The 57,102-nt window shown below is 50.7% G+C and carries 58 protein-coding genes and 1 pseudogene (2 of these 59 running past the window's edge); 47 read left to right on the top strand and 12 right to left on the bottom strand.

Going from position 1 to position 57,102, the window contains the following annotated elements; genetic code table 11:
* From ACI1P2_RS00840 to ACI1P2_RS00730, 23 genes and pseudogenes are all read left to right on the top strand, one after another.
* Positions 1-20, top strand: the 3' portion of a protein-coding gene (locus ACI1P2_RS00840; protein WP_355315957.1) for an FHA domain-containing protein. 556 nt of this gene lie to the left of the window's left edge; 20 of the gene's 576 nt are visible here — the last part of the coding sequence; its start codon lies beyond the left edge, outside the window; its stop codon occupies positions 18-20.
* Positions 21-58: 38 nt separating this feature from the next.
* Complete coding sequence (locus ACI1P2_RS00835; protein ID WP_355315955.1) at positions 59-577, top strand: FHA domain-containing protein; 519 nt, start codon at positions 59-61, stop codon at positions 575-577.
* Positions 578-607: 30 nt separating this feature from the next.
* Positions 608-1,474: a PP2C family protein-serine/threonine phosphatase gene (locus ACI1P2_RS00830; RefSeq protein ID WP_408976107.1), complete on the top strand. Its 867-nt coding sequence runs from the start codon at positions 608-610 to the stop codon at positions 1,472-1,474.
* 49 nt (positions 1,475-1,523) lie between these two features.
* Entirely contained in the window at positions 1,524-3,305 is a 1,782-nt protein-coding gene (locus ACI1P2_RS00825) for a PP2C family protein-serine/threonine phosphatase (protein WP_355315950.1), read from the top strand.
* A gap of 18 nt (positions 3,306-3,323) precedes the next feature.
* A complete protein-coding gene (locus ACI1P2_RS00820; RefSeq protein WP_355315948.1) occupies positions 3,324-4,622 on the top strand; it encodes a normocyte-binding protein in 1,299 nt (432 codons plus the stop codon).
* A complete protein-coding gene (locus tag ACI1P2_RS00815) occupies positions 4,619-5,308 on the top strand; it encodes an iron-dependent peroxidase (protein WP_355315947.1) in 690 nt (229 codons plus the stop codon). The genes ACI1P2_RS00820 and ACI1P2_RS00815 overlap by 4 nt, the downstream gene beginning before the upstream one ends.
* 73 nt (positions 5,309-5,381) lie before the next feature.
* Complete coding sequence (locus ACI1P2_RS00810; RefSeq protein ID WP_355315945.1) at positions 5,382-8,033, top strand: Hsp70 family protein; 2,652 nt, start codon at positions 5,382-5,384, stop codon at positions 8,031-8,033.
* Between the two features lie 64 nt (positions 8,034-8,097).
* Positions 8,098-9,198 (top strand): RDD family protein, encoded by a 1,101-nt coding sequence (locus ACI1P2_RS00805; protein WP_355315943.1) that lies wholly within the window; start codon positions 8,098-8,100, stop codon positions 9,196-9,198.
* A 45-nt stretch (positions 9,199-9,243) separates the two neighbouring features.
* Positions 9,244-10,029 carry a DNA and RNA helicase gene (locus ACI1P2_RS00800; protein ID WP_355315941.1) on the top strand — a complete coding sequence of 262 codons (786 nt, stop codon included), beginning with the start codon at positions 9,244-9,246 and terminating at the stop codon, positions 10,027-10,029.
* A gap of 34 nt (positions 10,030-10,063) precedes the next feature.
* Positions 10,064-10,687 (top strand): hypothetical protein, encoded by a 624-nt coding sequence (locus tag ACI1P2_RS00795; RefSeq protein WP_355315939.1) that lies wholly within the window; start codon positions 10,064-10,066, stop codon positions 10,685-10,687.
* Positions 10,684-12,108, top strand: a complete 1,425-nt coding sequence (locus tag ACI1P2_RS00790; RefSeq protein ID WP_355315937.1) for a contractile injection system protein, VgrG/Pvc8 family — start codon at positions 10,684-10,686, stop codon at positions 12,106-12,108. Before ACI1P2_RS00795 ends, ACI1P2_RS00790 begins: the two co-directional genes overlap by 4 nt.
* Positions 12,109-12,146: 38 nt before the next feature.
* The gene (locus ACI1P2_RS00785) at positions 12,147-13,406 is read left to right on the top strand and encodes a pentapeptide repeat-containing protein (protein WP_355315936.1); all 1,260 of its coding nucleotides are present in this window, start codon (positions 12,147-12,149) and stop codon (positions 13,404-13,406) included.
* Entirely contained in the window at positions 13,403-13,921 is a 519-nt protein-coding gene (locus ACI1P2_RS00780; RefSeq protein ID WP_355315934.1) for a serine protease, read from the top strand. The genes ACI1P2_RS00785 and ACI1P2_RS00780 overlap by 4 nt, the downstream gene beginning before the upstream one ends.
* Positions 13,922-14,021: 100 nt before the next feature.
* Positions 14,022-14,486, top strand: coding sequence for a DUF4280 domain-containing protein (locus ACI1P2_RS00775; RefSeq protein ID WP_355315932.1), 465 nt, complete (start codon positions 14,022-14,024; stop codon positions 14,484-14,486).
* 74 nt (positions 14,487-14,560) lie between these two features.
* Entirely contained in the window at positions 14,561-17,314 is a 2,754-nt protein-coding gene (locus ACI1P2_RS00770) for a DNA/RNA non-specific endonuclease (RefSeq protein ID WP_355315930.1), read from the top strand.
* Positions 17,307-17,783, top strand: coding sequence for an immunity protein YezG family protein (locus ACI1P2_RS00765; protein ID WP_355315928.1), 477 nt, complete (start codon positions 17,307-17,309; stop codon positions 17,781-17,783). Before ACI1P2_RS00770 ends, ACI1P2_RS00765 begins: the two co-directional genes overlap by 8 nt.
* Before the next feature lie 157 nt (positions 17,784-17,940).
* A pseudogene (locus ACI1P2_RS00760) lies at positions 17,941-18,895 on the top strand (IS30 family transposase).
* Positions 18,896-19,071: 176 nt separating this feature from the next.
* On the top strand, positions 19,072-19,959 hold the full coding sequence (locus ACI1P2_RS00755; RefSeq protein ID WP_355315926.1) for a hypothetical protein: 888 nt from the start codon (positions 19,072-19,074) through the stop codon (positions 19,957-19,959).
* 250 nt (positions 19,960-20,209) lie between these two features.
* Complete coding sequence (locus ACI1P2_RS00750; protein ID WP_355315924.1) at positions 20,210-20,659, top strand: YrhA family protein; 450 nt, start codon at positions 20,210-20,212, stop codon at positions 20,657-20,659.
* Positions 20,660-20,946: 287 nt separating this feature from the next.
* Complete coding sequence (locus tag ACI1P2_RS00745) at positions 20,947-21,495, top strand: helix-turn-helix domain-containing protein (RefSeq protein WP_355315922.1); 549 nt, start codon at positions 20,947-20,949, stop codon at positions 21,493-21,495.
* On the top strand, positions 21,458-22,045 hold the full coding sequence (locus ACI1P2_RS00740) for a DNA/RNA non-specific endonuclease (RefSeq protein WP_408976095.1): 588 nt from the start codon (positions 21,458-21,460) through the stop codon (positions 22,043-22,045). The genes ACI1P2_RS00745 and ACI1P2_RS00740 overlap by 38 nt, the downstream gene beginning before the upstream one ends.
* 1 nt (position 22,046) lies before the next feature.
* Positions 22,047-22,529: an antitoxin YezG family protein gene (locus tag ACI1P2_RS00735; RefSeq protein WP_355315918.1), complete on the top strand. Its 483-nt coding sequence runs from the start codon at positions 22,047-22,049 to the stop codon at positions 22,527-22,529.
* 657 nt (positions 22,530-23,186) lie between these two features.
* Positions 23,187-23,408, top strand: coding sequence for a helix-turn-helix domain-containing protein (locus ACI1P2_RS00730; RefSeq protein WP_355315916.1), 222 nt, complete (start codon positions 23,187-23,189; stop codon positions 23,406-23,408).
* Positions 23,409-23,718: 310 nt separating this feature from the next.
* On the opposite strand, the gene ACI1P2_RS00725 is transcribed toward ACI1P2_RS00730, so the two are convergent.
* On the bottom strand, positions 23,719-23,931 hold the full coding sequence (locus ACI1P2_RS00725) for a hypothetical protein (protein WP_355315914.1): 213 nt from the start codon (positions 23,929-23,931) through the stop codon (positions 23,719-23,721).
* Positions 23,932-24,082: 151 nt separating this feature from the next.
* Here ACI1P2_RS00725 and ACI1P2_RS00720 point away from each other — a divergent pair, with 151 nt between their 5' ends.
* Positions 24,083-24,802, top strand: coding sequence for a M50 family metallopeptidase (locus tag ACI1P2_RS00720; RefSeq protein WP_355315912.1), 720 nt, complete (start codon positions 24,083-24,085; stop codon positions 24,800-24,802).
* Positions 24,799-25,551: a YwaF family protein gene (locus tag ACI1P2_RS00715; protein ID WP_355315911.1), complete on the top strand. Its 753-nt coding sequence runs from the start codon at positions 24,799-24,801 to the stop codon at positions 25,549-25,551. Before ACI1P2_RS00720 ends, ACI1P2_RS00715 begins: the two co-directional genes overlap by 4 nt.
* 226 nt (positions 25,552-25,777) lie before the next feature.
* On the opposite strand, the gene ACI1P2_RS00710 is transcribed toward ACI1P2_RS00715, so the two are convergent.
* A complete protein-coding gene (locus ACI1P2_RS00710) occupies positions 25,778-26,569 on the bottom strand; it encodes an SDR family oxidoreductase (RefSeq protein ID WP_355315909.1) in 792 nt (263 codons plus the stop codon).
* Between the two features lie 147 nt (positions 26,570-26,716).
* Here ACI1P2_RS00710 and ACI1P2_RS00705 point away from each other — a divergent pair, with 147 nt between their 5' ends.
* From ACI1P2_RS00705 to ACI1P2_RS00670, 8 genes are all read left to right on the top strand, one after another.
* A complete protein-coding gene (locus tag ACI1P2_RS00705; protein WP_355315907.1) occupies positions 26,717-28,108 on the top strand; it encodes an N-acyl-D-glucosamine 2-epimerase in 1,392 nt (463 codons plus the stop codon).
* 120 nt (positions 28,109-28,228) lie between these two features.
* A complete protein-coding gene (locus tag ACI1P2_RS00700) occupies positions 28,229-28,684 on the top strand; it encodes an NUDIX hydrolase (protein ID WP_355315906.1) in 456 nt (151 codons plus the stop codon).
* Between the two features lie 5 nt (positions 28,685-28,689).
* On the top strand, positions 28,690-29,190 hold the full coding sequence (locus tag ACI1P2_RS00695) for an NUDIX hydrolase (protein WP_355315904.1): 501 nt from the start codon (positions 28,690-28,692) through the stop codon (positions 29,188-29,190).
* A 6-nt stretch (positions 29,191-29,196) separates the two neighbouring features.
* Positions 29,197-29,790 carry a DJ-1/PfpI family protein gene (locus ACI1P2_RS00690; protein ID WP_355315902.1) on the top strand — a complete coding sequence of 198 codons (594 nt, stop codon included), beginning with the start codon at positions 29,197-29,199 and terminating at the stop codon, positions 29,788-29,790.
* Positions 29,791-29,818: 28 nt separating this feature from the next.
* Positions 29,819-30,223, top strand: a complete 405-nt coding sequence (locus ACI1P2_RS00685; protein WP_355315900.1) for an HIT family protein — start codon at positions 29,819-29,821, stop codon at positions 30,221-30,223.
* A 54-nt stretch (positions 30,224-30,277) separates the two neighbouring features.
* A complete protein-coding gene (locus tag ACI1P2_RS00680; protein ID WP_355315898.1) occupies positions 30,278-31,330 on the top strand; it encodes a Gfo/Idh/MocA family protein in 1,053 nt (350 codons plus the stop codon).
* 753 nt (positions 31,331-32,083) lie between these two features.
* Positions 32,084-33,010: a class A beta-lactamase gene (bla, locus tag ACI1P2_RS00675; RefSeq protein WP_408976106.1), complete on the top strand. Its 927-nt coding sequence runs from the start codon at positions 32,084-32,086 to the stop codon at positions 33,008-33,010.
* A 437-nt stretch (positions 33,011-33,447) separates the two neighbouring features.
* Positions 33,448-33,834: a BlaI/MecI/CopY family transcriptional regulator gene (locus ACI1P2_RS00670; RefSeq protein ID WP_355315896.1), complete on the top strand. Its 387-nt coding sequence runs from the start codon at positions 33,448-33,450 to the stop codon at positions 33,832-33,834.
* A 91-nt stretch (positions 33,835-33,925) separates the two neighbouring features.
* On the opposite strand, the gene ACI1P2_RS00665 is transcribed toward ACI1P2_RS00670, so the two are convergent.
* Positions 33,926-34,750: an NAD(P)-dependent oxidoreductase gene (locus ACI1P2_RS00665; RefSeq protein WP_355315894.1), complete on the bottom strand. Its 825-nt coding sequence runs from the start codon at positions 34,748-34,750 to the stop codon at positions 33,926-33,928.
* 68 nt (positions 34,751-34,818) lie between these two features.
* The gene (locus ACI1P2_RS00660; protein ID WP_355315892.1) at positions 34,819-35,208 is read right to left on the bottom strand and encodes a MerR family transcriptional regulator; all 390 of its coding nucleotides are present in this window, start codon (positions 35,206-35,208) and stop codon (positions 34,819-34,821) included.
* 264 nt (positions 35,209-35,472) lie between these two features.
* Between ACI1P2_RS00660 and treC the strand changes: the two genes are divergently transcribed.
* The 4 genes from treC (at position 35,473) to ACI1P2_RS00640 (ending at position 41,256) form a co-directional block, all read left to right on the top strand.
* Positions 35,473-37,173: an alpha,alpha-phosphotrehalase gene (treC, locus tag ACI1P2_RS00655; RefSeq protein WP_355315890.1), complete on the top strand. Its 1,701-nt coding sequence runs from the start codon at positions 35,473-35,475 to the stop codon at positions 37,171-37,173.
* A 39-nt stretch (positions 37,174-37,212) separates the two neighbouring features.
* Positions 37,213-39,204 (top strand): PTS system trehalose-specific EIIBC component, encoded by a 1,992-nt coding sequence (treP, locus tag ACI1P2_RS00650; RefSeq protein ID WP_355315888.1) that lies wholly within the window; start codon positions 37,213-37,215, stop codon positions 39,202-39,204.
* A gap of 62 nt (positions 39,205-39,266) precedes the next feature.
* Positions 39,267-39,992 carry a trehalose operon repressor gene (gene treR / locus ACI1P2_RS00645; RefSeq protein ID WP_355316285.1) on the top strand — a complete coding sequence of 242 codons (726 nt, stop codon included), beginning with the start codon at positions 39,267-39,269 and terminating at the stop codon, positions 39,990-39,992.
* A 418-nt stretch (positions 39,993-40,410) separates the two neighbouring features.
* The gene (locus ACI1P2_RS00640) at positions 40,411-41,256 is read left to right on the top strand and encodes an alpha/beta fold hydrolase (RefSeq protein WP_355315886.1); all 846 of its coding nucleotides are present in this window, start codon (positions 40,411-40,413) and stop codon (positions 41,254-41,256) included.
* A 154-nt stretch (positions 41,257-41,410) separates the two neighbouring features.
* On the opposite strand, the gene ACI1P2_RS00635 is transcribed toward ACI1P2_RS00640, so the two are convergent.
* A complete protein-coding gene (locus ACI1P2_RS00635; protein WP_355315884.1) occupies positions 41,411-42,139 on the bottom strand; it encodes a peptidylprolyl isomerase in 729 nt (242 codons plus the stop codon).
* A gap of 160 nt (positions 42,140-42,299) precedes the next feature.
* Between ACI1P2_RS00635 and ACI1P2_RS00630 the strand changes: the two genes are divergently transcribed.
* Entirely contained in the window at positions 42,300-42,437 is a 138-nt protein-coding gene (locus ACI1P2_RS00630; RefSeq protein WP_355315882.1) for a hypothetical protein, read from the top strand.
* A gap of 204 nt (positions 42,438-42,641) precedes the next feature.
* Here the strand turns inward: ACI1P2_RS00630 and ACI1P2_RS00625 are convergent, their stop codons facing one another.
* Positions 42,642-42,899 (bottom strand): YqkE family protein, encoded by a 258-nt coding sequence (locus tag ACI1P2_RS00625; RefSeq protein ID WP_355315880.1) that lies wholly within the window; start codon positions 42,897-42,899, stop codon positions 42,642-42,644.
* A 130-nt stretch (positions 42,900-43,029) separates the two neighbouring features.
* Here ACI1P2_RS00625 and ACI1P2_RS00620 point away from each other — a divergent pair, with 130 nt between their 5' ends.
* From ACI1P2_RS00620 to ACI1P2_RS00605, 4 genes are all read left to right on the top strand, one after another.
* Entirely contained in the window at positions 43,030-44,286 is a 1,257-nt protein-coding gene (locus ACI1P2_RS00620) for an MFS transporter (RefSeq protein WP_355315878.1), read from the top strand.
* A gap of 72 nt (positions 44,287-44,358) precedes the next feature.
* A complete protein-coding gene (locus tag ACI1P2_RS00615) occupies positions 44,359-45,219 on the top strand; it encodes a carbon-nitrogen hydrolase family protein (RefSeq protein WP_355315876.1) in 861 nt (286 codons plus the stop codon).
* 4 nt (positions 45,220-45,223) lie between these two features.
* Positions 45,224-45,901, top strand: a complete 678-nt coding sequence (locus ACI1P2_RS00610; RefSeq protein ID WP_355315874.1) for a GNAT family N-acetyltransferase — start codon at positions 45,224-45,226, stop codon at positions 45,899-45,901.
* Positions 45,902-45,928: 27 nt separating this feature from the next.
* Positions 45,929-46,600, top strand: coding sequence for a GNAT family N-acetyltransferase (locus tag ACI1P2_RS00605; RefSeq protein WP_355315872.1), 672 nt, complete (start codon positions 45,929-45,931; stop codon positions 46,598-46,600).
* A 91-nt stretch (positions 46,601-46,691) separates the two neighbouring features.
* Here ACI1P2_RS00605 and ACI1P2_RS00600 read toward each other — a convergent pair whose 3' ends face one another.
* The 3 genes from ACI1P2_RS00600 to ACI1P2_RS00590 are packed head-to-tail and all read right to left on the bottom strand — an operon-like array spanning position 46,692 to position 47,532.
* Positions 46,692-46,898: a hypothetical protein gene (locus ACI1P2_RS00600; RefSeq protein ID WP_355315870.1), complete on the bottom strand. Its 207-nt coding sequence runs from the start codon at positions 46,896-46,898 to the stop codon at positions 46,692-46,694.
* A 54-nt stretch (positions 46,899-46,952) separates the two neighbouring features.
* Complete coding sequence (locus ACI1P2_RS00595) at positions 46,953-47,213, bottom strand: hypothetical protein (RefSeq protein ID WP_355315868.1); 261 nt, start codon at positions 47,211-47,213, stop codon at positions 46,953-46,955.
* A gap of 49 nt (positions 47,214-47,262) precedes the next feature.
* On the bottom strand, positions 47,263-47,532 hold the full coding sequence (locus ACI1P2_RS00590; RefSeq protein ID WP_355315866.1) for a hypothetical protein: 270 nt from the start codon (positions 47,530-47,532) through the stop codon (positions 47,263-47,265).
* Between the two features lie 174 nt (positions 47,533-47,706).
* Here ACI1P2_RS00590 and ACI1P2_RS00585 point away from each other — a divergent pair, with 174 nt between their 5' ends.
* Both ACI1P2_RS00585 and ACI1P2_RS00580 read left to right on the top strand, forming a co-directional pair.
* On the top strand, positions 47,707-48,009 hold the full coding sequence (locus tag ACI1P2_RS00585) for a hypothetical protein (protein WP_355315865.1): 303 nt from the start codon (positions 47,707-47,709) through the stop codon (positions 48,007-48,009).
* A 108-nt stretch (positions 48,010-48,117) separates the two neighbouring features.
* A complete protein-coding gene (locus ACI1P2_RS00580) occupies positions 48,118-50,025 on the top strand; it encodes an ATP-binding protein (protein ID WP_355315863.1) in 1,908 nt (635 codons plus the stop codon).
* 99 nt (positions 50,026-50,124) lie between these two features.
* On the opposite strand, the gene ACI1P2_RS00575 is transcribed toward ACI1P2_RS00580, so the two are convergent.
* Positions 50,125-50,364: an NHLP leader peptide family RiPP precursor gene (locus tag ACI1P2_RS00575; RefSeq protein ID WP_355315861.1), complete on the bottom strand. Its 240-nt coding sequence runs from the start codon at positions 50,362-50,364 to the stop codon at positions 50,125-50,127.
* A 55-nt stretch (positions 50,365-50,419) separates the two neighbouring features.
* The gene (locus ACI1P2_RS00570; protein WP_355315859.1) at positions 50,420-51,346 is read right to left on the bottom strand and encodes a hypothetical protein; all 927 of its coding nucleotides are present in this window, start codon (positions 51,344-51,346) and stop codon (positions 50,420-50,422) included.
* A gap of 233 nt (positions 51,347-51,579) precedes the next feature.
* On the opposite strand from ACI1P2_RS00570, the gene ACI1P2_RS00565 reads away from it, so the two are divergent.
* Positions 51,580-52,317, top strand: a complete 738-nt coding sequence (locus ACI1P2_RS00565; RefSeq protein ID WP_355315857.1) for a hypothetical protein — start codon at positions 51,580-51,582, stop codon at positions 52,315-52,317.
* A 670-nt stretch (positions 52,318-52,987) separates the two neighbouring features.
* On the opposite strand, the gene ACI1P2_RS00560 is transcribed toward ACI1P2_RS00565, so the two are convergent.
* The gene (locus ACI1P2_RS00560) at positions 52,988-54,226 is read right to left on the bottom strand and encodes an acyltransferase (protein ID WP_355315855.1); all 1,239 of its coding nucleotides are present in this window, start codon (positions 54,224-54,226) and stop codon (positions 52,988-52,990) included.
* 218 nt (positions 54,227-54,444) lie between these two features.
* Here ACI1P2_RS00560 and ACI1P2_RS00555 point away from each other — a divergent pair, with 218 nt between their 5' ends.
* Both ACI1P2_RS00555 and ACI1P2_RS00550 read left to right on the top strand, forming a co-directional pair.
* Positions 54,445-55,452, top strand: coding sequence for a substrate-binding domain-containing protein (locus ACI1P2_RS00555; protein ID WP_355315853.1), 1,008 nt, complete (start codon positions 54,445-54,447; stop codon positions 55,450-55,452).
* Positions 55,442-57,102, top strand: partial view of a cache domain-containing sensor histidine kinase gene (locus ACI1P2_RS00550; protein ID WP_408976094.1) — the 5' portion only. Its footprint extends 298 nt past the window's final position; the window shows 1,661 of its 1,959 coding nt (coding positions 1-1,661); its start codon is at positions 55,442-55,444; the stop codon falls past the right edge of the window. Before ACI1P2_RS00555 ends, ACI1P2_RS00550 begins: the two co-directional genes overlap by 11 nt.

Below are 57,102 nucleotides of genomic sequence, written 5' to 3'. Positions count from 1 at the left end.
CCAGACTGCTGGTGAAATAACAATCTGATTTCAAGAAGACGGGGGAAGGAAATAGACGATGAGTTTGACAAGATGCCCGAACGGCCACATGTTCAGTACACGCAAGCATGGCTACACATGCCCATACTGCAATTCGGCGGTGCATTCCGAGGCTCCGGCCGGACGTCAAAACGTACAGCAGCAGGGAGAAGACGACAAAACAATGCCTTACCTGGGGGAAACGACAGGAATCCATCCGGTCACCGGCTGGCTCGTTTGTATTGAAGGGGCGCAGGTTGGCCAGGATTACCGCATCATGGCGGAAAAGAATTTTATCGGCCGGGCGGAGGAGATGCAGATCCGCATTATCGGAGACAACTCAGTATCCCGCAGAAACCATGCCGTTATTGTGTATGACCCAAAGAAGCGCAACTTTTTCCTGCTTCCCGGCGATGCATCCGGCCTAGCGTATCACAACGATGAAGCTGTGTATTCGCCGGTCGAGCTGAACGCCTATGACATGATCCAGCTCGGACGAAGCAAGTTTATTTTTATCCCGCTGTGCGGGCCGCATTTTGAATGGGATAACAACAACTAGTCGATTCAGGCTGGCTTTGAGGTGAAAAGAGTGCCGGAAGAAAGTGGAGTTCAGCTTTATTATGTTGTAAGCGCGGCAGCCTGTCTGGTTGCGCTTTTGTTTGTCATCCGCTTCAGGCTGGCGAAACCGGCAGACGTTCAGCAGCCAGGTCCGGCGTCTGATGCCGTTCGCATCGGCAACGGTCAGACGATCGGGACCCGCGAAGAGCAGGATGACTATTTCGCCAGTATGACGGCTTCAGCCGGAACACTGGCTGTTGTCGCCGATGGCATCAGCGGTCTGCGCAACGGACGGATGTCCAGCACGCTGGCGGTGAAGATGTTCACACAGGAGTTTTCCAAGGTTGGACAGGAGGACGACATGGAGGACTACCTGGCCAGGGCTGCAGTAAAGAGCAACCGTGACATTTTGCAGAATCTGAACGGACAGGGCGGGGGAACGACGCTCGCCGCGGTCGTGATTGCCGATGGAAAGATGCATTATGGGGCCGTTGGCGATAGCCTGATTACGATTTTTCGCAATGGAGAATTTATACCGGTCAATTCCAAGCACACCGCAGAGAGGCTGCTGGAGGAGAAGGTGCTGGCAGGCGTAATGACAAGGCAGGAGGCCGTGTCCAGTCCCGTCCGCAATCAACTGACCAATTACCTGGGCTATGAAGGCTTCGAGCAGATGGAGATCGGAGACGATCCCTACCCTCTCCGGGCAGGTGATCTGGTGCTGCTGTGCAGCGATGGTGTTCACGAGACGTTGACGGAGATTGAGATGGAGAACATTTTGCGCAAGCATGACCATCCCCAGGATATGGCCGATGACATCATTGCGCAAATCGAGGCCAAAGGGCTGCGCAGTCAGGATAACGCGACGGTGGTCATTTTGCAGAAAATGCACACGTAATCAAGGAGGCGCAGGCCTCCAGGCGTAAAAAGGAAAGACGGGGGTACACATGCGTAAGGAAAACAGCGAGTTCGAGACGGCTTTTGTGACGGAAGCAGGCTCTTTCATCGACAACCGGGATTATTTCGCTTATATGGAGACCGAGGATATGGCCTGTTATGTGCTTGCTGACGGACTGGATACCGATCGGGAGCTGAACAGCGCCGAGATGGCGGTGAAGGCGGTGCTGGAAAATTTCATGGAAAAGCCGTCCATGTCCAAAAGGCGTCTGGAGCGCGGGCTGCGCGATGCCCAGGAATGGCTGCAATTCGAGAGTCGGCGTGTACGGCTGAAGGCCAGCCTGCTGATAATTGTCACGGACTATACGCGCATGGTGTATGCCTCCACCGGCAATGTCCGCCTGTATCACTTTCGCGGGAAAAGGCTGAACTTCCGCAGCAGGGACCACAGTCTGGCCCAGTCCTTGGTGGATGATGGACGCGTTCCGGAGGATAAGGCTCATGTACACGAGGAACGGAACAATTTGCTTGAGTACCTCGGCAAGCCCGGCGGGGTTCGGGCCTTTTTCTCCAAAAAAACGAAGCTGTCCGACGGGGATGTGCTGCTGATGGCTACACCCGGCATGTGGGAGAATGTCGAGCTCGCGGAAATGCTGGGCGCGCTTGAAGACTCCAAAGGCCCGGCAGATCTGGCCGATACGCTGGAGGAGGTGCTTCTCAGCCGTCAGCGCCGGATCGTGCCGAATTATACGGCGGCGGCCGTGTATGCCAACAAGATTTACCAGGAGAAACCAAAGAACCGGCGCAAGCTGATCAAGCGAATTCTTATTGTGCTGCTGGTACTGCTGCTCACGGGCGGCGGGACCTGGATTGCCATGGCAAGAATGGCGGAGAAGAAGGCGGAGTCGCTTGAGCAAATGGTGGAGTCCGGGAGCCGTGGAGACGACTACGCGGAAATGGGGGACTTTGGGAAGGCGGTTGGTTCCTATAGTGAAGCCAGAAATGCCGCCAACCGCATCAAAGACCTGGTGAACAAGAAGATTTTGACGAATAAGCTGAATCTGTCGCAGGCGATCGTTGACGGTGACGAATATGCCGATCAAGGGGATTTTGAGAATGCGAAGATCAGCTACCAAAAGGCGCTGAAAACCGCCAATGTATACCTCGCTTCCAGCAGTGATGACATTGAGAAGAAGATCAAGGATCTGGATGCTTATGCGGATGTGCGCGGCCAAATGAATGGAGCGGATTTGAAGTTTCAGGCCGGGGAATATACGGAGGCGTTGAAGCTGTACGAGCAGGCGAATAAGGCGGCGGTCCAGGCAGGCTACGAATCCGCTGTTGAGGAGATCGGTACAAAGTTGCAGGAAACCAAGGATAAAATAACGGCCATTGAGCAGGAGCTGCAGGAGATCCGGGCAGGCAAGCTGGAAGCGCGCGGCGAGCGGCTGCTGAGCACGGGGGATTACAGCGGCGCGATTGACGCTTATGCGGGTGCGCAGCAGATCTACCAGGGAATCGGCAAGCTGGAAAGCGTGCTGGCTATGGAACGTACCATTGCCAAAATTGAAGATGAGCAAAAAGCCAAGCAGCAGGAAGAGGATGCTGCGCTTGCCGAGCAGCAAGCCGCTGCGGAGCAGGCTGCAGCAGCTCAGGCGGCGGCGGAACAAGCTGCCGCACAGCAGGCCGCCATGGAGCAGGCTGCCGCTGCAGCCGCAGCGGCAGCTGTGAAGGAGAAGCAGGATGAGGGGAAAGATGCCGCCGCTTCTCAGGACAAGGGGAATACCGGCGGGAATGAGGCGGCTGCATCAGGCACCGGCAGCGAGAAGTAAGGGAAGGGGGGACCTTGGATGATGGAGCTTGTTCAGGACCGGCTGGGGAAAATGAAAGATCTGGAGCAGCGGCAGCAGTTAAAGAACCTGATGACCGGCGTGTTTCTCAATCTGGTGGAGTACCAGGAGGAGATGATTCGCAAGCTGGAGCAGCGTGTGTTCGATGAGCTGGAGGACCCCGGACGGCGATACGATATTTACGGATCGATCTGTGCCCGTGAAGATTTCGATCCGATCCATGAGTTTCTGTACCCGATGCTTCCGTCGGATGTGACGGGCAGCATGCTGGATATGAGCCGTGTGGCGCAGGTGATCCGTGAGGGTGGGGAAGTCAAGCTGTTCGGATTGTTCATGGAGATGGACACCGCCGAGATCCTGAAGCTTGTCCGCAGCGGCAGGGTATTCCACGGCCAGGTCGTAACCGATGCGGGCAGCTACCGGATCGATATCAGGCTGAGCGCCGACAACTCTTATGTGAAGGAGATGGAGAGCCTCTACCATGTCTTTCTGGAAAACGGCATTCCGTGGCGAACGGTGAACCATCCGTACATCCGGAAATTTGTCGACGTGATCCTGACGGGCGGGGAAGGAGAACCCGACCCCCATGAAGAGATCCGGGAAATTACGGTGTCGCTGGAGGAATACGACACGTTCCGGAGGCAGGACCTTATTCCGCTCTGGAATGTGGAGCGGCTGGAGCTGAAGAACAGCGGTTTTCCGGTGCCTGCCATCGACAGGGTCAACTTTGAGCATTTGCTGTCTCTGCGTAAAACCGGAGCAGAGCACGGCTATCTCGTCCGTTCCGGGGAAGAAATGGACATTCGGTACATCAAGCGGACTGAGCAGGATCTGATCGTGGTGACGCCGCGCGCGAAGGCAGCCGAATGGGAGGTGCTCAAGGTGACACGGCCGGTGGAGGTCCGGCTCGGCAGGCAGCTGTACAGACTTGTATCCAACACCCGACAGGACAGCTTCGCCGGACGCTATGCCCACAAGCAGGGTATCGCGGTCCGCGCCAAGGCGGAAATCGCCCGGATCGTGCATTCCTTTGCCACCGGGGAAGGGCTGGAGCTGGACACGGTCGATATTGTGGATGCCACCTCTGCCGGGACAGATCCGGTAACTTATCCGCTGAACTCGTTTGTCAGCGACCATGTGCGGAACGAAGAAAGCAAGCTGGTGATGCGTCTGGGCTTTCGCAGGCTGGAGCATGCCGAAGCCTTCCCTGCTTTTATAAGCGGCGACCTGATGAGCTTTATCGTCTCGGAAGTCCAGATGTATTTTCCCGAATACCGCTGTGTGGGGGTATGGGCATGAACTATATCTGGGATGTGCTGATGCGTGCCCGCAGCATGGAGCTGAATACGAAAGATATTCGTTTTGCGCCCGCTGCCGCTTATTCCCCTTATATGGAACTGAGCCTGTCCGAGCTGAATGCCTCTGCGCCGGAGCAGGTGGTTGAAATCAATCCCTATTACCGTTTCTATTCCATTTTCCGCGATCTGTTCGGGCCTGCCGTGGAAGAGGACACCGAACTGCGGGAAACGCTGTTTGATCTGTTGATTCATTTTCTGGCCGAGATCGATTTGTATCAGGGGATGAACCGGCGGGAGTATTATATCCGGTTTATGATGCGGGATATTGCCGCGGGCACCTTTGGCGCACGGACCGGAGAGCGCTTCGTGGAGCTTGGGCAGGCGGAACAGGAAGCCGTGGCTGAAAACCTGCTGTGCTTGTATGAAACAGGGGAAGCGGTGCACCTGTTCAGAAAGACGATGCGTCGTCTTTTTCCCCGCTCCATTATTTATGCCAACTGCGAGGAGAAGGATGAGCTGCTCATTTATGTGGGACGGGAAGAGAATGCGGCCTCCCGCCTCCGGGTCGGGCTCGTGATGGACCTGTTTCTTCCGGCGCGTTTTCATACCGAGATTTACTGGAGCAGGCATTTTGGAATTATGGACACGGACAGCACCATGCGGATGGATGAAATCGCTTTGTATTAGCGAGCTGAGAGCTTGCCCGGCGCTGTCCGCTTGAGCAGGCGGCCAGAGGGCTTAAAGAAAGGACAAGTGAAGGATGAGCGGACCATATACATACCGGCTGTACAACCACTCCATGGCGTCCGATGGAGTCCGGTTTACAGCGAAATATACGAGAGCCGAGCTGGAGCAGATGACAACGTTCCAGCTTCGCAGCATATGCAATAAAGAGCGGCTGGTGGAAGGCCTGGCCAATCCGCTGGACCGGGAAAAGCTTATTCAGCTTATCCTGCGTTTTCGCGGAGCGGACAGCACCAAGCTGATCACAAGGACCCAGCCGGGCGGATTCGAGCGCCTGGAAAGGGCGCTTCGCCAGTATCTGGGGGCAGATCGAAAGGATGCCGGACGGATGAGGGTGCCGGCCAAGATCGTATTGTACGAGGATATCCGGCTCGGCCGTTTGGACGGATACAAGGTAGAGGCGGAGCTGCCCTGGCTGGATGAAACGAATGTGCTGATCGTCAATGCGCTCGGAGAGCTGTGCGGCGTTCTCAATCTGGTGAAGGACGGGATGGATGGAGGCCTTTATTACCTTTCCCGCGACAGCTCGGCCGAGCTGCGCAGGACCGCCAATCAGCATTACAGCCTGCTGTTCTTCCGGCGCAAGGATTCGGATTACCTGCATGAAGCCTATTACGGGGACAGACCTTTGCTCCCGGCCAGCCTGCATGCGGTACGGGTTCCGGTCGCGGAGCTGGCCATCCGCACGCCCGAGCGGACGGAGGCCGTGCTGGCGATTGATTTCGGCACCTCCAACACGTCGGCAGGGGCCTATCTGGACAGCGGATATGTGTCGATACCCGACAGCGGAGCGTCCGGCCGAATTCGGCTGAACGAGATCAACTATGTAACGTTCCCGGGGGCGGACGGGCCTGGCGGAGAGTGGCTTGAGGTGCTGCCTACTGCAGTCAGCGTAGAGGACTGCTCCAATCCGGAGCGCATTGTATATGCGTTCGGGGAAGACGCCCTGCGCGGCAGCCGGGCTGCGGGCACACGGGGGACCATTATACGGGGCATTAAGCGCTGGGTGAATGATTATAAGCAGACGGAGGAATTGATGGACCCTGTGGGCAACACGGCCCGCGCTCCACGCAGTGAAATTCTGGCCTCCTTCATCCGTTATGTGGTCGGTACGGCAGAGCAGCAGTTTAAATGCCGCTTCCGTCATCTGCATCTGTCCGCGCCGGTCAAGCTGAAGGCCCAGTTTATTGAAATGTTCAGCGAGATTTTGCCGGAGTACCGGATTGAAGCGGCAGATGCCCTGGACGAAGGAGTGGCTGTCCTGTATAACACGCTGGCGGACCAGATGGAACGAAGAACGTTTGCCGACGGCAGGGAATATCAGGCGCTTGTCATCGACTGCGGCGGCGGCACTACGGATCTGTCCTCCTGTCGCTTCCGCATCGAGGACGGCCGCATCGCTTACAAGCTGGACATTCATACCACCTATGAAAACGGGGATACGAATTTCGGCGGCAACAATCTGACCTACCGAATCATGCAGTATATGAAAATCGTATTCGCCGGTTATTATGCCGCCGAAACACGGCTGCCGGACACGGAGATTGACGCCCTGATCGGCGTGTCCTCTGGTGACATCTACCGGTATGTGGACGAGCACGGCGTTAATGCGCTCTATGCCGAGCTGGAGCGGCGCTACCGTGAGGCTGAAGCGATCCTGCCCACAGCCTACAGGCGGTATGAGCATGCAAACCGTGAGGAATATGAACGGGTGCTCGGCAATTTTCATCTGCTATGGGACGCGGCCGAGCACATGAAGCGGGAGTTTTTCCGGCGGACGGGCATTCTGCGCAGCCGCTTCGAGGCGGAGCACATGCCGCCTGCCGACACGGATCTGAATATTGCGGTCATGAGCCGCTGGATGGTCTCGGTGCTGGAGAGCGGGCGTTTTCGAGAGGAGTATAGACTGCCCGATGTGACCTTCAACATTCGTGAGATTGAACAGCTGCTCAAGGCGGATATTTACGGCATTGTGCGCAAATTCCTGGAGGAGATCTACCAGGACGGACGCCTGCAGGACTACTCGATCATCAAGCTGACCGGCCAAAGCTGCCGGATTGACGTGTTCCGCGAGGCCCTGAAGGAATTTGTGCCGGGCCGGAGCATCGAGTTCCGGCAGAAGGCTGAGGATACGGACCGGGTGCCGGAACTGAAGTTGGCATGCGTGCGGGGAGCAATCCGCTACCTGAACGCGAAGAAGATGGGCCGGATTGAGCCGCTTCTGACAAGTGATGTGCCGGCTATTCCATATACGGTCAGCGCTTACACCCATACCGGGCAGGAGAAGGAACTGATCGAAAGCCTAGCTCCGCTGCGGACCGCGCGTTATATCTCGCGGCCGTCGCATGCGGTCGAGGTGGAGTTTTTCCTCACCGCAAGCGGTGCACTGGCATCTCGCCGTCATGTGTACCATAACCGTCCGGACAAGTTCCGGCCGGTTACGTATGAAGATATTGCGGAGCTGTATGGCAAGGAAATTCCGCAGGATGACACTGACTCCATCGGTAACGGCGAGACTCGTTACTTTGTATTCACAGGCGGCAGCCGCTGGGGCTTCCACGTCGTGCCGATAGCCCGGAAGGATGAGATTTTGCAGCTTGGTGTGAAGCGATTTTTTGCTTTTGAGAACGACCTGTCAGAGCTGGATTTCTTTGACGGGACGAAATAGCGTGTCCGGCGACTAACCGGCCAATGGACTGAAGCATGAAATGGTATAGAGGGAGAAAAAGAAATTGACTTATGTAGGCTTTTGGAGACGGATGGGTGCTTCTTTTATAGACAACCTGATAATCGGGACTGTATTGTATGTGGTCAATTTGATATTTTTTTTGATTGCTACTGCCGTATTCGGAGGATTTTTTTCTGTTTACCAATTTGAATTTGACGATCTGCTCAAACCGGCCGTCATTGTGTTTGCCGTTGTTGTTTGTGTTATTAATGTAATGATTGTATGGCTTTATTGTGCCTTTATGGAAGCATCAAAATTCCGTGGAACTTTGGGAAAGGTTGCTTTTGAAATCGCGGTTGTTGACATAAACGGAGAACGAATTACCTTTAGCCAAGCAACAGGGAGATATTGGGGGAAGCATTTGTCCTTTCTCACTTTGTGCATTGGTTTCGTTGTAGCCGGATTTTCCAAGAACAAACAGGCTATGCATGACAGGATGGCCCGGACATTTGTTATAGACAAGCAGGCAACCACGGAGCTTGACATTCAACTGAAAGACATAGACGTGTGGCTGCAAATTGACGAAATGCCTGCGGCAGACGGGATCCATCATTTGATGCGCGGAGAGAAAGTAAGCCTGTACACAGGCTTTTGGAAACGGGTTGGGGCGAATCTGATCGACTGCATCGTACCTACTATAGTTCTATCCGTATTGTTTTCTCTCTCCATACGACTTTTTATGCCTTTAGTGATCATTGCTGCAGCACTTCTTGTGCAAGAATCAGGTTATTCAGAAGGATTAATCATTGCTTTGATAGGGATATTCCCTGCAATCTGTATGGTCTGTGGCTGGCTGTACTATGCATGTATGGAATCTTCAAGACTACGGGGAACGCTTGGGAAAATGTTGATTGGAGCAGCAGTTACTAATCTGAAAGGTGGACGGCCTACGTTCGCCCAGGCAAGCGGACGCTATTGGAGTAAATGGATTTCATCCCTAACCCTTTATGTAGGCTATATTATGGTTGGATTTACCAGAAACAAACAAGGTTTGCACGACAAGCTTGCCAAGACATATGTCCTTGACAAGGAAGCACTGAAATGGAGACGGATCCTTCAGGAAAATCAGGCATCTGCTGTGCCGTTCCCTGAGTCTGAACTGTAGTGGCCGGTGAATCCGTCTAGAAAACCGGAAAGGAGGTGGTAGCTGTTGTTCAAGCACACGAAACCCCTGTTTGAGAAGGGCAGGATTCTTAAAACCGCTATGCTGGAAAGCCTGCGTGATTATCCGCGCTCCTTGCTGGATATCCGGTATCAGGAGCACACGGACGGCATTATCACCGGTGCCGATATCCATGTCGGTCCGCAAACCTTGACGGTAGCGCCGGGCATCATCAAGCATGACGGGCGGCTCTACCTGATGGAAGAAGCGCAGGAGATGTCCTATACCGCGACAGGCCGGGAAACCATGCTGGTCGTTCATTTTGAAAAAGCCGAGCCATCCACCGACTTCGACAGCTATGCGGGAATGCTTGTTCTGCAGGAGCGACCGCCCGCTTCCGACGAGGTAGAGCTAAGCAGATTCAAGCTGAAGGAAGGGGCGGTGCTGCGCTCGGATTATCTGGATTTTGCCGATTTGGCGACAGAGTACAATACGCTGAACCTGCTGCATGCCCGGCATGCGGGCAGAGGGGAGAACACGCTGGTTCCGGTGATTTTCAAGCTGTTTGCCAGGGAGCTGCTCGGCAGGAGAAGCACCCATCCGGCGGATTTGTCATTTGCGCTGCTGTGTCTTAATCAAGAACGCATCGAAATGGAAACGCTGCTTCACTATCTGGCTGCGCGAACTGGTACGAAGCTGACAGAGATGGACTATTTGCAGAAGGAGCGGCTCAGGCTGCACCAGGCGCTGGTCCGAATTCTTGAAGAAAACGGCGGGCAAAGACCGCTGTCAGGTCTTAGACGCAGCGGTCCGCAGCGGATGATGGTGGATTAAATCAGGATTTTCGATGAGATGAGGAGGGATTTGTATGAAGCCTATGGATGAGAAAGTGATGGCTATGCTGAATGAGGCGGAAGCTCAGCGTAAGTCTGTACCACCCAGTAGGGATGACCGCGCAGACTTGTCGGAGCTGTTGGTAGAGATTGATGGGGAAAAGGTGTTGTTCCTTGAGCAGAAGCTGTTTGATGGGCGGATTCGGATCACCATGCCCCGGACATTCAGACAGATGACAAGGCAGGAAGCCGCAGTGAAATATCCTTCCGAACACCGCCCGGCTTTTATCTTCACGAATGATGACCTAACCGTCAATCTAACTTTTAACCATACCGCTAATGTGCTGGATGAAGCGGATGTGGAGGAGTTCAAGGATGCGATGGCGCAGATTACCCGCTCTACTCAGCCTGTTCGCGAATGGATTGGGGACGGTGTCAGGCGGACGGAAGAGAAGACCTTTGGCTATTGTGAATTCATGTCTCCCGCTTTGAACACGAATATTTATAATTTGCTGATTTTTATATCCTTGGACAAGCGGTTCCTGATTTGTACCTTCAACTGCACGGAAGAAGACAGGAAAGCCTGGAGGCCGGTCGCCCTGAGCATGCTGGATTCTCTCCAGGTTCATGAAATTGCCGAAGGAGGATTAAATCGATGAGCACGGTAGCCGTTACTTACGGGAATTTGCGCATCGCCCCTTATGAGCTTGTCAGTTTCCAGAATCTTACCATTTCGAAAGAGCTTAACGATCATGCACGGCTAACAATGACCGGAATCGTGCCGGAAGACAAGAAGGAAAGCTATGTGGAAATGACGGAAGCCGACACCACGATTGAAGTCAGCCAGGTGGACGAACAGGGCAACAGCATCCCCCTCTTTCACGGCATTGTGCTGAACGTCGGGGTTAAGGCGGTAAGAGGCGTTTATCATCTGGAGGTCGAGGCTGTCTCTCATACCTACCTGCTGGACGTCAAAAAGAAAAACCGTTCTTTTCAAAATCACGGCATGACCTATGATGAACTGCTGGACCTGGTGGCAGCGGATTACGAAGGCTTTGACGTGATGGACGAGGCGACAGGCGGAGCTTCCATCGGCAACTTCACCATGCAGTATCAGGAAACGGATTGGGAATTTCTCAAGCGTCTGGCCTCCCGCTTTTACACTTCACTCATGCCAGCTTCTACCTTCAGCTATCCCAAATTTTACTTTGGCGTTTACGATACTCCTTCGAAAGGCAAGTTGGACAACTATCATTATCAGGTAGGCAAAAAAGTATCCGACTTTCTCTATCATTCCGCCAATGACGGTGCCAGCCTGGATGAAAATGATTTCATGTTCTACGAGGTGGAGACGGAAAAGGTACTGGATCTCGGCAATGCCGTTGAGTTCCAGGGGCGCCTGCTCTATGTGCGCAGCACCCGTTCCGAGATGAGGAACGGCCTGCTGGTACATCGATATGTGCTGTGTTCCCGCAGAGGGCTGCGGCAGCGCAGGCTGTATAATGAGCGCATTATTGGTGCTTCCATTCAGGGAAGAGTCATCGGGATTCAAAAGGACACCGTCCAGGTTCATCTGTATATGGATAAAAAACAGGACAAAGCAACCGCACACTGCTTCCCCTATGCATCTATGTATACGGCGGAAGGAAACAGCGGTTGGTACTGCATGCCGGAGGTCGGCGATCATGTTCGCGTCTATTTTCCGGGCAGTAAGGAAGAGGAAGGCGTCGCCAGCAGCTCTGTGCGGCAAAACTCGGAGGAAGGCCAGTCCAACAAATTGGGCAATCCGGACATGAAATATTTCCGCACTGCGGCAGGGAAAGAGCTGTTAATGGGACCGGAGGAGATTGTCATTACTGGCAAGGACGGAGAAATTTTCATCCGTCTGAATGAAAGCGGCGGCATTGAGATTTCCAGCAGCCAGATGATCAAGCTGATTGCCAAAGAGGACATTATGATCGATGCGGGGCAAAATGTAGCCATTTCCGCCAAAGAGGAAATCAGCCTGACGTGCAAGGAGAGCAATCTGCTGATGAACGGAAGCACCAAAATCATCGGAACGGAATTGAATACCAACTAACCGTTGAACAAGAGGTAATACAGGGAGGAGGGGGGCCGATGTACGATGAGCAGGCGCTGGAGCACTTTAAGAAGAGTGTAGTTTTGCCGTGGCACCATGCGGAACTACTGAAGATGGAACAGGATTACCGCAGGCTGCGGGAACAGTGGGCCGCCCATTTCATTGAGCATTTCCAGCAGCTCTGCCGCCGGATTCTGGACTGTCAGAGGGCCGGAGGTAAAGGGGAAATCGGGTATATCACGTATTCTCTGCTGCGCACGGGGCTGATGGACGGACAGCCTGCGTATGTGGCGGAAGCATTTGATGAACGCTGGTTTTTTGACCGGCAGCCGGTGCAGATGGGCTACGATCCGACTTGGGCATTTGATCCGATCCGTGGACTGGAGGAACAGTGGGAGTCTGCGGCGCGGATGTATGTGGGCAAGATTCCCCGGTCTTTGCTGGGAAAGTTGAAGCTGGCGGAGGCGGTTCATTTCCACAGCTACGTCACCGAGCTGATTCGTTATGCCATGCCGCAGGCTGCGCAGCTTCCTGAATTTCTGGCCTTGGCGAAATCCCCGGTTTTTGAACTTAGAGTCGGGGAGTATATGGATCATAGCGTGACCGCCTATAAGGAGGACAAGCGGGGGCTGAACAGCACGGTTGTGCGGGAATGGCTTGGGGACAGGCTTGAAGGCGAATACGCTTATCAGGCGATAGAAGGGGCGGACTTATCCGGCGGCGATTATCCGGGACTGGATTTCCGTTATTCCGCTTTCCGGCAATGTAACCTGTCGTTTGCACGGCTTTCCTTTGGCATGCTGGCCGGGACGCATTGGCGCAGCTGTCTTCTGGAAGGGACGGATTTCAGCTTTAGTGCCCTGCACGGTGCAGATTTTACAGGCTGTGGCATGCCAAAAGCTGTGTTTACAGGAATCAGCGGGGGATTGCCCACGGAAGCAGGGACGGAATGGATCATGCCGGGGTTCAGGGGGATCTGCTTTGCCGAAGCCGATGTGAGCGGCGCGGATTTCCGCCATGCCGATTTGCGAAGCGCCGACTTTAGGGCAGCGAATATGCGAGGGGCCGACTTTAGGGAAGCCGATCTTCGAGAGGCGGATTTTACCCGAGTGAATTTGCAAGGCGCAGATTTTACTGGAGCAGATCTGCGGGGTGCAGATTTTACGGGGGCAGATCTGCGGGAGGTTGATTTTACAGGTACGAAACTGACAGGAGCAGTGCTGGAAGCGGCGGATTTGGCAGGCGCCATGCTGCCGGAGGACCCTTGGAACATTCTGCTGAAAGAGGTGGGTGGATGAGCTATTTTGTGCTGAACCAGGATGCCCGGTTTGCCAATGCGGTGAAACCGCTGGGCGTGATGGATGCTGTTCGCCCGGAGATGATGTCACCAGACCATGCTCACCAGCTTGCGGCTGTAAATCTGCATTTTAAGGTGGCGGAGGCGACGCAGGTGGATTATGTGGATTTCATCGAGCACCCCGTTCCGTTCGTTTCGGACAGGCTGAAGAGAGTGTTGGAAAAGTTTACTCCGGATACGCAATTTTTCGCTGGAGCGTTTACAGATTTGAAGCGAAAGCACCAGGAGATATACTGGCTGGCAGTTCCACCGCAGATTGAATGTCTGTCGAAAGAGAGCGAGTTTGGGCTTGACGGTTCGCTGCGCAGACTCGTTATCGATGAGAGTCGAACAGAGGGATGCATGTTTTTGCAAATCGGGGGCTTGCGGGAACGAATTCTACTCATTCATCTGGCGCTGGCGGAAGGTCTACTGCGGCGGGATCTCAACGGGATTCGGCTAACAAGAGTTCACTAATAATAGACACCGATGCCGTTTCGCGGTACCACTGATAATTGAAAATATGGTCATTAAATTTTCGGGGCAGATTGAAGTGAATAGGTGAGGAGGAATCCGGATGGAAGTTGAAGGCGCATTTAGTATTAACGACGGTGGAGGTGCACAGGAGTCGTATGTGGTGGCCGGGGCCATTCTGAGCTGTAACTGTGGCACACAGCTGACCCGCTTGAAAATCCCGTTCAGCCATGGAGTCTACATCAAGGAAAAGCCCCAATTGAATATCGATGATTACTTGCCTGGCGTCAATATTATCAACTTTGGCAACTGTACGAATCAGCTGAACCCGGCGGTGAAGAACGGCAAGGTGGATGTCGAGGGGGTTCAAAAAGCCCCTTGTGTTCCAGTCATCTCGGGACCGTGGGTCAACGGAAAAAGCGATGTATTGATCGAGGGGAAGCCAGCGTTATTAAGTCCATGCACGAACACCTGCATTTATGCGGGCAGCCTGATCAAGATCGAGGATGATGGCCAGAACCTGGGAGGCGTGTCCGTGGGCAGCTCCGGCAGCGGAGCGATCAGATAAGACACAACTGAAACGATCAGGCAAGGCTTGGCGGGAGTGAGTGAATAGGGATCGCAGGGAGAGGGGGACAAAGGATGGCGGCGATACACACATGGAAGGGCTACGGGCATATCAAGCTCGTGGCTCCTTATGAAATTCAAAGCCTGGGTACGCTTGAAATCAGGCGAAGGGTCGGGGAGCATGCCAGGCTGTATCTTACGGCGATTTTGCCGGATGAACACAAGGATCAAAGCGTGCAGTTGAAGGTGAAAGAGGAGACGGTGGAAATACAGGAAACCGATGCGGATGGCGCCCTGGTGCGGATATTATTCCACGGCCGGGTCGAGCAGCTTGAAATCGGGACAGTGAGAGGAGTCTACCAGCTGAAGCTGAAGGCGGTCTCCCACTCTATCCTGTTGGACCGGAAGGTGGAAAGCCGTTCCTTCCAGTTGGGAAGCCAAAGCACCTCGGAAGTGATTGAACGAGTGGTCATGAGTTACGACGAAGCAGACATGATTGACACTACTCGCGGTGCGGACCGACTGGAGTCGCTTGTGCTGCAGTACCGGGAGACGGATTGGGAGTTTATCAAAAGACTGGCTTCCGCCAGCGGCGCGGTCATCATCCCGGAATCGGCTGCTTCCTCGCCCAAGCTGTGGATTGGGGTCCCAGACGGAGCGTTAGAGGAGCTGCCGCAGGATGTTCCTTTTACCGTGGGTCGTGATTTGGCCGCCTATGGCCAGGTACAGGCTGTCGGATTGAAGGCAAGCCCAGCGGATTTTACCTATTATGAGGTCGAGACGGAGAAATGGCTGAACCTGGGGGACAAGGTGAACTTCCGGGGCAAAGAGCTGGCGGTGGCCGCAGCGGTATCTGTCCTGAAGGACGGCACTCTTGTACATACTTATACGCTGCGTCTGGAGTCAGGCATCCGGCAGCCGTTCTACCTGAATGACCGGATTACGGGCGTTTCGCTGGACGGGAAAATCATCGACGTGCAAAAGGACCGGGTACGCGTGCATCTGGACATCGACGAAATTCAGGATAAAAGCCTGGCGGTATGGCTTCCTTTCGAGTCGCCCTATACGGCTGAGGGCAGCAGCGGGCTGTATGTCATGCCGCAGTTGGGTGACGCGGTGCAGGTGTATTTTCAAAGCGCGAGGGAAGAGGAAGCGATGGTGCGGGGCTCGGTCCGCAAAAGCGGACAGCCTTCCCCCAAGCTGGAGGACCCCAATACGAAATACTGGGGCACGAACTACGGGAAAGAACTCAAGTTCGGCACGTCTGATATGAGCCTGACGGCGACGGAGGGCAGCCTGTTTATTTCCCTGGAGGACAGCGAAGGCATTACGATCCAAAGCGACAGCAGCATTGTGATGTCGGCCAAGAAGGATTTGGAATGGACGTCGGAGAAGAAGATAGGGATCACCGCGCAGCAGGCCATTTATTTATTGAGCGGAAGCAGCAGCCTGGTGCTGGACGGCAACTCGGACATCCGCGGCGAAGAGGTGGAGCTGGATGGCCTGATCAAAGCGCCGGTCAGTGTCGAGGATCTGGAGCCGCAGCCGGAAGCGCCGTTTGCCGAGGAAGAAAAGAAGGAAGAGAAAAAGGGTTTCTGGAACAAGTTCCTGGATGTCACGCAGGTCGTGCTGGATGTAGTGGGATGTATCCCGGTGGTCGGTGAAATTGCGGATTTAGCCAATGCCGGCATTTCCTTGGCGCGGGGTGACTATGTCGGAGCGGCGTTATCCGTGGCGTCCGCCATTCCGTTTGCAGGCTGGGCGGCCACCGGGGCTAAGGCGGCGCGTAGAGTTGCGCAGGCCACCAAGCTGGGCAGCAAGGCGGTCAAAGCGGTGGATAAAGCCGCTACCGTGGTGAAATCGGCGAAGGAAGTGGCCGAATCCTTGACGGTAGCGGGTATGGGCTCGCTGGGAAAAGTGTACACCGGAGCACGAAGTATGGGCAGCAACCTGAACCAGGCGGACGTGCTGCAAAAGCTGAAGACAGCGATGCAGAACCTCGAAACCAACCGTCCGCGGATGGCGATGGCGATGAGTATGGCGTCCGGGACCGCAGTCAACTACTACAAGAGCGAAGCTCAGGAAGCCGCAGTGGCCAAAATCCAGGAGGAAGGCTGGGCACCGCAGGAAGCGATTACCCTGTTGGGGATCTTGACCAATGGAGGCCGCAGGAAGGGTGGTCATGGCGGCAGCTCCGGCATTGTATCCGGAGGAGGTAGTGGTGGCGGTAACCATGGCAGCGGCAGCGGTAACCACGGAAGTGGTAGCGTCGGCTCAGGGAAGAAGCCGGATGTTGGAGAGAAAGATAAAAATCCACATTCAACTGTACCAACCCAAACCAAGGTAAATTACGGTGATCATTATACAAGGAAAGATAGAAAAAAAGCACTAAAAGAGAATGTTGAATATACTACGCCAGCTGGATATACCTATAGAACTGATGATAAAGGTAGATTAATTAATGTTGAAGGTAAGCTGAAATTAGGCAATGGTAAAAGAAATAACCATGCACAAAGAGTAGTAGGGCGCAATAACCGTAGAAAGACAGATGAGGGTGGACACTTAATTGCGAGTATATTTGAGGGTTCAGGTAGCCTAGACAATCTTGTAGCCATGGATGGTAACCTAAATAAAGGTGAGTGGAAAAGACTAGAAAATATGTGGGCAAAGCAATTACAAAAAGGTAAGTCAGTGGAGGTTAGAATAAGACCTATATTTAAGGGCGATTCAGAAAGACCAGATAGTTTTGAGATCGAATATAAAATAGGTAATGGTAGATGGAAGGATAAAAGGTTTGATAACGAACCAGGAGGAAAAAAAGATGAATGAGCAAAAACTTGAAAATATCTATCAAAATATCGCAGAAACAATTATAGAAACGATACAAGAAGATTGGGTTAAAGTGATTTTGTATGGTGAAGTAGTAGAAGGTGCACAAAAAGCTTTCTTCTTCTATTACTCAAAATTAGACGATCAGTTAATTTATTGCAGAGATATTCCTGAAATGTTTGAGTTTAGTTTGGAAAGTTATAAACAATTAATGGACAATTTAATAACTTATCTTAAGGAATTAAAAAATGAGTTTATAAATAACGGACAGGAAGCATGGACAAATTTAACAATGTCCTTCACTGATACTGGTGAATTTAATATCGATTATAATTATGAGGATTTAACCGACGCTGATGACCATGAAAGAGATATTATTTGGGAATATAAGCACCTAGGAATTGTTCCAGAAGATGAGGATGATAACGAGTTCCTTGAAGAATATCTTAAACATAAGGAGGTAGAGTAATAAGTTAAGTTTATAAAATTAGGAATTGTTTTTTTACTTTTGACAGATTGTAATATGAAGTGCGACACCTACTGGAAATAAATAAACAAAGGGCCCATGGCCGGATTCGTGTAGAATGAAAGTTCCTACACCCACATTCACACAAGGAGAATCCGCCATGAGCTACACACATCTTAGCATAATTGAGCGAAGCAAGCTAGAAATCCTCCACCAACAGGGGAAATGCCAGAGCCATTGCCAAGGAACTGGGCAGACACCACGCCACCATTAGCCGGGAACTCCGTCGAAATGCAGTACAGGAGTCTTACCGTGCGGAGGCATCTCAGGAGAGCTACGCCCAGCGTCGTAAGGCCTCCATTCCCGCAGGAAAATGGACACCGGAGTTGGTGGTGGTTATCGAAGAGAAGCTTCAAAGGACCTGGTCTCCCGAGCAGATCGTAGAGCGGCTGCGTCAGGAGGGACAATCGATCGTATGCTTTAAAACGATCTACCGCTGGCTGTACGCCGGTCATTTAGTGAAAGGCGTGGTCACGGTTCTCCACCATAAAGGCAAGCGTCAGAGGCCTACGGAGACTCGCGGTAAGTTTGCGATAGGCAAGCCCATCTCTCAGCGTCCTAAAGAGGTGCGGTCTCGAGAAACGTTCGGTCATTGGGAACTGGATACCGTCGTTTCCAGTCGCGGGAAAAGCAAGAGTTGTGTGGCCACGTTCATCGAACGCAAGACGCGCCTGTACACCGCCATTCGGATGCCTGACCGCACCGGGTTGTCCATGGAAATCGCCTTTGGTGTAGCTGTTTCCCAGTATCCCTCTGGGGCCTTCCAAACGGCGACAGCTGACCGTGGCAAAGAGTTTGCCTGTTATGCGAGCCTGGAGGCCACCCATGGCACGCAGGTGTATTTCGCTGATCCGTATTCCTCCTGGCAACGAGGCTCCAACGAAAACGCCAACGGCTTGCTGCGAGAATTCTTTCCCAAAGGTACGGATTTTACCCAAATTACAGACGAGTCCTTGGAGGATGCTCTCCACCTGATCAATCACAGGCCACGAAAATGTTTGGGTTGGAAGACAGCTCACGAATCCTGTTCAGAGGAACTGTCGCACTTGGCTTGACAATCCGTCTTTTAATTTTATATTTCATTATGTAGAGGTTTATTCCAACTTGAAACGATGGGAAGGAATAAGCCTTTTTATATTAAAAATCAAAGTAAGAAGAATGGATAGGGAAATGACGTGGAATTATGTGGTGATTAGTGGTTAATTTCCAATTTACTTAATAAGACATCTCAATGGCGTGGGGTAGCTATGTCGGAGCGGCGTTATCCGTGGCGTCCGCCATTCCGTTTGCAGGCTGGGCGGCGACCGGAGCGAAAGCGGCACGAAGAGTTGCCCAAGCCACCAAGCTGGGCAGCAAGGCGGTCAAAGCGGTGGATAAAGCCGCAACCGTGGTGAAATCGGCGAAGGAAGTGGCCGAATCCTTGACGGTAGCGGGTATGGGCTCGCTGGGAAAAGTGTACACTGGAGCACGAAGTATGGGCAGCAACCTGAATCAGGCGGACGTGCTGCAGAAGCTGAAGACAGCGATGCAGAACCTCGAAACCAACCGTCCGCGGATGGCGATGGCGATGAGCATTGCGTCCGGGACTGCAGTCAACTACTACAAGAGCGAAGCCCAGGAAGCAGCCGTGGCGAAGATCCAGGAGGAAGGCTGGGCACCGCAGGAAGCGATTACCCTGCTGGGGATCCTGACCAATGGAGGCCGTAGAAAAGGCGGACATGGTGGTAGTTCCGGCATTGTGTCCGGAGGAGGCAGTGGTCACGGTGGAAGAAGTGGTGGCGACAGCCATGGCAACGGTAGCGGTAACCACGGAAGTGATAGCGGTGGCTCAGGGAAGCCTGGGGATGGGAAGAAGCCGGATACTAAGGGGACGAGAGAAGCCGTCTCAAAAGATGGTCGTCCTGACTTTGTGGGTAAATTAAAAGGTGAGGATGTAACGCTTCCTAGTGTTAAAACAGAAAGCGTTACATTTAATAAGAGAAATCCTGAGGACACAGCTCAACTGCGAAAGGATTTCAACAAGGTCAGGAAAGATATGATGAAATCAATGGCGAATGATCCTAAAAAATTTAAAGAATTAAACAGGCCGGAATTTCAGATAGTGATATTGAAGATATGAAGGGAGACGGACTAGTTCCTGACGGCTGGCAAGTTCATCATAAAATTCCTTTGGATATCAAGGTGGTACCAATGATCTGGAAAACTTAGTTCTTATAAAAAACGATCCTTATCACAAGGTTATTACAAACGAGCAAAATTCATTAACAAAGGGTATGAAACCCGGGGATAGTAAAACAGTAGAATTTCCTATTCCAGACGGAGACATCTACCCTAAAAAAAAGGAATAAATAATTTAAGAAGGTGATTATATGTGGAAAGAGCAAATTGACCAAATATCCAAAATAAGGGGAAACCGAAAACTCAATGCTCCTGCCAATGAAAACGAAATATCAAGATTTCGTAAGTCTGTAGTGGAAAAATTCGGTGAAGGTGTACTTCCGCAGCAATACTTTGAATTTTTACGAACAGTAAATGGAATTGAATTTAATGGACTGAAAATATATGGGATAGACAATAACTTTTTGGATTCCCAGCCAGTAAATCAGGTTGATAGTTTTTTTGATGCCAATGAAACTTGGGAGTCAATTAAAGACGAAGATGAGTTGATTTTTTTTGGAGATTCAGATATTGCTTGGTATTGTTATGATGCTACTAAAAAAAGTTTTGTTGAACTCGATAAACCTTCAGGTGAGCTTATGGAAACTTTTAGTGACTTTGGTGCTATGCTTGAATCTGCTTTCTCTGTTGCGCTTGATTAAATGAATGAGCTTAGACATGTTGATGTAACTAAGCACCACGCACTGTCCATTAAGCGCGCGGTAGATAACGAAGCCTAGCAAATTCAACTATTCTTGCCCGTGAGAAGACTAAACCGAATCGGTAATTCATTCAAACGAATGTGATGGGATGTGGCAATCTAATCGAATGCATTGGGGAGATACCGTTAATATCTATATAGACTGAACATTAGAAATACCTTTCTTAAAATCGGTTACTCCTAAAACGGGTAATAAAGAGGAACAAACCCAATGAGGATGTGATCCCGATGCAAACCACAATAGATGAAAAACATAAATTAGAGATGGCTTTGCGTGAAAGCTCTGATAAACGGATGTATGAGCGTTACCTCGCCGTCCTTCAACATTTGGAGGGGCGTACCATCCGAGAGATTGCTAAAATCATCAAACGAACAGAAAAGACGGTTGGCGGTTATATTCATAGTTATCGCGAAGGTGGTATTGAGGCTCTCGCACTTGGTCACTCGCCCGGGAAACCCCATCGACTCCGTGATGAACAAGAGAAACAACTTGCCGATACCATCGCCACAAAACGGCCTGTTGACGTCGGAATCGAAGCCAAATACACTTGGACCCTGAAGCTCGCCATTCTCTTTGTCGAGCGCGAGTTTGGAAAAACCTTCACTGAACGAGGGATGTCCAAGCTTCTTCACCGTCTGGGCTTCAGCCGCACGAAGGCAACGTATACCTTAGAATTGGCAGATCCTGAAGAACAGGCTGCCTTCAAGCAAGAAACTTTTCCCGCGTTAAAAAAAGCTTTTGAACGGAGAAATCGACCATATCCTCTTCGAAGATGAGTGTATGATTCGAGCCTACCAATCTTTGCATTACAACTGGTTTCCGGTCGGTCATCAACGCAAAATCCCTACGTACGGGCAGCATCAGGGCGCCAAACTGTTCGGAGCATTAAACTTCGAAACGGGACAGGTGCACTACCGGGATGGGGTAACGTACGATGCTCCTGCGTTTATCCGATTTCTCGAGTTTATTTTACAGGAATTTCCAACCGGTAACATCGTGATTATTTTGGATAACGGTAGAATCCACCATGCAGCGCAGATTCTTTTACCTGATGACGAAGGTGGTCATTTAATTGCAAGTATTTTCAAAGGTTCGGGTGATCTTGATAACCTTGTACCAATGAATGGAAATCTTAATAAGGGTGAATGGAAGAAATTTGAGAATACTTGGGCGGATGCACTTAAACAAGGCGATGAAGTGAAAGTAAAGATAACGCCGAATTATAAGGGAGATTCACAACGTCCAGTAAGTTTTGATATTAAGTACAAAATTGGTGATAATGATTGGGAAATTAGGCAGTTTGATAATGTACCAGGAGGGAAGTAAGATGAATGACGAGAAATTAGGAATCATATACCATGAGATGGCAGAAGTTGTTGTTGATACTATTCCTGAGAAATGGTCTACGGTTTATCTTTATGGTGAGATTGTTGAAGGTTCTCAAACTGCTTACTTTTATTACTACCCTGAAGGCAATGATAAACCTGTTTACAGTCATGATATTCCTGAGATTTTTACAATAAGTGAACGTGAATACTCAGAAAAATGGCATCAATTGATCGATATTACTCAGGAGCTTTGGACAGAGTTTAAAGATAACGATCAAGAGCCCTGGACAAATTTTACTTTAACCTTAGACAGTACAGGAAAATTTAAAATTGATTATAATTATGATGATCTATCAAATGCAAATTCACATGAAAGAAAGACTATTTGGAAATATAAGTATCTCAGCGTTATGCCCCAAAGTAACTCTGGGAAAAAGCATTTAGAAAAATACCTGAAGACAGTGGAAAGAGAGAAAGAATAGGCTCTAAATGGGATGCAGTTACACAGGATTTGCATTGTAACAGCAGGATCGTACATTACAACCTATACCAAACAAAAAACTTGGAGATAGATTTTCAAAGGCTTATTCCAACTTGAACGGTAAAGATGGAGTAGCCTTTTTTATTTTGGGTCATAGTCGTATAAAAATAGGTGAAAATAAAAAGAGAGCTTCATAGCTCTCAGCGTAAGAAAATATTTGATTCATTAAGTAGACAAAGAGCATCTTTAAATCCTTGTAAATAAATTTCGCGCTCCAAAATTGCCTGAATGGATATTTCGGTATCCTCGTAAAGAAAAACAGTATCCATTGTTGATTCTGGGAGGTAGTCTTGAATTTTCTTAAAGTACTGATCCATCAATTAATTGTACATAGGTTGTATTGCTTTTGATATGGTTGTTGTATAAAAATTCAATCCGAGTTCGAATGAGCGGATCTAATAAGACTTCTAAAGAATGTGGCGATGGAATCAATCCCTTTCTATGTCTGTTTATTTTTGTGAAGTAATATTTATTTTATTGAATATTATTTTAACATAACAAACAAAATAGTCGAGAGAAGTCAAAAGTATTTTTGATAAAATAAATATCATTACGTATAATTAAAGAAAATTTCAACTTTGCTGGAAGGGACTATGAGATGATTAGTTACAAACCATTTCAAAAATTACTGATTGATAGGGATATAAAGAAACAGGAGCTCTTGAAAAAGACGGGAATTTCCTCAGCAACGATGGCTAAACTGAATACAAATGAGTATGTGTCGTTGGAAGTAATCGATAAGATTTGTTCAGTATTAAACTGCCAACCCGGTGATTTATTAGAGCATATACCGGAGCAGCAGATTGATAACGGAAAATAAAAGCGAGCTATTAATTTGGTTTATAATGTAAAAAAGAATTCTGCACAAACAAATCAAAGAAAATAACTGAACACATGCTAGATAATTTTTGAGGCTTATTCCTAATTAAATGCAGAAGGGAAAGAGCCTTTTTCCCATGGATGATTAGAAGTGTCTCCATTTGCTGGCCTCCATGTTTTCGTAGAGGGAATCACAAGAAAACCACCGGGAATAGGTTAAGCCCTAGCTCCGGTGGCTTTTCAACGGTGCTTTGAAAAATCTTATCAGCTCTTGTTGAATGATTTTTATTCGTCTATCTTTTCATTCCAAATTATTTTCTCAGCTCAAAAAATTCGCAGCGGTCGCGGTCGTGGTATGCGAGGTCGTCTACGCCCGACTGGATAACAACAATCGTGTCGTCGAAGCGGATGACGTAGCCGCCGGAGCCGACGAGCTGGTCGTTCTCGAAAATGCGGACCGGAAGGCGGCGGTCGATGGCTTCCTGGAAGTCTCCATCCGTCCACAGCTTGCGGTTAGTAGGCATATAAGATGGTCTCCTTTGTGGAATAAATGCTGCCCTGAGTTGCTGTAGGCTTGCTCTTATCATAAGATGAACATAACGGTTCGGGCAAGCGCTCTTCTGATCGTGTATTTTGGATGCCCAAGCATAACCGGGAAAGGTTGGCGATTCCGCTTTGACAAAATGGCTCAAAACGCTGCTGCTGCTGGCCGGAGCCGCACTGCTCACCCGGTTTATTCCGTTCTCCCATATATTCAGAACGCTGGACACGATGATCCATGAGTTTGCTCATGCCGTGGTCACGCTGATGATGTCCGGCCAGGTGCAGCGGATTGATCTGAACGCGGACCACAGTGGTGTCACGTATACCTTAATGAGCTCGCAGAGCAGTTCGATTCTGGCCTCCCTTGCAGGATATACGGGGGCGTCTCTGTTTGCCGTGCTGATGTTTTATTTGCATGCCCGGCAGCTGCACAAGTGGGGTTTGGGAATCATAACGCTGATTGCGGCAGTCATGATCCTCCTCTATGTGCATGAAGGCTATGGACTGCTGTGGCTGGCCGGTTTTATCGTGCTGAATGTCGTCGTTATACTGGCAGGGGGACGTACAATAACCAAGCTGTATTACTTGCTGCTGGCCTTCATCACACTTGAAGAGTCGGTTGCGGGTACGATCATCATTCTCACGGCTTCGCTGCTCAGCCCATCGCAGGCGGGGGATGCTGCCAATTTGGCGGACTGGACGCATGTGCCTGCATGGATATGGTCTGTATTCTTCCTGTTGTTTTCACTGTTCTGTGCCAGAGCGGCCATTGGGCAATTTCTGCGTAAACGAAGACCGGGAATGGAGACGCAAAAAAGAGGCCTTGGCTTCATGTGGGGGAGATCCGGTTGAGAGAGCAGCCATCCTGGCTTGATGCTCAGTCCGGTGATATATTTCAGGCGTTCTCGCCACCGCATCTGGTCTGGATCGGCATCATTGCGGTTGTGGTGTGGCTGTTATTCATTATGCGGCACAGCATCCGCAGCCTAACCGGACTGCGTACGCTGCTGCGCTGGGTGCTCGCCGCAGTCTTGCTGTTATCTGAAGTATGCCTGCATCTCTGGTATATTGATCAGCAGGTATGGGATGCAAGCCGGACGCTTCCGCTGGAGTTGTGCAGCATTACGCTCCTGCTTTCCATTGTCATGCTGGCGACACGCAGCCGTCTGCTGTATCAGTTCTTGTTCTTTGCAGGCATAGCCGGCGCTCTACAGGCTGTAATTACGCCTAATCTGGCGTATGAATTTCCGCATTTCAGGTTTATCCAGTTTTTTGTGGCCCACGGGGCGATTTTCCTTGCCAGCTTGTATATGACCTGGGTAGAAGGATACAGGCCTACCTGGAAGTCCGTTGGACTGGCTATGCTGTTCCTGAACGTATGTGCGCTGGTCGTATGGATTGCCGATGTGCTGCTGGATGCCAATTACATGTTCCTGCGGGGCAAACCGGATACGCCGTCCCTGCTGGATGTGCTCGGACCCTATCCATATTACATATTGGTCGAGGAGGCCGTGGCCTTTGCGTTCTTTTCGTGTATGCTGCTGCTGTTCAGGCTGCTGTCTGGTAAAAGGGAAAGTGTATCGCAGGATGTAACGACTTGAAGCCCGGACTGCCTCCTATAAAGCAAGTGCCGGGCTTCCTTCGAAATTACATAAGGTTTCAGCAGAGCTGAAGCTTCTTAACCGCAAGAAAAAACTTCCGCTAAGAGCGGTCTATACTCTGTGAAAGTGTGTCGATAGATGCTTCTCTTAATTTTCGCTAAATGTGACCCGTCTTCTGTGAAAGTAATGCCGGTAGACATTTGTCTTATCACAAGTTAGAAAAAAATCACCCGCGCAGCAGAGACTCAGCACCGTCGATGTAAATATCGGTTCCTGTCACATGGGAGGCTTCGTCGGAGGCCAGGAACAGCACCAGGTTGGCCACCTGCTCCGGCTCGCCCGGCGCATGCCGCAGCGGTTGGTCGCCTTCCGGGAATTCCACCGGAATCTGCACTTTTTTCAGATCGTCGGAAGGATACGTGTTATCGCTGATCTGTGTCTCGATGGCTCCGGGACATACCGCGTTGACGCGGATTTTATAGCGGGCCAGCTCCAGGGCAGCCATTTTCATGAAGGCGACCTGTGCCGCCTTGGTGGAGGCATAGGCGGAAAAACCGACATTGGAGAAAATCCGGTTGCCGTTGACCGAGCTTGTAATAATGATGCTGCCGCCGTTCTTTTTCAGAAAAGGAATCGCATATTTCACCGTGGCAAACGTGCCGCGCAGGTTGATGTTCGTCGTCATATCCCAATCGTCGATTGCCATTGTTTCGATCGGAGCCATGGAGCCGTTGATGCCTGCGTTAGCGAATACGATGTCAATTTTTCCGAAGGTGTCGGCCACCTTGCCCATGCCTGCCTCGACCATATCCGTTTTTGCAATATCGCATTCCACGACCAGGGCTTCGCCGCCAGCCTGTTCAATCTCAGCTTTCGTTTTCTCCGCTTTCTCCGGGGTGCGGTCCAGCATGGCTACTTTGGCGCCGTGTTTTGCAAACAGGATGGCGGTAGCTTTGCCGATCCCCGAGCCCCCGCCGCTTACAATCGCTACTTTACCCTGCAATCGCTGATTTTCCATATTTTTGCTCCTCCTGTTCCGAACTGTGCTCCTTAGTCTCGTTATTCCATACCCTCGAGAGGAAGTGAATGAATCATACAGAGGTAACCATAATGTATAAAAGGGTTCCCTTTACCAAGGCAAACCTATTCATTCAGGAGGTCGCCCATGTTACAAAACGTCAACGGAACAGAATATGTCATCAAACCCTGGGCCATACAAGGACCGAGCATTCAGATTGATCCGCTGTTTCCTTATTATGAAGGCAGATCCGCGGAAAGTGTGGCGGAGGAAATCGAGAGCGCGGGCTACCGCACCGTCCATTATTTTGTCGTACAGGAAAATAAAATACATACACGCATTATAGACGCTCTACAGCGAAGGGGGATCGCAGTGTGGGCCATGGTGCTTGGCAACGGTTCCTTCGGTGTGTCTCATCTTCCCCCGCAGTGGAGCCATTGGAAAATGGAGCTGCTGCGGGAGCCGAAGGACAGCTTCCAGCGGTTGTCCCATTTTGCGGAGGAATATGTGCAGTGGAAAAAGGATGCGGCTGCGCGCCTCGTGAAGGAAATTCCCTTCGACGGATTTGAAGTGGCGGAGCCGTATTTTCCGGAGTGGAACGGGCTGCGCAGCGGAATTTATGGGGATGTCGGTCCAAATGCGCAGCGTGCGTTCAAGGAAAGGTACGGAACGGAGATGCCCGAATTTCGCAACAAGTGGGCCGCAAATTATTACCGCAGAGTCCCACAGCTTTACCGACGATGGATCGAGTTCAGAGTTGATGCGGTAAACGGGCTGATTGACGAACTGGTCAACGGCTCCGGCGGCGTGCGGGAGGCCAGACCCGACATACGGATTGCAACCTGGTCGCTGGCGGTAAGGGACAGACGGGGATTGGCGCCAGCCAAGCTCCGCGAGTGGCAGGGCATTGATGCTGTTGAAATGATCCGCCGGGTGCGGCCCGATATGCATGTGCTGCAGACCCACTGGCCGGATTGGATGCGGCCGAAGCTTCCGCCGGACTATATTGCGGAGTACAAGCGGTTTGCTGATCCGATCCGGGCTGCTTTTCCCGGACTGCCGCTCGGTGTACAGGCGGATATCGGCTCACTGGAGCGGATGGTCAAAGGCAGGGATTGGCTTGCAGCGTTCAGCTCGTCAGTACGTGAGCACGGATACGACTCGTGGACAGCCTATGAATACCATCTGGGCGGTTATATGTACGATGAGCCTCCCATTCCGTTAAAGGCCGTCCGCTCCGGTGATGACGAATTGGTTGTAACCTTCAGCAAGCGTATCGCCCCTGTTGGCCACGAGTCGATAGAATCTTATGTGCTCAAAACCGATGGAACCCGGGAAGCTCTAAGGCTGAGAGAAGCCGATACGGATGGGAACCGTCTTTTTCTACAGGCGGAGCAGCTCCCAGCGGGGGCGTTCGAGCTGGAAGTACAGGGTATCCGGGATACGCCGGAACTGTGGCTGTTCAAGGATCGAGCGGGGCATAAGACGCCTGCGGGATATACAGTCCCGGTAGAAGGAAAAGGAGAAATGATGAAATAGCTGCTAAAAATCATGGAAAATTATTCAACTTTCATATATTGTTGTTTGATAGGAAGTATTCTATTTGCTTGAAAAGCTGGAAATCCTGGCAGATATCCTACAGATGAAAGGGAGTTTTGTATGGGATACATAAGCGAAATACGGAAGCTGGTCGGTTCAAGGCCGATTATTATGGCTGGAGGTTGTGTGCTGCTGCATCGTAACGGGGAATTGTTGCTTGTACGGAGAGCAGACAATGGATTGTGGGCACTGCCGGGAGGATCGATGGAGCTTGGAGAAAGCTTGGAGGAAACGGCTGCACGGGAGCTTTTTGAAGAGACGGGGCTGACTGCCGGGAAGCTTGAGCTGCTTCATGTTTTCTCCGGAAAAGACCTGTATTATAAGTACCCAAACGGTGATGAAGTATACATTGTTGTTGCCGCATATGAATGTACTGAATTTGCCGGTGAACCTGTGGAAGATGGGGTTGAAACCAAAGAAATACGTTTCTTCGCCTTAAATGAGATGCCGAGCGACCTATCGCCGCCGGATATGCCCTTAATCAACAGGTTTCTTGACAAGAACCCGGGGAGGTAGTGACATTGCGCTACAGGGCATCTTCTTTATGTATTATTCGTAGAGGAGCTTCCATATTGCTGGAAGAGTTTCCAGAGGAAGACGGGGTCATCACATTTCGCCCGGTCGGCGGTACCATTGAGTACGGAGAGGACAGCAAGTCGGCTGTGAAGCGCGAAGTAAAAGAAGAGATCAATGTTGATATTATAGAACCTAAATTAATCGGGATTATTGAGAATATCTATCCTTATGATGGACAAATCGGTCATGAGTATGATTTTATCTATGAAGCTTATTTTGGTTGCGCTGACGATTATCAAAAAGATGTATTTACTGGAGTTGAGGGTGAGAGACGCTTCCATGCTGTATGGAAGAATTTAAGTGATTTTGTTGGTAACTCTCGCTATAGGCTTGTACCCGATGGTCTGTATGAAATGTTAACAAACGAATGTGGAGAAAAAGTTGTCGCCTCCGAAATCAAACATATTAACACCAAGGACTTCTTACTATTTGAAAAAGGAAGGTGATCATAGATGAAAATCGCTTTTATTCTGTTTGACCAAATGACCATGCTGGACTTTGTAGGCTTCTATGATTCTATCACTCGTTTGAAAATTTTAAAGCTAATGGACAACGTCTCTTGGGACTTGTGCTCGAATCGCCCGGAAGTTACGGATGAGCTGGGCATTACTATGAAAATAGAGCATGTTTCCAATGACTTATCACAGTATGACATGATCTTCATTCCTGGCGGCTGGGGGACGAGAAGACTAAAAGACGATACGGAGTTTATATCGTGGTTACAAACAGGCAAGGATGTTAAGTACAAGGTTTCTGTATGCACCGGTGCACTGCTGCTGGGGGCGGCGGGTTTTTTGGATGGAAAAAGGGCAACCACTAATCCTTCTGCCTATGAGTTGCTGGAACCCTATTGTGGAGAAGTAGTCAGAGCCAGAATTGTGAGAGACGGAAATACGGTTACAGGCGGCGGGGTGGCGACTTCAGTTGACCTGGGTTTATACCTGCTGGAATGGTTTACAGACGCAGAAACGGTGCGAAAAATACAAGCTTCAATGGATTACCCATACTATCAGACTGGGAAGCTCGACGCTAACTTTATTGTATAAAACTACTTAAAATGGTGGAGGAGCTCATATGCAGAAAGACTGTATATTTTGCAACCCGGAGCTTGAAACAAGGGACAATGAAATACTAAGCAATGAACATTGCCGTTTTTTGCAGCTGGCAGAAGCTCGGGAGAAAGGAAGCATCCTTGAAGGGGCCGGTGTGATTGTTCCCAGGCAGCACCGGGAGACAGCCTTTGATTTGACACCTGAGGAATGGGAGGCCACTTATACTTTGCTCCAACAGGCAAAATCCTACATAGACAAACTGCATCAGCCGGACGGTTACAATCTGGGCTGGAATTGCGGTGAAACCGCAGGCCAGCACATCATGCACGCACATTTGCATGTACTCCCCAGATATAAAGATGAGCCCATGACGGGAAAAGGTATTCGGTACATGTTCAAGGGCGAGTTGAATAATCGACGGAAATAATACCCGTTCAGAGAAATATAACTGCAATTAGCAAGCCATGAGGAGAGGATGCCTGTGAAAATCCGTACAGGAATCATCGGCACCGGCTTCGGGGCTCAAGTGCATGCGCCAATACTGCTGAAGCATCCGGATTATGAACTCACGGCAATCAGCAGCATACGGGAAGGCCGGGCAGAGAAGGCTGCTCAGGAGCTGGGTATTCCAGCAGCTTACGACGACTGGAAAAGAATGATGCATGACTCACGCCTGGATCTTATTGTTATTGTCTCTGAGCCGTCTTTCCATATGGAAATGACGGTATACGCATTGAATTCAGGTAAGCACGTGTTATGCGAAAAACCCCCTGCACTCCATCTTGCTCAAGTCGCTGAAATGCAAAATACGGCAGCAGGGCATAACCGAGTGGTCTCCATGAACTTTGAATGGCGTTATTTGCCTGAACGTCAGGCCATAAAGACAATACTTGAGGAGCAGAGGCTCGGCGAACTATTTCATGTCGGCTGGTCGGAGGTTTGGCCGCTCTGGCCGCGAATTAAAGAAGAACCCTACAGCTGGCAATGGGATCTGGCGAAGGGCGGCGGAATGCTAGGAGCGATAGGCTCACATATGATCGACGCCCTTCATCACTGGTTCGGACCGTTTGCTGAAGATGTCTATGGATTCACTGTGAATCATGTACATGAAAGACGAGCAGATACAAGAATAAAACCGACGAATGGAGATGACTCTTTTTTCATCCATGGGAAATTCAAGAATCAAGGCACATTTTCCCTCCAATTTATTGCAGCTGCTGTGGCCCGCCCTCCCATGCTTGAGATTTTTGGTTCACAAGGCACATTAAGATTGAAAGGGAAAAATTTAAGCATTGCTGCACACCTCGACAAAGATTATGTGCCCATTGAAATCAGCGAACCCATCGATGCTTCAGCATTCCCGCTTTATACAAGAGGTTACGTGCATCCGCAATGGATGCTTTACAGCGATCTTTCGGCAGCCATATCCGGCAGCCAAACCAAAGCAGATTTACCTACCCTAAACGACGCCTGCATTGTACAGGAAATGATGGATAAGATTCGTCTAACAAAATCATCGAGTGGTGAACAATAAATAAGCAGAGGGAATTTCGCTTGAAATGTATAGGGAGCAGCTTTGAAGGGTCCCGCTTGAAGTCTACCTTTTTCAGGACGTTTGTACTGATTGAATCTTGAGGTATAAATAAGGGTATGTTAAAGTAAGAATAGAAATAAGGACGGTCCACCAACCGTCCCCAGCACAACAACTTCGAGTGGGTTCACCCCTCCAAGCAAAATGTTACTACGGAAGAAGTGACCTCACAGGTGGGGACCTATGAGCGGGTCACTTCTTCTTTTTATCCAGATAGTTCAGTAACGCAATCACAAAGTTTGCGAACAGAAGGATATCGGAAAAAGAGAAGTTCATACGGCTCACCTCCCTTCCGGAGGGAACCGACCCACTCAAGGTGTGTTGTACAAGCTAAATTATACCATTACAAGGGCTCTCTTACGAGGGTCCTTTTGTGTTTTATGACGCTTATCAGGACGACTGAACTCCGCGGCACGCGAAGCTTTTTGCTATTTATGCAGTGGTTTAGTACTTTCATCCCCAAAAGGCACCTGCATAAATCGGATTTAAGGGTTTCGGACTTAACTTTTTTTGATCATAAAGGCTGAACTTGACTTTTAAATCTTACGAATGTAATAATTAAAGTATTACAAGTGTAATACATAAATAATGAACAAGGTGGTGATGCCGGACAGATACTATGAAAACTTGTAAGTATGATCTTAAACGATATCATTGTGAAAAGAGGGTTACATCTTGAAAAAATACTTATCGGTTATAAATAAAAAGGCTTTATGTGCGTCGGTGCTTTGTCTAGTTCTACTGGTTGGATGCACAAAAACGGGTGCTGTAAATCCGTCTGCGGATACTGTGAGTCAATCAGCGGGCGCATCGAATCCAGCGCCTGAGAAGGATACGTCCAATGAATTGAATTCCGCTTTCGAGCAGCTCGAAAGCAAGTTCGAGGCTCGACTTGGTGTATATGCTCTGGATACAGGGACAGGCAAGGAAATTGCCTATCGTGGGGATGAGCGCTTTGCTTATGCTTCAACATTTAAGGCTCTGGCAGCAGGATCAATTCTACGGCAAGCATCAGGTAACGATTTGGACAAGGTCATTAAATATTCGAAGGATGATCTGGTTACGTATTCACCCATTACGGAGCAGCACGTGGATACTGGCATGACCCTTAGTGAAATATGTGATGCGGCCCTCCGCTTTAGCGACAATACAGCCGGAAATCTGCTGCTCAAGGAGCTGGGGGGACCTGAAGGGTTCGAAAAAGCGATGAGAGAAATTGGCGACACTGTAATTATGCCTGAACGCTATGAGACAGAGCTGAATGAAGCCGTGCCCGGGGATACCCGTGATACCAGCACTCCGAAAGCGCTCGTCCAGAGCCTCAAAGTGTTGGCGGTTGATGACTCCATGCCTGCTGACAAACAAGAGCTGCTTATCAATTGGATGAAGGGGAATACCACAGGTGATGAATTAATACGGGCAGGTGTGCCGGAAGGCTGGGAGGTCGGTGACAAAACGGGGGCCGCAAGCTACGGAACCCGCAACGATCTTGCTATCGTATGGCCGCCGGATCGGGAGCCAATCATCATCGCTGTGCTGTCCAGCCGTGATACCCAGGATGCCAAGTATGACAATGAGCTTATCGCCCAGGCGGCCAAGACAGCATTGGAAGCCTTGAAGTAATTTCAGCGAAGCTTCCGGAACGGAGGAAACGGTCTCCTTTTCAAATTGTAGGCACGAAAGGTCGGGAACAGGGAGAGGACTCTGCCTTGTTCCCGGCCTTTTTACGAAATCAAAATCCGGGCAGTTCCTTGGGACCGGCGTTTTATTAAAAGTATGGATATGCACGCACTAGCGGAGAGGACGAAGCAATTCCGGAAAAGCGGAGCGCTCGCCTTTGTCCCCGAATTTCTACTGCTTAAAAATATGATCATTGGAAATTCGGGGACAACAGCGATTGTAGGAATGGTTCGTTCTCGGAGCGTCTCAGAACCTGAAAAAGAGGATCCCCGGTATGGAAGACGTTGAGGTTCTGGCATCTGCAAATGAAAGGGAAGCAATAAGCCTTCAAGACGTTATATAATAAATGAAGCTTAAACTGTCCGATGGGGGTTCCTGAAATGAACGAATTGCCGCAAATATCAGAAGCCGAGTTCGAGGTTATGAAAGTGATCTGGGGCCATGCGCCGATCAGCACAAATGAAGTGATTGAAAAGCTCACCAAGACAAGCAAATGGAGTCCAAAAACGATCCAGACCCTGCTGCTCCGGCTGGTGAAGAAAAAGGCGCTGACGTATACGAAAGAAAGCCGTGTTTTTGTATACACTCCCTTAATTCAAGAAGAAGAGTATATCAAACACGAGAGTAAAACCTTTCTTAACCGTTTTTACAACGGAGCATTAAACTCGATGGTGCTGAATTTTCTGGAGCATGAGCAGATGTCCAAAGAAGATATTCATGAACTTAGAAAAATTTTGGATGAGAAGTTCAAAGAGGGGGACGGTTAGCATGAGATACGCGCAGTCCAGAGCCGAATTTTGGCGTTCCGGACTGTGCGTACTTTGTTAAACTTAAACTGCAAAAAATATCCGGAATGCACTATGCCTGTTTCTGTGCGTTTTCCAAAATATCATGTAAAAGACTGGAGATAGGTGTGGGAGACTGTACCTGCCGGGCTGTCTTTTGGAAGAGACCGACATCCTTGAGCGGAATCTTGCTTTGGGTGAATTGGCTGTACTGTTTCTCGGCAATCATTTTACCGTAGCTCTGATAGATCGGGGCAGAAAATAAGGTTTGGGTGAGCATGTCAACCACAGGTTTGGGATCGACTCCGTTTTTTTCAGCCATTGTAAGTGCTTCAAGCATAGATTGCCCGGCTGAGACAATCAAGAAGTTACCGATGAGCTTGACAGCCGTTGCGGCCCCGACCTCTTCACCAAAATCGAAAAGTCCTTCTCCCCCCATTGCCTTTAGAATGGGCCGCACCCGCTCTTTCGCTTGTTCTGGACCGGCAAAAGGGACCGTAAGCTTGCGGGCGACCGCGGCCTCGGGTCTGCCGAAAATAGGGGCCTCCATATATATGCTGCCATGTTCAGCATGGATGGCCGCCAGCTTTTTCGCCATTTCCGGCGAGATCGTACTCATCCCGACATGGATGCCGCCCGTTCCCAACCGTTCCAAAAAACCATTGCTCATGACGATGCTTTCCACAGACTCATCATCCCACAACAGGGTCATGACAATGCCGCCGGGTGTCACAGTGTCAGCAGGACAGGACGCTAACCGGGCGCCTTGCTCAACCAACGGTGCTGCTTTGCTGGCCGTCCGGTTGTATACCGTCAGAGAATAGCCTGCATCAAGAAGATTGGAAGCAATGGGTGAACCAAGATTGCCAAGACCAATGAATCCAACAGTTTCACTCATTTCGATAAACCTCCCATTTCAATGTATATTCAATACGTTACGTTAACGTCATGTTTCAGGTAAAAAAATTAGTGCGCCTCTCTCTCCTTAAACCAGTGTTCGAAGCGTTCGATGTTGGTCTGCAAATCTGCACGAAATTGCTGTAACGCATCGATCTTCTGATCTGTTTCGGCAAGATGCTTGCGCAGGATGTCAAGGACTTTCTGTTTTGGCTGTACTCCGCTGGGATCAGTGAAATAGAGGTCGATGACGTCCCGTATTTCTTCCAGGCTGAGTCCAAGCTTCTTTAACTGGTCAATTTTCCGCAGACGGGCAACTGTCTCCTCTGTGTAATAATGCTGCCCGCTGCCCTCGCGTTCACCCCGTGGAATCAGCCCGATGCTTTCATAATATCGAACCGTACGGTGGGTTACGCCGGCCCGTTCTGTCAAATCCCCTATACGCATGCGGTCTTTCATTCACTTCAGCTCCCCGATAAACATGACGTTAACGTTATGTTGGCATAATATCATCATTTCCAGCGCTTGTAAAGGACGAGTTGCGCCTTGTACCTGCTTGATAATAGAGGTTCAAAAACGGCAGTCTTAAAACTCAAGCTGACGATGGCATAAAATATCCATTGACAACATGTATATACAGGTATAGAATCAACTTGCTTGTATATACATGTTGTTTGGATTGGGGATTACATTTTTCATTACATGGATAGTGGAGGCTTCTATATGAGCAGTACAAAGCAACAGGACTGGTGGAGAAAGCTAACGGTCTATCAGGTTTATCCGAAGAGCTTCAAGGATACGACAGGCTCAGGCTCAGGGGATATCAAGGGCCTGACCAGTAAGCTCGATTATTTGAAGGATCTGGGGATTGATATTGTCTGGCTGCAGCCGGTTTATGTCAGTCCGCAAAATGATAACGGTTACGACGTGGCGGATTATAACAGCATCAATCCTGACTTTGGCACGATGGAGGATTTTGATGAGCTGGTCCGTGAGATTAAAAAACACGGAATGCATCTGATGATTGATATTGTCGTCAATCACTCTTCCACGGAACACGAATGGTTCAAGGAATCCAGAAAATCGAAGGACAATCCGTACCGGGATTATTATATATGGAGAGACCCGGCGCCTGACGGCGGTCCTCCGAATAACTGGCAGTCCAAGTTCGGCGGACCGGCGTGGCAGTATGACGAGACGACAGGGCAATATTATCTTGCGCTGTTTGACAAGACTCAGGCTGATCTAAACTGGGAAAATGAGCAGGTTAGAGATGAAGTCACCAAAATGATGACCTTTTGGGCGGAGAAAGGTGTCAGCGGTTTCAGATTGGATGTCATCAACCTGATCTCCAAGAATCAGCAGTTCCCTAGTGATTTTGGTCCAAATCAGCCGGCAGACGGACGCATCTATTACACGGACGGACCGCGTGTTCATGAGTTTGTGAAGGAGCTGCACGAGAAGGTGTTTGCTCCATACAATTTGGTTACGGTCGGAGAGATGTCTTCTACAACGCTGGAGAGCTGCATACGTTATTCCAACCCGGATGAAAAGGAATTCTCGATGACCTTTAACTTCCATCATTTGAAGGTGGATTATCCGAACAATAACAAATGGGAGCTTATGCCGTACGATTTCGAGCTGCTGAAAAGCCTGCTGTCCAAGTGGCAGCTTGGGATGCAGCAAGGCGGGGGCTGGAATGCCCTGTTCTTCAATAATCATGATCAGCCGCGCGCTGTATCCCGCTTTCTGGATGACGGGCAATATTTGGCCGAAAGCGCCAAGCTGCTGGCAACGACTCTTCATGGACTGCAAGGAACCCCTTATGTCTATCAGGGAGAAGAAATCGGCATGCCTGATCCGCAGTGGAACAGCATAGACGAAGTCCGGGATATCGAGTCCAGAAATATGTACCGGATATTGCAGGAACGGGGCAAAACCGCCGAAGAAGCATTTTCCATTATCAAGGAGCGTTCACGGGACAATTCCAGATCCCCGATGCTGTGGGACGACAGCCCACAAGCCGGCTTTACCAGTGGAACTCCTTGGATTAAAGTAGATGAACGTTACCCTTCGCTCAATGTGAAACAGCAGCTGACGGATCCGAACTCCGTGTATCATCATTACCGTAAACTAATCGCTCTGCGCAAGCAGATCGAAGTGTTCACGGATGGAAACTATGAACGGTTGGATGAGGCGCATCCGCAGATCTTTGCTTACAGCCGCAGCAACAGCAGCGAAACCTTGCTTGTCATTTCCAACTTTAGCGGTAAGGAGGCTGAATTCGGGCTCCCGGACCGTGCCTGGAATATGATGAAGGACAGGGATGCGGAACTCCTGCTGGGCAACACAGATATCGAACTTAAATTGCAGCAGCGGATCAAGCTGACTCCGTTTGCTTCATATATGTGGATTATACGGTAAGCAATTAACCGTATGCTTAATTCAGAGGGGGAGAGCAATATGGCGATTGACAAAAAGGATGTAGAGCAGATTCTTCAGGCCGTCGGCGGTAAAGAAAATATCGAGGCGGCTACCCACTGCGTCACCCGGCTCAGATTTTCGCTTTATGATGAAAGCGAGGTGGATGAAGCCGCGCTTGAAAGCAATGAGCTGGTCAAGGGGCACTTTTCCACCCAGGGGCAATTCCAGGTCATTATCGGGCCTGGTCTTGTCGACCAGGTATATGACGAGATGATGAAAATCACCGGCGGAGAGCGGGTATCCAAAGATGAGCTGAAGAAAATTGCGAGTAAAAAGCAAAACCCGATTCAGCGGGCTGTCAAAGCGCTGGCGGATATTTTTATCCCCATTCTGCCAGCGATCGTTACAGCCGGTCTGCTGCTCGGGATTAACAATATTTTAACAGGGCCGGGCATTTTCTTCGAAGGACAGTCCCTGGTGCAGGTCTATCCCCAGTGGAAGGATTTTGCGTCCATCATTAATACGATTGCCAGCACGGCGTTTACTTTCCTGCCGGCACTCATAGGCTGGTCTGCCGTCACCCGTTTCGGGGGCAGTCCGCTGCTTGGCATTGTGCTCGGACTGATACTTGTCCATCCTGACCTGCTGAGCGGTTACGGCTATGCTGACGCCAAGACGAACGGAACCGTTCCTGTCTGGAACCTGTTTGGCTGGGAGGTCGAGAAGATCGGTTACCAAGGCCAGGTGCTGCCTGTTCTGGTGTCGGCTTTTATACTTGCCAAGATTGAAGCATTTTTGAATAAAAGGGTGGCTGATGCGTTTAAACTGCTGATCGTCGCTCCCGTAACGCTTTTAATTACAGGGTTTCTTGCCTTTACCGTGATCGGGCCGGTTACATTTGCCATTGGAAACGCAATCACTTCCGGACTGGTGTATATCTTCGGTCTGGCTCCTGCGCTTGGCGGCCTGATCTATGGTGGATTGTACGCGCTGCTTGTCATTACGGGCATGCATCACACCTTTCTGGCAGTCGATGTACAGCTTATCGGTTCCCAGGGCGGCACCTTTCTGTGGCCGATGCTGGCACTTTCGAATATCGCTCAAGGTGCAGCAGCACTGGGCATGCTGTACGTATTTAAACAAAAGAAAAGCAAGGGTCTGGCCATAACGTCATCGGTCTCCGCCTTTCTGGGAGTTACGGAGCCTGCCATGTTTGGTGTCAATGTAAGGCACAAGTTTCCGTTCGTCTTTGGCATGATCGGCTCCGCCATCGCCGGTGTCCTGCTGTCGGTGAATGGTGTACTGGCGTCCTCCGTTGGCGTCGGCGGCATTCCCGGTTTTCTGTCCATCTACCCTAATCAGTGGGGCGTGTTCTTCCTGGGCATGGCTATTGTATTGATCATTCCCTTCACCGCTACAGTGCTCTATGGCAAATGGACGAACCGCAAGACATCTGACATTACGGATAACAGCTCCAATGCAGAACCGGAAGCTGCCGAACGTTCCGCCGCGGCTGCTGAACCAGGGCAATCCGCCGTTGCTGAAAGTGCAGACAACCAGGAGCATATTCTGGAAATCAAATCTCCGTTAACGGGAACAGCGGTGGAGCTGGCGCAGGTGCCTGATCCTGCCTTTTCAAGCGGTGCCATGGGGCAGGGAATCGCAGTGGAACCGGCAGAGGGTAAGATTACGGCTCCTTTCGATGGTATTGTGGCCCATGTGATCAAGAGCAAACATGCCGTGATGCTGGAGCATGCCTCTGGCGTTCAGGTCCTCATTCACATCGGAATCAATACGGTGTCTTTGAAAGGCAGCGGTTATACCGTCCATGTTCAGGATGGTGATGCGGTCAAAGCCGGTCAACTGCTGCTGGAGTTTGATCGTGAACTGATCCGCGAAGCCGGACTTCCGCTGATTACGCCAATTATTGTGGCTGGCGGGCAGGAACGGATTGAGCAGGTGGAGAAGATGGCACTGGGCGAGGTTCAAAGCAATCAGGATACTATTCTTAAAATTCATCTTAAAGGATAGAGGTCTTTGCCGGTAGCTGGATTATGCAAAATCCCCATGATAAAATGAATGCGGTGATCACATTGTATAAAAACATCTACTTGCAAATCTTCAATGACTACTCGGAGAAGATTCAGACCGGGGAGCTGGCACCCGGTACGAAGCTCCCTTCGGAGCATGATATAACAGCTGAATACGAAACCTCAAGAGAAACGGTACGCAAGGCGCTTAACTTGCTGGCCCAGAACGGATATATCCACAAGGTCAGGGGCAAAGGCTCTTTTGTACTGGATATAGGACGAATGAATTTTCCCGTAACGGGACTCATATCCTTCAAGGAAATGTCCGAAAAGCTTGGCAGAAGCACAAAGACCCATGTACATGAGGTTGAGCTGGTTCCCGTTTCCTCCGAACTGGCGAGACAGCTGCAGATTGCTGTGGGGGAGCCTGTCTGGAAGGTCGTAAGGTCGAGGGAGATTAAAGGGGAACGGATTATTCTGGATAAGGATTATTTTCTATCGACCGTTGTTGGGTCTCTGGACAAGGAAATTGCCGGACGCTCCATCTATGAGTACTTGGAGCAGGAACTGCAGCTGAAAATCAGCTATGCCAAGAAGGAAATTTCCGTAGAGGAAGTTACGGAGGAGGATTCACGTCTGCTGGATCTGCATGACTACCGGCACATCGTCGTCGTCCGAAATTATGTCTATCTTGAGGACACGACCCAATTTCAGTATACCGAATCCCGGCACCGTCTCGACAAATTTCAGTTTGTGGACTTTGCACGGCGGGTGCATGGGGAAGATTAAACTGCATGACAAGTGGCGGCCAAAAGTCATAAATGAAGACTTTTGGCCGCCATTTTAGATTGGATCTAGACAGTACCCATTAGATGTGTTAGCCTGATGTTAATTCAACGACAGGAGGGTTACGTGTGGTAAATTTTTCTCGATTGAGAAAGCAATGCAAACAACTGTAATTGCTGCTTCTCCTCTGTCTTGTGCAGAGTAATCGGGATAGGTTTGCCTTTTTCACGTGAGTCCGCCTTTCGTAATGGGTCACTCTTGTTTGGGGGTACTCTATTTACACGCATTTTCATATACGCAGTAGTATCTTCTTTTGCGGGCATTCAGGCATTTCATATTTCGATTACGCTGCACAGGCATGACGATGTCTGTGTTTTTTTCGTTTCGGATAGATTATGATTCAAGCAAAGGAGATATGACAATGAACGAACAGCTTATTAAAGTTAATGGTGTTGATATATGCTGCGAAAGCTTTGGTGATCAGGCTGATCCTGCGATTTTACTGATCATGGGCGCACAATCCTCCATGGTGTGGTGGGAGGAAGAATTTTGTCAACGAATAGCCGCAGCGGGGCGCTTTGTCATTCGTTATGATAACCGCGATGTTGGGCGCTCCGTAACCTATAAGCCGGGCCATCCCGGGTATTCGTTTGAAGATATGGCCGACGATGCCATCGGAATACTGGATGCCCTTGAAATTGATCAAGCACATGCTGTTGGCATGTCCATGGGGGGGATGCTGACTCAGATCCTGGCTTTGCGGCATCCCGCCAGAATCCGGACCGTCACGCTTATCGCCTCCTCGAATTTCGCCCCTGATCTCCCGCCGATGGAGGAGAAGGTGATGAACTTTTTTGCTGACTTGGGAACGATCAACTGGGCGAATAAACAAGAAGTGGTGGATTTTATCGTAGCAAGGGGAAGAATTTGCGTCGGGTCCAGACATCCGTATGATGAAAACAGGATCCGCCGTTTAGCAATTGAAGAAGTGGAAAGAAGCAGCAATCTGGAAAGTATGAACAATCACGGCATGGTAACGGGCGGGGAAGCTTATCTGAAGAGAACTGGCGAGATAGCTGTTCCCGCACTTGTCATTCACGGCACGGAAGATCCGGTGATCCCTTACGTACATGCGTTGTCTCTTGTCAAAACCATTCCGGGCGCGGAACTGTTGACCCTGCCAGGAACAGGACACGAGCTGCATGATCAGGATTGGGGTACTGTCATCGACGCAATTGTAAAGCATACCTCGGTATTGGCCGATTGACACAGTAAAGAAAGCAAAAGACCGTATGCGCAGCAGGCATACGGTCTTCCGATTTCATGATTAAGTTTTGCAGGGCTAAAGCATTCTTGGGTCGCAAGAAAAACTTCGGCCAAGCAGGGTTTGTCTTCTGTGAAGGTACATGAAATACGTTTTTTTACTGTTGAATTTTCTCGGGTTCCGGATATTCCTTGCCCAGCGTGTCGACAGTGACCTTTTTCATCACCGGAGGGTTCTCCGGTTTGTCATTCGCGTCACGCGGCAGGTTCACGATTTCATTGACCACATCCATGCCTTCGATGACTTTGCCGAAAGCGGCATATTGGCCGTCAAGGCTTGGCGCATCCGCAACCATGATAAAGAACTGGGAGCCGCCTGAGTCAAGATCGGCCGCGCGAGCCATGGAGAGCACGCCGGTCGTATGCAGCAGGTTATTTTCTACGCCGTTTGTTTTGAACTCGCCTTTAATGCCGTAACCCGGTCCTCCGGTGCCATTGCCGTCCGGGTCACCACCCTGGATCATAAAGCCCGGAATGACACGGTGGAAGGTGGTTCCGTCATAAAATCCGCTTTTCACAAGCGAAATAAAGTTGTTCACCGTATTCGGGGCCACCTCCGGGTACAGCTCAAGCTTGATTTGCTTGCCGCTGTCCATTTCGATGGTCACCACTGGATGTGAGGTGGCTCCGCTTGTATCGACGTTTCCGGTGCCGGAAGGCGTGGAAGAATCCTGCCCGGCGCCGCTGGCGGTTTGACCGCTTCCCGTTTGCGCTTGTCCTGTCTGGTCGCTGCCTGTCGCTGGCTTCGTGCCGCATCCGGCCACCGCGATCAGCAGCACGGCAAACAAGCCCAGCAGCAAGGGGCGTTTCATTATTTTTTTCATCATGACTATGACCTCCGCTTCGATGAAATCTGAGATGGCTGATAACTTTTTCGTTTTCTATCATACCTTATAATACGGGGAGAAGAAAAATCGGGGGTTGAAAACCCCGTCTCTTGACCATACTGCTGCTATTCCCGAAGAAAAGGGGCAGTGAACCATGGACATGAATACCAAGCTGATCAAAGGTCTGATATGGGGAATCCTGTTCAGTCTTCCGGTCTGGATCGGGGTTCTGTATTGGATCAGGCACGCGCAGGACTGGCTGAAACTTATAGAGGTTGTTCAAAAAGTCATCTTTTGATCACGAAGGAAGTCAGGAAGCGGACTCGACATCGAATCTTGAATTCAGCCGGGCCTTCCGGTGCTCACGTACCCCAGTACGCTCCGCTCCTCAGTCCCTAGCTTCATCCAATCTTCTCGGTGCTGAAAACCTGACTTTTTGAACACGCACTTATATTGTAAGCGCATCACTGAATAAGCCAAAAACCCGGCAGGGGTTTCTGGCTTATTTGTGCTTCTTCCAGTCCAGACTGCTGTTGTTCAGCAGGTACTCGAAATCATTTTCCAGCCGTTTCTGCTCGGCTTTACGCGCCTCGATCACCCGCGTCCGTTCCTCTTCCTGCCGTTTTTCCTGCTCCGCCTTTGCCTCATTCGCCTGGGCTTTCAATTTATCAAGCACTTCCGAGCTGAGCAGATCCTTCAGGGTGGCGGGTTTGTCCTGTGGGGCTTGCGCCGGAGCTGCAGGTTTTCTTTTTTTAGCCATTCATCTCATCTCCATTCCCCATGATTATACCAGCTTGCCGGTATCTGTTCCAAGCTCAGACAGGCGTCAGGTGGTGGACATTTCCCGAAACTGGCGTAGAATGGAAGGCAACAGAAAGGGCGTGTGATTTATGGCATATTCTTGGAAGCGCAATCTTGTGGTGCTGTGGATCGGGGTATTTTTCTGCAGCACCGCTTACTCCATCTCCATCCCGTTTTTGCCGATCTTCATGAGCACGGATTTGGGGGTGACGGACCGTCTGGAGATTTGGTCGGGCCTTGCCTTTGGCATTACTTTTCTGGCAAGCGCTCTTATTGCCCCTTACTGGGGATCTCTGTCTGACAAATACGGGCGCAAGCCGATGCTGATCCGCTCGGGCTTCAGCCTGGCGGTGCTTTATCTCCTGAGCTACTTCGTTACTGATCCTTACACCTTCCTGGTAGTGCGGGTGCTGCAGGGGCTCTTGGCCGGGTTTGTCCCTGCATCGATTGCGCTTGTTGCCACCAATACACCTGAGGAAAAGACGGGTTATGCCTTGAGCGTCATGGCGACCTCCGGAGCAACAGGAAGTATTATTGGCCCGCTGATCGGCGGGGTGGTGAGCCATTATTACGGCAACCGGAACGCCTTTCTCTTCTCGGCCGCCGTGGTGCTGATCGCAGCCCTGATCGGGACGTTCGGGGCCAAGGAGCAGAATTTCAACCGTTCGGGAGCGAGATCGCATGTGAGGGATGATCTGAAGCTGGCTTTTGCGAACAGGACATTTGTCATTTTGCTGGGTCTGGTTGCTTTGAGTACTTTTTCAGTCATGATCCTGGAACCGTTGATTACGGTCTATGTGCTGGAGATGGGAGTGGACCGTAGCAGTGCCTCTCTGACCTCGGGCATCGTCTTCTCCGCCGTTGGCATAGCTACGGTGCTGATGGCGCCGCGCTGGGGGAAGATCGGCAGCCGCATCGGTTACGGCAAAGTATTGCTCATCGGCCTGGTCGGCTCGGGCATCGGCAATATTCTGCAGTTCTTTGTAACCGATTTTATCGGCTTCGGTGTGCTGCGGTTCGGCTACGGGCTCTTCTATGCTGCTGTGCTTCCGGCCATCAACGCATTGATCGTGCAGGTGACGGAGCCGGACTTTCGCGGCCGCGCCTTCAGTCTGAACCAGTCCTCCTCGCAGCTGGCCATGATGGCTGGCCCGATTATCGGCGGCTTGCTTGGCTATTTGCTGGATATTCAGTGGGTGTTCGTGATCAATGGAGCGGCACTGCTGGCGGCAGCGCTGCTGCTGTGGTTCAGGGGAAAGGGCATCCTGGCTGCGACGGTGAAGGCGGGGGGACCGCGGCCGGCAGCTTCCTCCGCAGGAAGGGTTCGGCATATGGACCGCAGCTAGATTTTCTGGAATAACAAAAACGTTCAAGTTATAATGGGGCATGAATATACACCGGTTGGTTAAGGAGGAGCTATGAGCAAAATCAGAGTGTCAGCCGTGCAGTACCATCTCCATACGATTCACTCGTTTGAGGAGTTTGCGCTGCAATCGGAGCATTATATTAAGACAGCAGAGGAATTCGGCGCGGAGTTTGTGCTGTTCCCCGAGTTTTTCACCACTCAGCTCATGTCCATTGGTGACGGAAAGGGCAATGCGCTGACGATTAACGATCTGCCTGATTTTACGGACCGTTACCTCGAGCTGTTTTCTTCCTTTGCCAAGCGTACAAATATGCATATTATCGGTGGCACCCATGTGGTGCGCAGAGGTGACCGTTTATATAATACAGCGCATTTGTTCTATCCTGACGGCCGTATTGCGGAGCAGGCAAAGCTGCATATTACGCCTACGGAAGTGCATGAATGGAACATGGCTCCGGGTGAAGGGCTGCAGGTATTTGATACGGCAAAGGGCAGAATTGCCATGCTGACCTGTTATGATATTGAATTTCCGGAAATTGTGCGCATGGCCAAAGCCAAAGGAGCGGATATCATCTTCTGTCCTTCGTGTACGGATGACCGCCACGGCTTTTACCGGGTGCGCTATACGAGCCATGCCCGTGCGGTGGAAAATCAGGTCTATGTCGTCCTTACCGGAACGGTTGGCGCGCTGCCGACGGTGGATTTCATGAGAGCCAACTACGGACAGGCCGCTGTCATTACGCCGAATGATATTCCGTTCCCGCCGCGCGGCATTATGGTGGAGGGCGAGCTGAACGATGATATGATCGTAACGGCGGACCTGGACCTGGAGCTGTTGTATCAGGTGCGGGAGCGCGGTTCGGTGACGACGTGGAGGGACCGGCGCACCGATCTTTACACGGATTGGAGCTGAGCGGGTGTATTACAAGGAAATATACGTATTTGACGGGGAACGTCCCGTCAAAGCCGTTATCCGCAACTATGGTCCGCAGGATTTTGACGGTATGATCCGCATTCAGCAAGAATGCTTTCCCCCGCCGTATCCTGCGGAGCTGTGGTGGAACAGGGAACAGCTCGCTTCGCACGTGGAGCGGTTTCAGCAGGGGGCGCTCTGTGTGGAAATCGGCGGGCAGCTTGCTGGCTCGGTAACGAGCCTGATCGTTGATTACGATCCGAAGCATGCCGAGCATACGTGGGAAGAGGTGGCGGATCAGGGTTATATCCGCACCCATCGGCCTGACGGCAACGCGCTGTATGTGATCGACATTGCCGTCAGACCGGCTTTCCGTAAGCTGGGGCTGGGCAAATGGCTGCTTTTCTCGCTGTATGATGTGGTTGTAGAGCTTAAGCTTGACCGGCTGCTTGGAGCTGGAAGGATGCCCGGCTACTATGCGCATACCGACCGGATGACCGCTGAACAGTACGTTGCTGACGTACTTGCCGGAGACTTGAAGGATCCAGTGCTGACCTTTCTGCTCCGCTGTGGACGCATGCCTGTACAAGTGCTGCCAGATTACCTCGAAGACGAGCAGTCCTGCAATTACGCTTTGCTGATGGAATGGAGAAACCCTTTTCGCAGCAGGCAGTTCCCTTAATTGAATCGAAGCAAGGAGCGTGGGGATATGGAGTATCATCGTATTACAAGTATTGAAGATCCGCTATTCGCCAAAATGCACCGCCTGATGCAGGAGGTGTTTCCGCCTGAGGAGGTGCTGGAATACAGTCTGTGGAAGGAGCCGCTGGAAGACCCGGGCATCCGCGTTTTTGTCGCTGTGCATGAGGGAGAGGTTGCAGGCGCGACGGAATACCGTTATTACGAGGATTTTAATGTGGCTATGACCGATTTTACAATCATTGGCAGACCCGGTCTCGGCATCGGGCGTTATCTCTGGAAGAACCGTCAGGCCGATCTGCATGGACTTGCGGAGCAGAGCGGGCAGAAGCTGTTTGGCATGTTTGCCGAAATCTACGACCCGTACCGCGGTAATGATCATGAGTTTGGCGGAGTTAAACCGATGGATCCGTATGTGCGGCGTGAGGTGCTTTCGCATCTGGGATACAAGGTACTGGATCTGGAATATGTCCATCCTTCCTGGAATAATGACGGGGAAGCGGTAGAAGGCCTTAATCTTGGCTTTATGCCTGAGGATGACAGCGTCTCCGAATTGGACACCAGACTGGTGGCTTCCTTCCTGCGCCGCTATTATACATTGCTGCCGAACAAGCCGGAGGCGTGGAACCGCATGATGGCGGAACTGGAGGCGAAGGATAAGGTGGCGTTGCTGCCGATCTGATACCGATACAGCAAAATGCCGGAAACGATGAGTCTGCTGACCTCGTTTCCGGCATCTTCAGGTTGTATCGGGCTGTTGGCTCAAGCAGAAGTTATGTTGCTTGCTCCCCTTTGCCGACAGCAGGGTTGTTCAAATTGGCCCTGTCTGAATCGGGACGCCCATGCTCTTGTGCGTCCTTTTGGTCCCGGTCGACCAGAGCGGCAGGAAAGCTGTCTTCTTTGAACAGGCCGAACTCTTCATCTATATCCCGTTCTGTGATAAGATCATCAGACACGGGGTTTTCGCGTTCTTTCACCATGAGCACCTCTACCTCCTTGGCTAGCGTGACTTGCACAGATGCTGCGGCTTTGGCTTATTCTTCACGTTTTACCGGACTGGGGGACCCTGCGCCGCGCGGGTGCTCTTCACCGATGAGGCCTGTATCGACCTTTTGTGCAAGGGCTGACGCCGCAGGTTCACGGGAGGTGCTGTCCGCTTTATCAATCAATTGTGTGGTAGCCGTCCCCACATTCTCCAATTCATCATCAGGAATATAGCTTTCGTCTTCCGTCGGAGCCAGCTTTTTATAGCGTTCGTAGGCCATATCGGCCTGGGTCAAGGGATCTCTGTACATGAGCTGCATCTCCTTCCTTGGCATTAATCATACTGCCCGCATGAATCGATTATTCGTCTCCGTCAAAGCCGTTTAACAAATCGGTACCATGAATGAAATCTGGCGGAGCAGACGGATCGACAGGGCTGTCAGGAGCAATTACATCGGCGTCCGGAACATTTTCCAAAGCCTGATCCGGTCCTGCGGTCAGGTTCTCCCAATTGGTTTCCGCATTTTGCAGGGAAGGCTCGAAATCTGGTAAGGCAGCGACTCCTGTCCCGTTGGCCGTACCGGTAACGGGATCATGCAGCCCGGGATGATCTTTGTTGGTCTTCTCCATGCTGGTCAGCTCCTTTGATATTGTGCTGTGTTGGACAGCCCTTTACTCCGACCTTACCCACTGGCCGGGCATACTAAACTTTACAGCTATTGTGTGTGGCTTTGCCGGACTCTATTCTGCTGGCGGAAAGGCTAAGTTATGATATGATGAAGACCGGTGGAGGAGGTAAGAACAATGGAATGGTTGACGCTTCCCAATATGCTCGCCCGCATCCGGATCGGAGAGAAGGCTTCTACACCGGGGTTCGGCCGCACTGTCATCCGCAGGCCGGACGGCCTTTATTGGTGCGGAGGCTTGCTTGACGGCAAAATTGTCGAAATTCGCGATTATCTGTTCTCGGATATCTGGACGCTCTATGAGGATGAGGAAAGCCTGCAATGGCTCGATTTCAGGGAACGCGCGCAGCGCAGAGAACGGGAAATGATTGAAAATCAGTATGATGATGTTCGAACAAACTCGAGAAACAGAGAATTTTAGCGAATGAGTCTTACAAGAAGGTATAAGGGTCCTATCCATAGAATTAGTTAAAGTATGGAAATGGGATAAAAGCCGGCAACCCAAAATTATGTTTGAGGTGCTTTACATATGAAATACATGCCCAGAATAGCGGCGGTCTTCTGGATTCTGCTGCTGCTGGCAGCCGCAGCAGGCTCTCCTGCTTCCGCTGCCATGCCGGTGTCGAATGTACAGACCATAACCAAATGGGATATGCTGTGGGACGGAGCCCGACAGGAAGGCACTCTTCCAGCGCCGCCTTCGGATCAAGAAGAGTGGGAGACGATAGGTTCTAATGAGGTGGCAGGCAACAAGCCGTCAGGCTCCTCTTCTGCGTGGATCCGCATGGTTCTTCCGGAGCTTACGGCCGAGACACCAGCCATACTGCTGGAGAACATTTACGGTACGCACATTATCATCTACAAGGACGGGATTATTGTATATGAATCCTTCCGGTCCTATAACTATGAACAGGATAAAATACTGCTGCCGTTGGACCGTGAGGACAGCGGGAAAAGGCTGTATATCTGGACCGACAGCAGGCTGGAACGGTTGGGAATCAACGGTGGAGTGATTGTCGGGGAGCAGCGTGAGCTGCTGGGCGTTATGATTCGCAAAGATGTATTTGATATCATCCTGGGAAGCTCATTTATTTTTATAGCGCTGACACTCGCGATTTGTTCTATTTTCCTTTACAAACCAAACCGCTCAGTAATGTTGTCTCTCTCTGCCGTTATTCTGTCGGCAGGATTGCTGATTGTAATTTATCCACCTTTTTTGTTTACGTTTTACAGAGAATACGCGGAGTTGTATTTGTTGCTTTTTGACATGGCCTTATTTTTGCTGCCACCGTCCTTGGCTTTGTTTTTCGAGCAAATTCTAGGGAATATCGTTTATATTCGCCGTTTTCGAAAATGGCTTACGTTTTATTCTATTGCCTGTTTTCTGATCATGATCGTAAATTGGCTGACAATGGATCGTTACTACCAGCTGTATTACTGGACAAGCGTTATTTTGCTTGGACTGCAGTTGACGGTGCTCTTAATTTTTCTGATGGTGGCCAGCCTGAAGAGAGCCTGGAAGGGAGACCGCGAGGCGATCATTTTATCAGTGGGCTGTGTCTGCTTTGCAGTGCTTTCCGTTAGTGAGCTGTTATGGTTCTTTATCCGTCAGGGGCACTACAATCTGTTTTTGTGGAAGTGGGGGGTCGTTGGCTTTGTCATTTCGCTGGCTACGATTTTCGGCAGAAGGCTTGCGGAGAACCACCGGCAGGTTGTGCACTACTCACAGGAACTGGAAATGTTCAATAATGAGCTGCAGCGGTCGGAGAAGATGGAGATCATCAGTGATCTGGCCGCTTCGGTGGCGCATGAGGTGCGTAATCCGCTTCAGGTTACCAGAGGATTCCTGCAGCTGATCAGCGGCAAAGAGGAGGGTAAGAACAAGGACTATCTACAGATCGCGCTTGAAGAACTGGACAGAGCGTCCAACATCATTACCGATTTCCTCACCTTTGCCAAACCGGAGTTCGAACAGACCAAAATTTTGCATATTGACGATGAATTCAGACATATTGAAGGTATTATCAGCCCAATGGCCAACCTGCAGGGCGGCAAAATATCCATGGAAATACCTGAGGGGCTCGTCATTAAAGGCAACTCATCCAAATTCAAGCAGGCTTTTATCAATATTATCAAAAACAGCATCGAAGCTTTGCGGGATGAAGGACAGATTCACATTCGAGCTTACAGGTCGGGGGATGAAATATACATACATATCCGCGATAATGGAGAAGGCATGGATGCCCAGACGCTAACCAGGCTTGGGGAGCCTTATTTCTCTAATAAAACAAAGGGGACGGGCCTTGGCATGATGGTTACCTTCCGGATCATAGAGGCCATGGATGGGCGGATTACATTTACGAGCGCGAAGGGAATAGGTACGGAGTCAACCGTCCGTTTTCCTGCCGCGAGCACCGGCTCTGCCCCCGAATCATGATTCAGGGGCTGTTTTTAACATAATTACAAGCAGGGTATTCCTTTGCCTAACAGGCGTGGGAGTACCCTTTTTAGCATTACAGCATTTGCTCTCGAGCTTTTACCACTTTACCTCCGGTTTGTCGACGGCTGGAATCATCCGGGCAGGGGCAGGTGGAATAACCAGATACAGCTGGTCTGGAGTTTCCTGTACAGTTTTCAACTGAACATGTTCGGGAATGACGACTCCGAGCAGTTCGCGGATCGCTGCTTTGGGATCCTCCACCAGTTTTTCACGGAAAGCCGGATCCTCCCATGCTTTTTGAATGAGCTGGTTTTGTGCGGTTAGTTCTAAAGACATTCTTATCATCCTTTCTCCATGGTATAGTTTGGCGAAGTGGTCAGGAAGTACCAGCCTAATGGTCTAATATGTACTGCAGTCCCCCGTGCAGCAGGAGCTGTTTTTCCCTTGCAATGTAAGCTGCTGCCTGAACCAGATCATCTGCTATTCCAACGGAAAAACTTGCCAGGCCGGGGATGGCCGGATTCCGCTTAGTAAGGGCGCGCGCCAGATCGGCGGCGGCGGCGGCGTATCGGCTCAATACGTTGCGGGTGTAAACAGCTTCTTCAATCTCCTCTGCACGGATTCCTTGCATATACCCGACACCCTGTTCGGCGCTGATAAAGGACAGGAGACAGTTGTAGCTGCCTTCATGCAAATCCTCTCTCCAGTCCGCCCAGTCGTCGGCCATTTGCAGTACCAGCAGCGCCTGATCTGTCATCTCAGTGACTGCCGGAATGTGATGCTCCTGCCCGGAAAGCAGCAGCGCCCCGGTACCTGCCAGCTTAAGCGGGCTTGCCTTGCCGGAGATGCGGGACGGATTGTACTGAAAATCGTCCCCGTGGCCCTCATTTGCTACGCTTGATGCCCATTCACCGACATAGAGCCTGTAATAATCCCAGATCGGAGAATCGGCCGGAAAAAGTCCGCGGTAAATGTCCATGCTTTCGGCAAGAAACAATTGGGCGAGCGCCAGACGGCTTCTCCAGTCGCCGGGACCCGTATCCATCACATCGTCCTGCAGCAGAAAGGATAACATGAGATACACGTTACCCAGAGACAACCGGCGCACCGTTTCAGGCAGCAATCCGGCAATTTCATTGACCCAAAACGGGAGCAAATAACAGATATAATTACGTGTGCTGTTCTCCAGCAGAGGATTGAATAGTGCTTCATATTCCTGCCCCATCGTATTCAAAGGGGCGGGGAACAGGGAAATCTGCTTTTCCGCTTCGGCAAAAACCTGCTCAAGCTCATGCCTGTACCTTGTGAACCACTCCATTTCCCCACCATCCGCATAACATCAATTTTTTTACATCATTTCTGGGTTGTTATTAGCATCTTAATCCTTGCCCCGCCTGACTGCAAGAACTTGTTCTCGTCAAAACCGCATATTATTCACGGGTATCTGCCATAATAAGACAAATGAAGGAGATAAATAGCTCAATATATGACAAAACTTTAGAGAAATTGCAGAGAAATACAGAAAAAATAACGGAAGGATGCGAAAAAAGAGTGAACAAATATTTGCACATATGCGGAACGATGAGTATGGCGGCTCTCTTGCTGGTCGCGGCTCCAATGACGCAGGTTCATGCTTCGGAGGTACATCCGCCGCAAGATGTCCGCAAAGAAAAAACTGCCCCGGAAGTAAAGACGGGACCGGGAGAAAAAAATGCCCCTGAGCACAAGGGATCGCACTGGTATTTCATGAACGAGGTTGCCAAGGTGCTGGGCATCACTCCGCAAGAGCTGTCTGCTGAAATGGATAAGGGGAGCACTTTGGCGGAAATCGCGAAGAAGCGTCAGGGCTGGTCGGAGGAGCAACTCGTTGCCAAGCTGGTGCCCATGCTCAACGCCCGTGTGGACGAGCTTGTCAAAAAAGGGCTGCTGACGGACGAAGAAGCCAAGGCTCGCAAGGCACTTGGGGCAGCCTGGGTGAAGCAGGCGGTGAACAAGCCGCTGCAGGAACTGCGCGGCATTCACAGACCGTGGCCAAGGGGCTGGAGGGTAGGGGTCGAGCGTGCAGCGGTGGCCCGCATCCTGAATCTGACAGCAGCACAGCTGGAAACGGAGCTTCGCAAAGGAAATTCCATTGCCGAGATTGCCCAGAAGAGGGGGATCGGTGAGGAGGAACTGCTTCGTAAGCTGAAGGAGGAAATGACGGGCGACCTCAAGCGGATGATCAACCGCAAAGCGCCGATCACCTTTGAACGAACGCCGTCCAATGCGCGGAAGACAGTGGCGGAGTAACCTGAGCGCTCTTTGAGGCTCCGAGAACGAAGCATTCCTACAATCGCTGTTGGCCCCAAATTTCTGATCATATTCTTAGCGGATGAAATTCGGGGACAAAGGCGACCGCTCCGCTTTATCCGGAATTGCTTCGTTCTCTCCGCTGCTGCGTGCATCCCCACACTTATAAATAAAAAGTAGAAATCGCCATTCTTATGCGATTTCTGATTTTGAAAAAAGGCCGAGATCAGGCAATTTGCGCCTGTTCTCGGCCTTTTTTTGTCATTCAATCTAAAATAGTGATTGACCAATGATTTTGCCTCGAATGATCGATCTACCCGGTACATTTCTTTGCTAACGGTTGTCGTCGCGCCTATTCGACCGAGTAAATCAGGGTTTCTTTTCTAACGGTTTCATACTCGCCTATTAAGGCGAGACAGCTCCTTTATCTATGAAAAAACGGGGAATAGGCTCGCCAGCAACCGTTACATTTTGTAACACCCCGTTTTTACCCAAATAGCGTCGCTCACAACTGTTAGAGTTAACCGTAAGAGTTTTCGCGCTTTTAAATGCATTCGCACCTGTTCCCAGTCAAGCACCGATTTCGGGTTATGAGCCTTTTTTGTATTTCAAGGCTGTTAGTTGCCGTCCCCGTCTTATGGAACAACCACAATATACACTTATCCACCTATTAGTTCAGGTCAGAGGCGGCTCTATCCGGCAAAGGCTGTGACTTTCCGCCGGATGGACCGCCCTGCCTTTTGCGCCGTCCGCTTGCGCCGACGATCCAGTGCCCTCCAGGCAGTGAGGACAGCAGTCTGCTCAATCCCAGCGCTGCGCAGGCAACGATGACAAAGCTTACCACGGCCGCAGCCAAATGCAGGTTCTGAAGGGGGAAGCTGCGGGTAAAATAGGCGACTCCATATAGGAGCAGCGCGTGGCACAGATAAGCGCCGAATGAATATTTTCCCATCCAGGCCAGCATTCTGCGGAACCTTCCGGGTGCGGCTGCGGTGTGCGGCCGGAGCAGCAGCCCGTACAGCAGCAGCATCTGCGATACGATCAGCAAAAAGGTGCTCGGCTTGAGATAGGTGGATATATTCAGATTCATTGCATCCCCTGACTGCTGGAGCAGCGTGTATCCCATCATCGTAAAAAGCAGCAGGAATACGACCGCGTTCCATGGCAGCGCCTGCCGTGCGAACTCCCGCCATGACCGGATCATGCTTGCACATACCGCGCCCAGCACAAAGTAAAAGAAATACATAACGAAAATATACGTCCGGTGCTGGAGCAAAAACTGCAGCTGACCTGGCAGTTCGGACTGCCAGCCGGACATATCATAATACGACCAATGCATGAGGACGGCATAAGCCGCGCCTACCACACCCAGCATGATACCTGTCCGTACAGCGTTCCCCGTACCGTCCTCTTTCAGAAAAAAAGGTTTGATTCGGTTCCAGACCCGTCCCAATAAAGGCAACAGAATATAGAACTGAAAAATCATCACAACAAACCAGAGATGATAGCCGCTGACGGGAATGACCATTTCACGCAGCAGGCTCTGCCACCAGCCCGGAGCAGTCAGCGGAATTTCCGACCAGCTTCGGGATACGATCCAGTAGATTGCCGCCCAGACCATAAAGGGGACATAGATATCCCCGAATCTTTTGCCGAGCCAGCGCGCATCTTCCGCAGCCGGACGGCTTTTAAAGTTATAAAATAAAAGAGCGGCTGACAGAAATACGTAGGTTGGCGTGCCAAAACGGGTTAAATGATAGATGATGCCCAACATGACAGAGTCCGGCATCTGAATGTCCGGCCTGTAAATGTATTCACCGATAGAGTGCTGGAGGACGATCGCCAGAAACGCCAGTCCGCGCAGCTCTGTCCATTCATCAATACGCGGCTTGCTTAACGGTTTATCCAATTTCGTTGCCCCTTTGCTTATTGTTGTAGCCTGGCTCACGATTTTCCTGTCCATTGTAACCCCTTAAGATTAAGGCCCGATTAATTTTTTTTCACCAGACTGGCAGCCATGCTAAACAGGATGGTTCACAATTGTTGTGAATCCGTTTACAATTTATTTCGAATACAGATATAAAACAAAACTTTACATCCGGCTGAGGGAGGGGGCAGGATCGTTTCATGAAAAAGACCCTGCTGGTTTATGTACTGATTATTGCGGTATTTGTGCTGTACCTGTTCCGCTACGCGGCAGAAGGACGAGAGAAAGGCGCATGGGAGGACCAGGGGTTGCACGGGGATATTGGCGAGACTTATGTGATGATTACATTTCAGTCGGGTATGGAATATTGGAAAAGCATTCTGAAAGGTTATGAGGACGCGGCGGATGCGCTGGGCGTATCCATTGAATACCGCGGAGCGACCCGCTACGATGCCCAGGAGCAGCGGCTTGTCCTGGAACAGGCGATCGCCCGCAAGCCGGCGGGCATTGCGGTCTCCGCCATAGATCCCTATTCGCTTCTGCCGACCATCAACAAGGCGGTTGAGGCGGGAATTCCCATTGTATTGTTTGACTCGGGGTCACCGGGAAGCAAGGCCTACTCTTTCCTGGGGACGGACAACTATAATGCAGGCGTCACCGCCGCCGACAAAATGGCCCAGCTGCTGGGAAGGGTAGGAAGCGTCGGCATTATAACGATTAACAGTCAGCAGAATCATGAGGAACGGACGCAGGGCTTCAAGGTTACGATTAAGGACCGCTATCCGGGTATGAAAGTCGTTGCCACGGCGGACGGCCGCGGCGATCAGGTGAATGCGCGTGAAGCGGCAGCGCAAATGCTGCAGAAATATCCCGATTTGTCAGGAATATTTGTCACCGATGCGGCAAGCGGAGCAGGGACAGGAGAAGCGGTTCTCAGCGCGCAGCGTGCCGGCTCGGTCAAGATCGTCAGCTTTGATACTAATAAAGCGACGCTGGATATGATTCAGGGAGGCACCATCTCGGCCAGCATCGGGCAGGGCACCTGGAATATGGGCTACTGGTCCCTGCAATATCTGTTCCATCTGCATCATGGATTGACCGTACCCTCGCCCTCTTCATCAGGACAAAATACACCGCTTCCGGTCAGCGTGGATACGGGCATATCCGTGATCACCAAAGCGAACGTGGATGATTACTATGCCAAATGACAAATGGACAGACAGGCTGTTGCTCATGAGAAGGAGCGGCTGGCGCAACCTTATGGATATGCCGCTTCGCTTCAAGCTGATCGTGCTTTTTCTCATGATCGGCATTATTCCGGCGCTTGTTTTGGGGCTGCTGGTGAACTGGACTGTGGAGCGTATTGTCGAGCATCAGGTCGAGGAGCATACGATGCAGTTGATCGGCAAGGTGAACGAAACGCTGGACAGCCGGATGGAGAATTTGCAAAATATGACGTATCTGATCGGATTTCAGCCCCAGGTGGCCGGGTTTATGGAAGGCATGACGGCCGCGGACGGTTATACGGGGAAAGAATCTGCAGCTCGCAAAAAGTGGGCCGGGCGGCAGAACGCCGGAACGGAAAGCAGCGATGATGTCTATGAAATCAAGCAATTTTTGCAAGGCTTTACCACTCTGTATCCGGAAATCGCGGGCATTATGCTGGTGAACGAACACGGGGATTACATCAGCAATGAAATGTACGCCAAGGGAACACTGAGCCTGGCAAGCGAAACCTGGTACACCCGGGCAGCGGATAATGAGGGGATATTTACAATCATTGGACATCCCACTGGCCGCAGCATTATTTCCCATGTCAGCTACAGGGACAGCGAAATTATTTCGGTCGCCCGCTCTTATACGGACCCGGAAACAGGCAAGGTGCTGGGAGTCATCCTGATCGACCTGAAGCTGCGAGCCATATCGCACGCAGCCCGGGATGTAACACTGGGCAAGACGGGATATCTGATGGTGACTGACAGGGAGGGCAGCAGTATATACTTGCCGGACCGGCCCCTGATCAGGCATATTCCGCCGGAAGCATTTGGTACCGGGGACAGCGGCTCTTTTACAAGAACAGTTGATGGGCAAAAGCTGCTCTTTATGTACCGTTCTTCCTCCTTCACCGGTTGGCGGACGGTTGGCGTCTTTCCGGCGCTGGAAGGTACGATGGAGGTGCGGCAAATTCAGTTTTATGTTTTCTGCTTTCTGTTCGCAGTCTGTCTGATTGGCATTAGCGCGTCCCTTACGCTGTCCCGCTCGATCGCCGATCCGATCCGGCAGCTGATGGCTCGCATGCGTCATGCCGAATCGGGGGATCTGACGATCCGCAATCACAGCGACAGAGGAGACGAAATCGGCATGCTGGAAAGAAGTTTCAACCGCATGCTGACACAAATTCGCAGGCTGATGTCCTTGAACGAGCTGAAGGAGCGACAGAAGCGGGAGGCGGAGCTCAGGAGTCTGCAGGCGCATATCAAGCCTCATTTTTTATACAATACTTTAGATACGATTCATTGGATGGCCAGGAAAAAAGGGGCGGAGGACGTCGCGGAAATGGTGGAGGCCCTGTCCCGGCTGTTCCGCATCGGTTTGAGCAAGGGTGAAGATATGATCCGTGTCCAGGAGGAAATGGAGCATATCGAAAGCTATCTGCGCATTCAAAAAACGAGATACCGCGACAGGCTCACCTGTGAAATGGACATCACGGATGAGATCGGAAGCTTGTACGTATTAAAGCTGCTGCTGCAGCCGATTGTGGAAAATGCCATCTATCATGGCATCAAGGCGCGGCGCGGACCCGGGAAAATCCGGATCGAAGCCAAAGTCGCCGATGACAGGCTGTTGCTGACCGTCAT

Origin of the sequence: Paenibacillus jiangxiensis, from assembly GCF_046098255.1 — a bacterium.
Lineage (GTDB): Bacteria > Bacillota > Bacilli > Paenibacillales > Paenibacillaceae > Paenibacillus > Paenibacillus jiagnxiensis.
Note: the sequence above shows the minus strand (reverse complement) of the source record. Positions and strands in the feature narration are given on the sequence as shown.

What these genes read in the sequence shown, in the direction of transcription:
- ACI1P2_RS00835 (WP_355315955.1), top strand. Translation starts at nt 59, where the DNA reads ATGAGTTTGACAAGATGCCCGAACGGCCACATGTTCAGTACACGCAAG.
- ACI1P2_RS00825 (WP_355315950.1), top strand. Translation starts at nt 1,524, where the DNA reads ATGCGTAAGGAAAACAGCGAGTTCGAGACGGCTTTTGTGACGGAAGCA.
- ACI1P2_RS00820 (WP_355315948.1), top strand. Translation starts at nt 3,324, where the DNA reads ATGATGGAGCTTGTTCAGGACCGGCTGGGGAAAATGAAAGATCTGGAG.
- ACI1P2_RS00815 (WP_355315947.1), top strand. Translation starts at nt 4,619, where the DNA reads ATGAACTATATCTGGGATGTGCTGATGCGTGCCCGCAGCATGGAGCTG.
- ACI1P2_RS00810 (WP_355315945.1), top strand. Translation starts at nt 5,382, where the DNA reads ATGAGCGGACCATATACATACCGGCTGTACAACCACTCCATGGCGTCC.
- ACI1P2_RS00795 (WP_355315939.1), top strand. Translation starts at nt 10,064, where the DNA reads ATGAAGCCTATGGATGAGAAAGTGATGGCTATGCTGAATGAGGCGGAA.
- ACI1P2_RS00790 (WP_355315937.1), top strand. Translation starts at nt 10,684, where the DNA reads ATGAGCACGGTAGCCGTTACTTACGGGAATTTGCGCATCGCCCCTTAT.
- ACI1P2_RS00785 (WP_355315936.1), top strand. Translation starts at nt 12,147, where the DNA reads ATGTACGATGAGCAGGCGCTGGAGCACTTTAAGAAGAGTGTAGTTTTG.
- ACI1P2_RS00780 (WP_355315934.1), top strand. Translation starts at nt 13,403, where the DNA reads ATGAGCTATTTTGTGCTGAACCAGGATGCCCGGTTTGCCAATGCGGTG.
- ACI1P2_RS00775 (WP_355315932.1), top strand. Translation starts at nt 14,022, where the DNA reads ATGGAAGTTGAAGGCGCATTTAGTATTAACGACGGTGGAGGTGCACAG.
- ACI1P2_RS00770 (WP_355315930.1), top strand. Translation starts at nt 14,561, where the DNA reads ATGGCGGCGATACACACATGGAAGGGCTACGGGCATATCAAGCTCGTG.
- ACI1P2_RS00765 (WP_355315928.1), top strand. Translation starts at nt 17,307, where the DNA reads ATGAATGAGCAAAAACTTGAAAATATCTATCAAAATATCGCAGAAACA.
- ACI1P2_RS00755 (WP_355315926.1), top strand. Translation starts at nt 19,072, where the DNA reads ATGGCGTGGGGTAGCTATGTCGGAGCGGCGTTATCCGTGGCGTCCGCC.
- ACI1P2_RS00750 (WP_355315924.1), top strand. Translation starts at nt 20,210, where the DNA reads ATGTGGAAAGAGCAAATTGACCAAATATCCAAAATAAGGGGAAACCGA.
- ACI1P2_RS00745 (WP_355315922.1), top strand. Translation starts at nt 20,947, where the DNA reads ATGCAAACCACAATAGATGAAAAACATAAATTAGAGATGGCTTTGCGT.
- ACI1P2_RS00735 (WP_355315918.1), top strand. Translation starts at nt 22,047, where the DNA reads ATGAATGACGAGAAATTAGGAATCATATACCATGAGATGGCAGAAGTT.
- ACI1P2_RS00730 (WP_355315916.1), top strand. Translation starts at nt 23,187, where the DNA reads ATGATTAGTTACAAACCATTTCAAAAATTACTGATTGATAGGGATATA.
- ACI1P2_RS00725 (WP_355315914.1), bottom strand. Translation starts at nt 23,931, where the DNA reads ATGCCTACTAACCGCAAGCTGTGGACGGATGGAGACTTCCAGGAAGCC.
- ACI1P2_RS00710 (WP_355315909.1), bottom strand. Translation starts at nt 26,569, where the DNA reads ATGGAAAATCAGCGATTGCAGGGTAAAGTAGCGATTGTAAGCGGCGGG.
- ACI1P2_RS00705 (WP_355315907.1), top strand. Translation starts at nt 26,717, where the DNA reads ATGTTACAAAACGTCAACGGAACAGAATATGTCATCAAACCCTGGGCC.
- ACI1P2_RS00700 (WP_355315906.1), top strand. Translation starts at nt 28,229, where the DNA reads ATGGGATACATAAGCGAAATACGGAAGCTGGTCGGTTCAAGGCCGATT.
- ACI1P2_RS00690 (WP_355315902.1), top strand. Translation starts at nt 29,197, where the DNA reads ATGAAAATCGCTTTTATTCTGTTTGACCAAATGACCATGCTGGACTTT.
- ACI1P2_RS00685 (WP_355315900.1), top strand. Translation starts at nt 29,819, where the DNA reads ATGCAGAAAGACTGTATATTTTGCAACCCGGAGCTTGAAACAAGGGAC.
- ACI1P2_RS00670 (WP_355315896.1), top strand. Translation starts at nt 33,448, where the DNA reads ATGAACGAATTGCCGCAAATATCAGAAGCCGAGTTCGAGGTTATGAAA.
- ACI1P2_RS00665 (WP_355315894.1), bottom strand. Translation starts at nt 34,750, where the DNA reads ATGAGTGAAACTGTTGGATTCATTGGTCTTGGCAATCTTGGTTCACCC.
- ACI1P2_RS00660 (WP_355315892.1), bottom strand. Translation starts at nt 35,208, where the DNA reads ATGAAAGACCGCATGCGTATAGGGGATTTGACAGAACGGGCCGGCGTA.
- treC (WP_355315890.1), top strand. Translation starts at nt 35,473, where the DNA reads ATGAGCAGTACAAAGCAACAGGACTGGTGGAGAAAGCTAACGGTCTAT.
- treP (WP_355315888.1), top strand. Translation starts at nt 37,213, where the DNA reads ATGGCGATTGACAAAAAGGATGTAGAGCAGATTCTTCAGGCCGTCGGC.
- ACI1P2_RS00640 (WP_355315886.1), top strand. Translation starts at nt 40,411, where the DNA reads ATGAACGAACAGCTTATTAAAGTTAATGGTGTTGATATATGCTGCGAA.
- ACI1P2_RS00635 (WP_355315884.1), bottom strand. Translation starts at nt 42,139, where the DNA reads ATGATGAAAAAAATAATGAAACGCCCCTTGCTGCTGGGCTTGTTTGCC.
- ACI1P2_RS00630 (WP_355315882.1), top strand. Translation starts at nt 42,300, where the DNA reads ATGAATACCAAGCTGATCAAAGGTCTGATATGGGGAATCCTGTTCAGT.
- ACI1P2_RS00625 (WP_355315880.1), bottom strand. Translation starts at nt 42,899, where the DNA reads ATGGCTAAAAAAAGAAAACCTGCAGCTCCGGCGCAAGCCCCACAGGAC.
- ACI1P2_RS00620 (WP_355315878.1), top strand. Translation starts at nt 43,030, where the DNA reads ATGGCATATTCTTGGAAGCGCAATCTTGTGGTGCTGTGGATCGGGGTA.
- ACI1P2_RS00615 (WP_355315876.1), top strand. Translation starts at nt 44,359, where the DNA reads ATGAGCAAAATCAGAGTGTCAGCCGTGCAGTACCATCTCCATACGATT.
- ACI1P2_RS00605 (WP_355315872.1), top strand. Translation starts at nt 45,929, where the DNA reads ATGGAGTATCATCGTATTACAAGTATTGAAGATCCGCTATTCGCCAAA.
- ACI1P2_RS00600 (WP_355315870.1), bottom strand. Translation starts at nt 46,898, where the DNA reads ATGGTGAAAGAACGCGAAAACCCCGTGTCTGATGATCTTATCACAGAA.
- ACI1P2_RS00595 (WP_355315868.1), bottom strand. Translation starts at nt 47,213, where the DNA reads ATGTACAGAGATCCCTTGACCCAGGCCGATATGGCCTACGAACGCTAT.
- ACI1P2_RS00590 (WP_355315866.1), bottom strand. Translation starts at nt 47,532, where the DNA reads ATGGAGAAGACCAACAAAGATCATCCCGGGCTGCATGATCCCGTTACC.
- ACI1P2_RS00585 (WP_355315865.1), top strand. Translation starts at nt 47,707, where the DNA reads ATGGAATGGTTGACGCTTCCCAATATGCTCGCCCGCATCCGGATCGGA.
- ACI1P2_RS00580 (WP_355315863.1), top strand. Translation starts at nt 48,118, where the DNA reads ATGAAATACATGCCCAGAATAGCGGCGGTCTTCTGGATTCTGCTGCTG.
- ACI1P2_RS00575 (WP_355315861.1), bottom strand. Translation starts at nt 50,364, where the DNA reads ATGTCTTTAGAACTAACCGCACAAAACCAGCTCATTCAAAAAGCATGG.
- ACI1P2_RS00570 (WP_355315859.1), bottom strand. Translation starts at nt 51,346, where the DNA reads ATGGAGTGGTTCACAAGGTACAGGCATGAGCTTGAGCAGGTTTTTGCC.
- ACI1P2_RS00555 (WP_355315853.1), top strand. Translation starts at nt 54,445, where the DNA reads ATGAAAAAGACCCTGCTGGTTTATGTACTGATTATTGCGGTATTTGTG.